This window comes from Roseovarius sp. A-2 (genome assembly GCF_002072155.1).
Classification (GTDB): Bacteria; Pseudomonadota; Alphaproteobacteria; order Rhodobacterales; family Rhodobacteraceae; genus Roseovarius.
In genome coordinates, this window is sequence record NZ_BDIY01000003.1 from 1 (window position 1) to 57,262 (window position 57,262).

At 63.6% G+C, this 57,262-nt stretch carries 48 protein-coding genes and 4 pseudogenes (1 of these 52 cut by a window edge); 18 read left to right on the forward strand and 34 right to left on the reverse strand.

Translation table 11 applies throughout. The features are described from left to right. Nucleotides 1-134, reverse strand: a pseudogene (locus BHD06_RS24190) (MBL fold metallo-hydrolase); the annotation flags it as partial. Between the two features lie 244 nt (nt 135-378). On the opposite strand from BHD06_RS24190, the pseudogene BHD06_RS05360 reads away from it, so the two are divergent. Then, nucleotides 379-456 (forward strand): annotated as a pseudogene (locus BHD06_RS05360) (ABC transporter ATP-binding protein); the annotation flags it as partial. Nucleotides 457-522: 66 nt separating this feature from the next. Then, nucleotides 523-612 (forward strand): annotated as a pseudogene (locus BHD06_RS24195) (lipocalin family protein); the annotation flags it as partial. Nucleotides 613-653: 41 nt separating this feature from the next. Here BHD06_RS24195 and BHD06_RS05370 read toward each other — a convergent pair. From BHD06_RS05370 to BHD06_RS05405, 8 genes are all read right to left on the reverse strand, one after another. Continuing rightward, a complete protein-coding gene (locus BHD06_RS05370) occupies nt 654-1,943 on the reverse strand; it encodes a sorbosone dehydrogenase family protein (protein ID WP_080455973.1) in 1,290 nt (429 codons plus the stop codon). Nucleotides 1,944-2,096: 153 nt separating this feature from the next. Beyond that, nucleotides 2,097-3,722 (reverse strand): dihydroxyacetone kinase subunit DhaK, encoded by a 1,626-nt coding sequence (locus BHD06_RS05375; RefSeq protein WP_080455974.1) that lies wholly within the window; start codon nt 3,720-3,722, stop codon nt 2,097-2,099. Between the two features lie 13 nt (nt 3,723-3,735). Next, nucleotides 3,736-4,734 carry an ABC transporter ATP-binding protein gene (locus BHD06_RS05380; RefSeq protein WP_080455975.1) on the reverse strand — a complete coding sequence of 333 codons (999 nt, stop codon included), beginning with the start codon at nt 4,732-4,734 and terminating at the stop codon, nt 3,736-3,738. After that, nucleotides 4,727-5,824, reverse strand: coding sequence for an ABC transporter ATP-binding protein (locus BHD06_RS05385; protein WP_080455976.1), 1,098 nt, complete (start codon nt 5,822-5,824; stop codon nt 4,727-4,729). The genes BHD06_RS05380 and BHD06_RS05385 overlap by 8 nt, the downstream gene beginning before the upstream one ends. A 2-nt stretch (nt 5,825-5,826) precedes the next feature. Then, the gene (locus tag BHD06_RS05390) at nt 5,827-6,015 is read right to left on the reverse strand and encodes a hypothetical protein (RefSeq protein WP_080455977.1); all 189 of its coding nucleotides are present in this window, start codon (nt 6,013-6,015) and stop codon (nt 5,827-5,829) included. Further along, nucleotides 6,012-6,950 (reverse strand): carbohydrate ABC transporter permease, encoded by a 939-nt coding sequence (locus BHD06_RS05395; protein ID WP_080455978.1) that lies wholly within the window; start codon nt 6,948-6,950, stop codon nt 6,012-6,014. Before BHD06_RS05395 ends, BHD06_RS05390 begins: the two co-directional genes overlap by 4 nt. Then, on the reverse strand, nt 6,947-7,894 hold the full coding sequence (locus BHD06_RS05400) for a carbohydrate ABC transporter permease (protein WP_080455979.1): 948 nt from the start codon (nt 7,892-7,894) through the stop codon (nt 6,947-6,949). The genes BHD06_RS05395 and BHD06_RS05400 overlap by 4 nt, the downstream gene beginning before the upstream one ends. A 105-nt stretch (nt 7,895-7,999) precedes the next feature. After that, entirely contained in the window at nt 8,000-9,316 is a 1,317-nt protein-coding gene (locus BHD06_RS05405; protein WP_080455980.1) for an ABC transporter substrate-binding protein, read from the reverse strand. A 179-nt stretch (nt 9,317-9,495) separates the two neighbouring features. Between BHD06_RS05405 and BHD06_RS05410 the strand changes: the two genes are divergently transcribed. Then, complete coding sequence (locus BHD06_RS05410) at nt 9,496-10,569, forward strand: LacI family DNA-binding transcriptional regulator (RefSeq protein WP_080455981.1); 1,074 nt, start codon at nt 9,496-9,498, stop codon at nt 10,567-10,569. Here BHD06_RS05410 and BHD06_RS05415 read toward each other — a convergent pair. The 6 genes and pseudogenes from BHD06_RS05415 to BHD06_RS05440 form a co-directional block, all read right to left on the reverse strand. Continuing rightward, on the reverse strand, nt 10,541-12,319 hold the full coding sequence (locus tag BHD06_RS05415) for an ABC transporter ATP-binding protein (protein WP_080455982.1): 1,779 nt from the start codon (nt 12,317-12,319) through the stop codon (nt 10,541-10,543). The genes BHD06_RS05410 and BHD06_RS05415 overlap by 29 nt on opposite strands. A 63-nt stretch (nt 12,320-12,382) precedes the next feature. Then, complete coding sequence (locus BHD06_RS05420) at nt 12,383-13,189, reverse strand: PHB depolymerase family esterase (protein WP_080456305.1); 807 nt, start codon at nt 13,187-13,189, stop codon at nt 12,383-12,385. 63 nt (nt 13,190-13,252) lie between these two features. After that, complete coding sequence (gene pdeM, locus BHD06_RS23625) at nt 13,253-13,963, reverse strand: ligase-associated DNA damage response endonuclease PdeM (protein WP_080455983.1); 711 nt, start codon at nt 13,961-13,963, stop codon at nt 13,253-13,255. After that, nucleotides 13,960-16,381 (reverse strand): annotated as a pseudogene (locus BHD06_RS05430) (ligase-associated DNA damage response DEXH box helicase). The gene pdeM and the pseudogene BHD06_RS05430 overlap by 4 nt, the downstream one beginning before the upstream one ends. Before the next feature lie 50 nt (nt 16,382-16,431). Beyond that, nucleotides 16,432-16,911, reverse strand: a complete 480-nt coding sequence (locus BHD06_RS05435; protein ID WP_080455984.1) for a hypothetical protein — start codon at nt 16,909-16,911, stop codon at nt 16,432-16,434. 82 nt (nt 16,912-16,993) lie between these two features. After that, nucleotides 16,994-17,341 carry an antibiotic biosynthesis monooxygenase gene (locus BHD06_RS05440; RefSeq protein ID WP_080455985.1) on the reverse strand — a complete coding sequence of 116 codons (348 nt, stop codon included), beginning with the start codon at nt 17,339-17,341 and terminating at the stop codon, nt 16,994-16,996. Nucleotides 17,342-17,479: 138 nt separating this feature from the next. On the opposite strand from BHD06_RS05440, the gene BHD06_RS05445 reads away from it, so the two are divergent. The 7 genes from BHD06_RS05445 to BHD06_RS05470 all read left to right on the forward strand — a co-directional run bounded on the left by BHD06_RS05445 (nt 17,480) and on the right by BHD06_RS05470 (nt 26,909). Then, on the forward strand, nt 17,480-18,946 hold the full coding sequence (locus BHD06_RS05445; protein WP_080455986.1) for a PLP-dependent aminotransferase family protein: 1,467 nt from the start codon (nt 17,480-17,482) through the stop codon (nt 18,944-18,946). Between the two features lie 250 nt (nt 18,947-19,196). After that, complete coding sequence (gene xsc, locus BHD06_RS05450) at nt 19,197-20,972, forward strand: sulfoacetaldehyde acetyltransferase (RefSeq protein ID WP_080455987.1); 1,776 nt, start codon at nt 19,197-19,199, stop codon at nt 20,970-20,972. Nucleotides 20,973-20,975: 3 nt separating this feature from the next. Continuing rightward, complete coding sequence (locus tag BHD06_RS05455; RefSeq protein WP_080455988.1) at nt 20,976-22,142, forward strand: acetate/propionate family kinase; 1,167 nt, start codon at nt 20,976-20,978, stop codon at nt 22,140-22,142. 132 nt (nt 22,143-22,274) lie between these two features. After that, nucleotides 22,275-25,112 carry a molybdopterin oxidoreductase family protein gene (locus BHD06_RS05460; RefSeq protein WP_080455989.1) on the forward strand — a complete coding sequence of 946 codons (2,838 nt, stop codon included), beginning with the start codon at nt 22,275-22,277 and terminating at the stop codon, nt 25,110-25,112. Beyond that, the gene (locus BHD06_RS23630; protein ID WP_176214286.1) at nt 25,109-25,258 is read left to right on the forward strand and encodes a hypothetical protein; all 150 of its coding nucleotides are present in this window, start codon (nt 25,109-25,111) and stop codon (nt 25,256-25,258) included. The genes BHD06_RS05460 and BHD06_RS23630 overlap by 4 nt, the downstream gene beginning before the upstream one ends. Continuing rightward, entirely contained in the window at nt 25,255-26,037 is a 783-nt protein-coding gene (locus tag BHD06_RS05465) for a 4Fe-4S dicluster domain-containing protein (RefSeq protein ID WP_080455990.1), read from the forward strand. The genes BHD06_RS23630 and BHD06_RS05465 overlap by 4 nt, the downstream gene beginning before the upstream one ends. Beyond that, nucleotides 26,037-26,909, forward strand: coding sequence for a DmsC/YnfH family molybdoenzyme membrane anchor subunit (locus BHD06_RS05470; RefSeq protein WP_080455991.1), 873 nt, complete (start codon nt 26,037-26,039; stop codon nt 26,907-26,909). Before BHD06_RS05465 ends, BHD06_RS05470 begins: the two co-directional genes overlap by 1 nt. A gap of 14 nt (nt 26,910-26,923) precedes the next feature. Here the strand turns inward: BHD06_RS05470 and BHD06_RS05475 are convergent, their stop codons facing one another. Both BHD06_RS05475 and BHD06_RS05480 read right to left on the reverse strand, forming a co-directional pair. Then, entirely contained in the window at nt 26,924-27,505 is a 582-nt protein-coding gene (locus BHD06_RS05475) for a DUF1523 family protein (RefSeq protein ID WP_080455992.1), read from the reverse strand. Between the two features lie 11 nt (nt 27,506-27,516). Further along, nucleotides 27,517-27,783 (reverse strand): hypothetical protein, encoded by a 267-nt coding sequence (locus BHD06_RS05480; protein ID WP_080455993.1) that lies wholly within the window; start codon nt 27,781-27,783, stop codon nt 27,517-27,519. A gap of 104 nt (nt 27,784-27,887) precedes the next feature. Here BHD06_RS05480 and BHD06_RS05485 point away from each other — a divergent pair, with 104 nt between their 5' ends. Next, nucleotides 27,888-28,703, forward strand: a complete 816-nt coding sequence (locus BHD06_RS05485) for a cyclase family protein (RefSeq protein ID WP_080455994.1) — start codon at nt 27,888-27,890, stop codon at nt 28,701-28,703. 31 nt (nt 28,704-28,734) lie between these two features. On the opposite strand, the gene BHD06_RS05490 is transcribed toward BHD06_RS05485, so the two are convergent. Continuing rightward, nucleotides 28,735-29,664: an ABC transporter ATP-binding protein gene (locus BHD06_RS05490; RefSeq protein WP_080455995.1), complete on the reverse strand. Its 930-nt coding sequence runs from the start codon at nt 29,662-29,664 to the stop codon at nt 28,735-28,737. A 74-nt stretch (nt 29,665-29,738) separates the two neighbouring features. Here BHD06_RS05490 and BHD06_RS05495 point away from each other — a divergent pair, with 74 nt between their 5' ends. From BHD06_RS05495 to BHD06_RS05505, 3 genes are all read left to right on the forward strand, one after another. After that, a complete protein-coding gene (locus BHD06_RS05495; protein ID WP_080455996.1) occupies nt 29,739-29,918 on the forward strand; it encodes a zinc-finger domain-containing protein in 180 nt (59 codons plus the stop codon). Nucleotides 29,919-29,998: 80 nt separating this feature from the next. Next, nucleotides 29,999-32,800, forward strand: a complete 2,802-nt coding sequence (polA, locus tag BHD06_RS05500) for a DNA polymerase I (RefSeq protein ID WP_080455997.1) — start codon at nt 29,999-30,001, stop codon at nt 32,798-32,800. 161 nt (nt 32,801-32,961) lie between these two features. Then, nucleotides 32,962-33,375: a universal stress protein gene (locus BHD06_RS05505; protein WP_080455998.1), complete on the forward strand. Its 414-nt coding sequence runs from the start codon at nt 32,962-32,964 to the stop codon at nt 33,373-33,375. Here the strand turns inward: BHD06_RS05505 and BHD06_RS05510 are convergent. From BHD06_RS05510 to BHD06_RS05520, 3 genes are all read right to left on the reverse strand, one after another. Then, entirely contained in the window at nt 33,372-33,818 is a 447-nt protein-coding gene (locus BHD06_RS05510; protein WP_080455999.1) for a YtoQ family protein, read from the reverse strand. The genes BHD06_RS05505 and BHD06_RS05510 overlap by 4 nt on opposite strands. 14 nt (nt 33,819-33,832) lie before the next feature. Continuing rightward, nucleotides 33,833-36,232 carry a phenylalanine--tRNA ligase subunit beta gene (gene pheT / locus BHD06_RS05515; protein WP_080456000.1) on the reverse strand — a complete coding sequence of 800 codons (2,400 nt, stop codon included), beginning with the start codon at nt 36,230-36,232 and terminating at the stop codon, nt 33,833-33,835. Between the two features lie 113 nt (nt 36,233-36,345). Continuing rightward, nucleotides 36,346-37,362, reverse strand: coding sequence for a D-cysteine desulfhydrase (locus BHD06_RS05520; protein WP_080456001.1), 1,017 nt, complete (start codon nt 37,360-37,362; stop codon nt 36,346-36,348). A gap of 98 nt (nt 37,363-37,460) precedes the next feature. On the opposite strand from BHD06_RS05520, the gene BHD06_RS05525 reads away from it, so the two are divergent. Together BHD06_RS05525 and pncB are read left to right on the forward strand one after the other, a co-directional pair. After that, nucleotides 37,461-38,339 carry a LysR family transcriptional regulator gene (locus tag BHD06_RS05525; RefSeq protein WP_080456002.1) on the forward strand — a complete coding sequence of 293 codons (879 nt, stop codon included), beginning with the start codon at nt 37,461-37,463 and terminating at the stop codon, nt 38,337-38,339. Between the two features lie 69 nt (nt 38,340-38,408). Further along, entirely contained in the window at nt 38,409-39,701 is a 1,293-nt protein-coding gene (gene pncB, locus BHD06_RS05530) for a nicotinate phosphoribosyltransferase (RefSeq protein ID WP_080456003.1), read from the forward strand. Nucleotides 39,702-39,712: 11 nt separating this feature from the next. On the opposite strand, the gene BHD06_RS05535 is transcribed toward pncB, so the two are convergent. From BHD06_RS05535 to BHD06_RS05580, 10 genes are all read right to left on the reverse strand, one after another. Beyond that, the gene (locus BHD06_RS05535; protein ID WP_080456004.1) at nt 39,713-40,816 is read right to left on the reverse strand and encodes a flagellar basal body P-ring protein FlgI; all 1,104 of its coding nucleotides are present in this window, start codon (nt 40,814-40,816) and stop codon (nt 39,713-39,715) included. A gap of 14 nt (nt 40,817-40,830) precedes the next feature. Continuing rightward, complete coding sequence (locus BHD06_RS05540) at nt 40,831-41,838, reverse strand: flagellin (RefSeq protein WP_080456005.1); 1,008 nt, start codon at nt 41,836-41,838, stop codon at nt 40,831-40,833. Next, entirely contained in the window at nt 41,835-43,274 is a 1,440-nt protein-coding gene (flgK, locus tag BHD06_RS05545) for a flagellar hook-associated protein FlgK (RefSeq protein WP_080456006.1), read from the reverse strand. The genes BHD06_RS05540 and flgK overlap by 4 nt, the downstream gene beginning before the upstream one ends. 29 nt (nt 43,275-43,303) lie before the next feature. Next, the gene (locus BHD06_RS05550; protein ID WP_080456306.1) at nt 43,304-44,605 is read right to left on the reverse strand and encodes a flagellar hook protein FlgE; all 1,302 of its coding nucleotides are present in this window, start codon (nt 44,603-44,605) and stop codon (nt 43,304-43,306) included. 96 nt (nt 44,606-44,701) lie between these two features. Then, the gene (locus BHD06_RS05555) at nt 44,702-45,550 is read right to left on the reverse strand and encodes a flagellar motor protein MotB (RefSeq protein WP_080456007.1); all 849 of its coding nucleotides are present in this window, start codon (nt 45,548-45,550) and stop codon (nt 44,702-44,704) included. Nucleotides 45,551-45,634: 84 nt separating this feature from the next. Next, nucleotides 45,635-47,035, reverse strand: coding sequence for a TRAP transporter large permease (locus BHD06_RS05560; protein ID WP_080456008.1), 1,401 nt, complete (start codon nt 47,033-47,035; stop codon nt 45,635-45,637). Between the two features lie 12 nt (nt 47,036-47,047). After that, the gene (locus tag BHD06_RS05565) at nt 47,048-47,680 is read right to left on the reverse strand and encodes a TRAP transporter small permease subunit (RefSeq protein WP_080456009.1); all 633 of its coding nucleotides are present in this window, start codon (nt 47,678-47,680) and stop codon (nt 47,048-47,050) included. Nucleotides 47,681-47,751: 71 nt separating this feature from the next. Then, nucleotides 47,752-48,771, reverse strand: coding sequence for a C4-dicarboxylate TRAP transporter substrate-binding protein (locus BHD06_RS05570; protein ID WP_080456010.1), 1,020 nt, complete (start codon nt 48,769-48,771; stop codon nt 47,752-47,754). A gap of 123 nt (nt 48,772-48,894) precedes the next feature. Continuing rightward, nucleotides 48,895-50,229, reverse strand: a complete 1,335-nt coding sequence (locus BHD06_RS05575) for a sigma-54 dependent transcriptional regulator (protein WP_080456011.1) — start codon at nt 50,227-50,229, stop codon at nt 48,895-48,897. Beyond that, nucleotides 50,226-51,959, reverse strand: coding sequence for an ATP-binding protein (locus BHD06_RS05580; protein ID WP_080456012.1), 1,734 nt, complete (start codon nt 51,957-51,959; stop codon nt 50,226-50,228). The genes BHD06_RS05575 and BHD06_RS05580 overlap by 4 nt, the downstream gene beginning before the upstream one ends. Before the next feature lie 75 nt (nt 51,960-52,034). Between BHD06_RS05580 and BHD06_RS05585 the strand changes: the two genes are divergently transcribed. After that, nucleotides 52,035-52,667, forward strand: coding sequence for a bifunctional 4-hydroxy-2-oxoglutarate aldolase/2-dehydro-3-deoxy-phosphogluconate aldolase (locus tag BHD06_RS05585; RefSeq protein WP_080456013.1), 633 nt, complete (start codon nt 52,035-52,037; stop codon nt 52,665-52,667). Nucleotides 52,668-53,114: 447 nt separating this feature from the next. Here BHD06_RS05585 and denD read toward each other — a convergent pair whose 3' ends face one another. Genes denD through BHD06_RS05600 form a run of 3 tightly spaced genes read right to left on the reverse strand, consistent with a single transcriptional unit; the run spans nt 53,115 to nt 56,148 of the window. Continuing rightward, nucleotides 53,115-54,083 carry a D-erythronate dehydrogenase gene (denD, locus tag BHD06_RS05590; RefSeq protein WP_080456014.1) on the reverse strand — a complete coding sequence of 323 codons (969 nt, stop codon included), beginning with the start codon at nt 54,081-54,083 and terminating at the stop codon, nt 53,115-53,117. Nucleotides 54,084-54,123: 40 nt separating this feature from the next. Continuing rightward, nucleotides 54,124-55,533, reverse strand: coding sequence for an FAD-binding oxidoreductase (locus BHD06_RS05595; RefSeq protein ID WP_080456015.1), 1,410 nt, complete (start codon nt 55,531-55,533; stop codon nt 54,124-54,126). A gap of 15 nt (nt 55,534-55,548) precedes the next feature. Beyond that, nucleotides 55,549-56,148 carry a LysE family translocator gene (locus BHD06_RS05600; protein WP_080456016.1) on the reverse strand — a complete coding sequence of 200 codons (600 nt, stop codon included), beginning with the start codon at nt 56,146-56,148 and terminating at the stop codon, nt 55,549-55,551. A gap of 401 nt (nt 56,149-56,549) precedes the next feature. On the opposite strand from BHD06_RS05600, the gene BHD06_RS05605 reads away from it, so the two are divergent. Next, nucleotides 56,550-57,262: the beginning of an IlvD/Edd family dehydratase gene (locus tag BHD06_RS05605; RefSeq protein WP_080456017.1), read on the forward strand. The gene runs 1,069 nt beyond the window's last position; 713 of the gene's 1,782 nt are visible here — the first part of the coding sequence; its start codon is at nt 56,550-56,552; its stop codon lies beyond the right edge, outside the window.

Here is a 57,262-nt window from a genome sequence, read left to right on the forward strand (position 1 = left end):
TCCATCACGCTATCGACCACCGCGCAGGCGTTGGAGCCGGGATCCTTCACCACGTAGCTGATCGTGTTGGTGGCCTCGTCAAAGAACGCCGTGACCTGCGGATGCACATCCATGTTCACCGGGTAATTGCCCATGATGCTCTCTCCTTTACTCCGGGATGCAAGTCCCGTTTGCACGACCAATAAAGCGTAGTGCCGGGATGTTCGGTGATAAGATCACAAACATTCTATAATCGGAATATAAAAACACAGCGATGTTCCCTCAAGTGTCGGGGGCACCTTTCCGACTTCCCATCACTGCCTTAAGGATTATCTGGCGTGACGAAGGAGCGTTTGCACCTGATCGGCGGGCGATATCGCCTTTCAGGCGCGGCGTGGCCTGCAGAAATACCCCAAACAACTTTCGGGCGGGCAGCAACAGCGAGTGACCACCGCCCGCACCCTTGCCGCCGGGCCATAACTCGTGCTGGCCGACGAGCCGACCGGCAATCTCGACGAGGCAGGCTCGGATGCCCGGACAATCACCTCGGTGCCCTATTGGGAAGGACCGGTCACCATCAGCGGCAACCATTCCGGCACCGGCTATCCGGAAATGACCGGCTACGATGAATGATCCGGTCACGCCGCGCGATCCGCAGCGTGACCGGATGGCCCTTAGCCGCCCGGCGTGAGCTTGTGGATCGAGCCTTCTTCCATGGCGGTATAGAGACTGCCATCCGGCCCCAGCACCAGTGCCCGGAAGCGGCCCGATTGCATCGGCAGGGTCATCTCGGTGACATCGACCACCGATGTATCGCCGTCGAGTTCGATCACGTCTATGCGCTGGCCGATCGGTGTGCCGCCAAAGCCGATGCCCATCAGGCTGACCGCCAGGGCCCCGTCCCAGTCGCCCCATTGCTCGCCCTGCAGGAAGGCGGCCGCCGAGGTGCCTTGCGACCAGCCATTGTTGGTCCAGATCGGCGGCATCGCGTCGGGATAGCTCTCGAAATCGGTCATCGGCATGAACGAGGCGCGCGCGTAGCGGTTCATTCCCTCCGATTGGTTGGGCATGTAACCGCAATACCCGTCCGGGCAGTCGCCGCGCCCGGCCATGTTGTCGCGCGGATCCCAGCCGCCATTACCCCCGTTCTGCAACGCGGTGATTTCGTCGGAATGCCAGGGGCCATGCTCGGCCGCGATCGGTGTGCCGGTGCCGGGATGAAAGGCGATGCCCTGCACGTTGCGATGGCCATAGGTATAGGTCCGAGTGTCAAAACCTTCAGGCGGCGTGTTTTCTTGATGGGCTTTTCCGTCGGTATCGAGTCGCAGCACCTTGGAACCCATAATCGTCGGGCTTTGCGGGATCTTCGGATTGTGGTTGTCGCCGGTGGTCAGCCAAAGCGCCCCGTCGGGGCCAAAGCGCACGCGCCCGCCATTATGCGCGCCGGGGCCTCCGAACGGGTGATCGCTGGCCTCCACCTTATACGGCACGTCATCGACAATGTCGGTGCGGTCTGACACGTCGGTGAAATCCTCGTTCACCACGAGGCGCATCAGACGGTTGGTGCGCGGGTTTGATTTCTCGGAGGTCGAATAGACATAGATCCGGCGGTTGTCGGAGAAATCCGGGTCGATCGCGACACCCATCATCCCGGCCTGCCCCTCGCAGACGAGATCGGCGGCCGCCGAGGCATAGCCCTCGCTGCCCGACATGCCCAGAAGCGCGTTGACGGTGCCGTCGGGCATCCGCACCGAGAGGCCGTCGCATTTCTCGGTGAAAAGCATCGTGCCATTGGCGAGAAAGGCCATGTCCCACGGGCTGTCGAGCCCGTCGAGTACGACTTCGTGTTGCAGGCTTGTGGTGTTCATGCCGGATTGCGCAAGCGCGGGGTTTGCGCCAATCACCGTGGCAAGGGCACCTGCGGCCAGGCTGGCCAAGGCGCGGTCGGTCGGTCGAATCGTCATGGTATCCTCCCTTCAACGGCCGCCATATGCGGCCGTTTTCCTGTATCGCGTCTTTCAGGATAACCCGGAATGCGTGTGCTGCAACATTCGGCAGGTCAAAAAGGGAAAGCCGAAGGCGACCCCGGGCATGGCCCGAGGTGGGTCGCGCGCCGCTCAGCGGTCGCTCAGGGCCTCGAACAGGCGTGCGACCGCCTCGGCCCCAGGATCGACATGGCCGCGCAATTGCTCAATGTTGATATAGGCGGCGCGCCCGGCGCGCGCGCGCTCCATCGCGGCGGTCTTGTCCGCGCCCTCGCGCGCCGCCTGTGCCGCCGCCGCCAGACCCTGCGGCAGGGCCGCGAGCGCGGGATGAAGCGCGTCGATCATGGTCCGGTCGCCGGGCCGCGCGCCGCCGATCTCCTGCATCCTTGCCAGCCCCGCCTCCAGCGCCTCGCCCATGCTCTGCCCGCTCGAGGCGGCATCGCCTGCCGCGGCAAAGAAGATTGCCAGCAACACCCCCGAAGAGCCGCCCATGGTCTCGCTCAACTCCTGCCCGATGGCACGATAAAGCTGCGTGTGATCCGAAAGCGGCAGCCGGTCCATCGCGGCGATCAGCGCGCGCGCCGCCGAGGCCAGGGTAGAGCCGGTATCGCCGTCGCCCGTCTTGGCGTCGAGCGCGTTGAGATCGGTTTCGGCGGCGATCAGGATCTCGCAGCACTGGGTCAGAAAGGCCCGTGTCGCCCCGTGATCCGAGGCCAGCGGGCGAATCGGGCGCAGCCCGTCAGGCAGTTCCACGGTTCCGACCGGCGCGATCTCGGCCATGCCCGGCCAGGCGGCCAGCGGCACGGCTCGGTGCAGCGCGGCCAGATCAGCCGCATCGGCAGGAAACAGCGATACCGAAAAGCCCCGCATGTCGAGCGAGGTCATCATCGCCGCCGGTCCCACAACATGCGACAGGCGGCCCGCGAGCGGCGACTGCACCAGCTCATGCGCCAACACCGCCATCTCCAGCACCGAGGCACCGCCCAGATTGTTGAGCAGCGCCACGTGCCGTACGTCCGGCGCGGTAAACGTCGCGAGCTTTTCGGCGACCATATGCATGGCCGAGCGCGCATCGGTATAGGCCACCTGCTCGACCCCGGCCTCGCCATGGATGCCAAGGCCCAGCTCGGCCTTGCCCGGTGCGATCCGCTCTTCACGCGGCGCGCCCGGCACGGTGCAGGTATCAAGCGACATGCCGATGGAATGCGTGCCCGTCACCACCCGCGCCGCCGCCGCCGCCACCTCGTGGAGCGGCGCGCCCTGCTCGGCCAGGGCACCGGCGATCTTGTGCACGAAAAGCGTACCCGCCACGCCGCGCGCCTGCGGCAGATCGGGCAGCGCGATATCGTCATCGACGATCACCATTTCGACCTTGAGGCCGAAGGCGCGCGCGCGTTCCGCCGCCAGCCCATAATTCAGCCGGTCACCGGTATAGTTCTTGACGATCAAGAGGCATCCCGCCTCGCCGGTCACGGCCATTATACCCGCCAGCACCGCATCGACCGAAGGGCTGGCGAAGACATCGCCGCAGACCGCCGCCGTCAGCATCCCCTCACCGACAAAACCCGCATGCGCCGGCTCGTGCCCCGAGCCGCCGCCCGACACCAGCGCCACGCGTGACCGGTCCCAGCCCGCGCGCATCACCACCCGGATATGCGGGTAGCCGTCCAGTCGCACCAGCCGTCCGCCCGAGGTGGCGATCAGCCCGTCGATGGCCTCCTGCACGATATCTTCCTTGCGGTTGATGAATTGGGTCATTCTCTCTCTCTCCTCAGGCCCGGATGCGCGCCCCGTCAGCGGCAAAGAAAAACGGACGATGCGGTGCGATGGCGACCACGTCGCCCCTGCGCAGGGCGGTATGCGGGTCGGTCACGGTGACGATGTCATGGTCGCGGAAATTCAGATGCAGCCGGGTCTGATCGCCCAGCCGTTCCACCCTTGTGACACGTGCGTCCTGCCCCTCTCCCTGCCGGATCTGCTCGGGCCGCAGCCCGATGGAGCGCGCGCCGGGTGGCGCGGTGCCAAAGAGATCGGCGGGCAGGATGTTGATGCGCGGCAGGCCCAGGCGGCTCGCGGCATAGATGCTGACCGGGTCCTCGTAGATCTCGCGCGGGGTGCCGGTCTGCACCAGCCTGCCTTCGTCGAGCACACCCACATGCGTGGCCATGGTCATCGCCTCGATCTGGTCATGGGTGACATAGAGGATCGTCGCGCCCGAATCCGCCTGAATGGATTTCAGCTCGATCCGCAGGTCGGCGCGCAGCTTGGCGTCGAGCGAGCTGAGCGGCTCATCCATCAGATAGGCAACCGGGTCGCGCACCAGCGCGCGCCCGATCGAGACGCGCTGCATCTCGCCACCCGAGAGCGCGGTCGCCTTGTTGTCGAGCTTGTGCGCGATTTGCAAGGTTTCGGCGACCCGCGTGACCTTTTGCGCCATCGCGTCGCGGGGCGTGCGCAGAAGCGGCGATTTGAGCGGAAATTCGAGGTTTTCGCGCACCGTGAGATGCGGGTAGAGCGAATATTGCTGGAACACCATCGCCACGTTGCGCTGCGCAGGCGTCAGCCCGGTCACCTCTTGCCCGCCGATCCGCACCTCGCCCGCATCGGGGCGCGTCAGGCCCGAGACCGCGCGCAGCGTAGTGGTTTTGCCCGCCCCGGTCGGCCCGAGCAGCACCATGAAGGCGCCATCCGGCACATGCAGGTCGAGCGCGTCGAGCGCGGTGGTGGTGCCGTATCGCACCGTGACGCCCGAGAGCGTGACCTCAGCCATGTGACAGCACCCCCTCATTGGCCGAGGAGCGCAGCGCGCGCCCGGTCGCCGTGTCAAAGACCGACAACGTGCGCGCATCGAGGTCGAGCCCGGCGGTCTCGTGCATCGCAACCCGCCGATCCGAGGCAATGCGCGCCTTCACCTCGCCGAACGCCGTGCGCAGGGTGACGATCTGCGTGGTGCCGAGATATTCGGTTGCCAGCACCTCGCCGCGCAGCGCGCCCGAATCGCTCAGCCGCACATGCTCGGGCCGCACGCCTAGCGCGAAATCGCCTGCCACCCCCTCGCGCAGCGCTGGCATGGCAAGCCGCGCGTCGCCTAGCATCACGTGATCGGCACCCGCGCCGAGCATGCCATGCCCGCGCAGCATGTTCATCGGCGGTGCACCGATGAAATCGGCTACAAACATCGTGGCGGGCCAGTCGTAGATATCCTGCGGCACGCCGAACTGTTCGACGACACCGTGATTCATCACCACGATCTTGTCGCCCATCTGCATCGCCTCGAGCTGATCATGGGTGACATAGACGGTGGTCGCCCCCATCCGGTCATGCAGCGCGCGCAGCTCTTCGGACATGCGTTCGCGGAATTCCGCATCGAGCGCGCCGAGCGGCTCGTCCATGAAGAACGCCTTTGGCTCGCGCACGATCGCCCGGCCAAGTGCGACGCGCTGCCGGTCGCCGCCCGACAGCCCGCCTACGGGTTTGTCGAGCATCGCCTCGATGCCGAGGATACGCGCCACCTCGGCGACACGCTCGCGGACCTGCGCGCGCTTCATGCCTTGGCTGATCAGCGGATAGGCGATGTTGCGACGCACGTTCATATGCGGGTAGAGCGCGAACATCTGGAAGACGAAGGCGATGTCGCGCTGGCTCGCCGGTTTCTGGCCGACCTCCTCACCGTCGATATAAACCCGCCCCGAGCTTGGCAGCTCCAGCCCGGCCATCATCCGCAGTGTCGTCGTCTTGCCACAGCCCGATGGCCCCAGCAGCATGAAGAATTCGCCATCCTCGACCGTGAATGTCGAGGATTGCACGGCGGTGAATGCCCCGAAGTCCTTGCGCAGATGTTCGATCTTGATCTGGGCCATGATCACTCCGGGAAATGGCTGACAATGAGGAACATCACCGTGCCCACAAGGATCACGATGAAGGACCACGTATAAAGCGCGAGGAAGAAGGGTTGCATCAGCATCACCACCCCCACCGCGATGAGGATCGAGGCCAGCATCTCCCACGGGCCGCGGCGCAGGCGTAGAAAGGCTTTGAGGATCTCACTCATTTGCGGACCGCCCCAAAGGTGATGCCCCGCAGCAGATGCTTGCGCAACAGGATGGTAAAGACCATGACCGGCACCAGAAAGATCGTGGCACCTGCGGCCACGGCGGGCCAGTCCTTGCCGCCGACGCCGATGATGGTGGGGATAAAGGGCGGTGCCGTCTGCGCGGTGCCCGAGGTCAGCAGCACCGCGAAGGCGTATTCGTTCCAAGCAAAGATCAGGCAGAAAATCGCGGTCGAGGCAATGCCGGTGGCCGCCTGCGGTAGCACCACCTTGGTAAAGGCCTGAAACCGGGTATAGCCGTCGATCAGCGCCGCCTCTTCGTATTCGACCGGGATTTCGTCGATGAACCCCTTGAGCAGCCAGACCGAGAGCGACAGATTAACCGCCGTATAAAGCAGGATCATACCGAGATGCGTGTCGTTGAGGCCCAGTTGGCGGAACATCAGGAAGATCGGGATCGCCACGGCGATGGGGGGCATCATGCGGGTACTCAGGATGAAGAACATCAGATCGTCCCGCAGCGGCACCCGAAAGCGCGAGAACGCATAGGCCGCGGCGGTGCCCAGCACCATGCACAGGAAGGTAGAGCCGAAGCCGATGATCACCGAGTTGACGAACCGCTCGCCATAGCGCGACGGCCCGGCGATGCTCTGCCCCTGTTCGCGCGCGATGCGTTCATACCATGTCTCGGCGGGCGGCGGCGTGGCCTGTTCCTCCTCGCTGATCCGGGTGCGCGTGGTGAACAGGTTGACATAGCCCTCCAGCGACGGTTCGAAGATGACCTTGGGCGGGTAGGCGATGGAATCCTCAGGTGATTTGAACCCGGTGGCGATGATCCACAAGAGCGGCAACAGCGTGATCATTGCATAGAGCACCACCGTCACACCGGCGATCCAGCGCGACAGGGGCGAGGGGTCGGTGACCGAATAACTCATCTTTCCTTCACCTTGTTCAGCGCCTTGACGTAGATCGAGGCCAATCCGAAGACGGTGACGAAAAGGATCACCGCATAGGCCGAGGCATAGCCGGTGCGCCAGCGCTCGAACGCCTCGCGCTTGAGGTCGATCGAGGTGAGCGTCGTGGTATTGCCCGGCCCGCCGCCGGTCAGTTGCACCACCAGATCGAACATCTTGAAATTCTCGATGCCGCGAAATAGCACCGCCAGCATCAGGAACGGCAGCACCATCGGCACGGTGATGGTCCAGAACTGCCGCCATTTGCTGGCGCGGTCACATTCCGCGGCCTCGTAGATTGACGCCGGGATCGAGCGTAGCCCGGCAAGGCAGATCAGCATCACGAAGGGTGTCCACATCCAGGTATCGGCGATCACGATGGCCCAGGGGGCCAGATGCACATCGCCGATCATCGAGAAACTCGCCGGATCAACGCCGGTGAAAAACGCCACGGCATGATTGAACAGCCCGATTTGCGGCTGATAGAGAAAGGTCCAGAAATTGCCGACCACTGCGGGGCTGAGCATCATCGGCAGTACGATCACCGTGGTCCAGAAATTGCTGCTCCGGAACTTGCTGTTGATCAGCCAGGCAAGAGCAAAGCCGATCAGCACCTGCAACACAATCGTCCAGATCAGAAAATGCGCGGTGGCCTGCATGGTCTGCCAGACATCGGCATCGGTCAGGATTCGCTCGTAATTGCGCAGCCCGATCCACTCGATATCCCGGTTCGGGCGGTTGACCCGGTAATTGGTAAAGCTGAGCCGGATCGTCCAGATCAGCGGAAAGATATTGACCGCCAGCAACAGAAAGAGCGTGGGGGCCACGAAAATCCACGCAATCGCCCGGTCCGACAGCCCCCGCACGCGGGCCGCGACCGGCTCGGGTGTGGCGTGGGCGGCGCGGGTGATCGTTGACTTGACCATGGGCGGAGCATCCTCTGGTGCCGGGCGCGGAATGCGGCGCGGCGATTCTGTGGTGACGGGTCGGGCGATGGTCCCGGGCGGGGTGGCACGCCCGGGATGCGGGGCCTAGAGCTTGCCCTCATCCTCGAAGATGATGGTCCAGTCCTCGACCAGCGCATCGAGCGCCTCCTGCGCCGTGCCGCTGCCTGCGATCACGTAATTGTGGACGTGATCCTGCATCGACAGCAACAGATCGGCATAGGCCGGTTCCGCCCAGAAATCCTTGACGATGGCCATCGAGTCCAGGAACGTCTGCGCGTAGGGCTGGCTACTGGCAAAGCCGGGGTCTTCGACCACCGCATTCAGCGCCGAATAGCCGCCCGATTCCCACCATTTCTGCTGCACCTCGGGCTGCGCGAACCACTTGATGTATTCAAGCGCCGCGTCCTGCTTCTCGGAATAGGCGACGACCGAAATCCCTTGCCCGCCAAGCTGCGCGAAATGCCCACCGGGCCCTGCCGGATTGGGGAAATAGCCCGATTTGCCGCCGCCGACATTGGGATCGGCCTCGACCCCCGGCCAGATGAAGGCAAAGTTCATCTGAAGCGCCACCTGCCCGGATTTGTAGGCGTCGATATTCTCGCCCATATACCAGTTGGACGAGCCCGGCGGCGTGCAGCAGTCATAAAGCGCCTTGTAGAATTCCAGCCCCGCCACCGCGCCTGCCGAATTGATATAGCCGTCCAGATCATAGGGGTTGTCGGGATTGTCGTATTCGAACCCGTAATTATAGAGCGCGTTGGTCACGCCCATTGTGATCCCCTCCGAGCCACGCTCGGTATAGATCGCGGCACCGTAGACCGTGGTGCCGTCGATCTCGCGGCCCTGAAAGAACTCGGCGATATCCTTGAGTTCCTCAAGCGTGTTCGGTGCATCAAGCGCGCGGCCGTGTTTTTCCTGGAACTCGGCCTGCAACTCGGGTCGCTCGAACCAGTCCTTGCGGTAGGTCCAGCCGACCACGTCGCCAAAGGCCGGCAACGCCCAGTAATTCGGCGTACCCTTGGGCCATTCCGAATAGCCGGTGACGGTGGCGGGGATGAAATCCGCCATGTCGATGCCTTCCTGCGCGAAGAAATCATTGAGCTTGACGTAATGCCCGCTTTCCGCCGCGCCGCCGATCCATTGGCTGTCGCCGATCATCAGGTCGCAGAGCTGTCCGCCTGAATTCAGCTCGTTCAGCATCCGGTCGGCGAAATTGGGCCAAGGCACGAATTCGAAACCCATGTCATGCCCGCTCTGCGCCTCGAAATCCTTGCTCAACTCGACCAGCGCGTTGGCCGGATCCCAGGCCGCCCAGCACAGTGTCAGGTCTTCGGCCTGTGCCGCCGGTGCGGTGCCGACGGTGAGCGCCGCCGCTGCGGTCAATGCGAGTGTGCTTTTCATTCCGAAACTCCTCCCAAGAGTGATGTCGCAGCCTCCTCGCAGCGACTCGGTAGTAAAATCTTCTTAGGTGACGCACGTGCATCAAAGCAAGAAAAATCTGAGGCACGTGCCTCAAATACCTTGCATGATGCCGAAATATTGCCGAAATTGGATCAGATTGAGGGAGGAAATACAGACAGATGCGCCCGACGACCAAAGATTTGGCCCGCGAGGCTGGGGTGAGTCGCGCCACCGTGGACCGCGTGCTCAATGGCCGCCCCGGCGTGCAGGAAAAGACCGTCAGAGCGGTGCAGGACGCCATTGCCCGGCTCGGTTTCGAGCGCAACCTCTCGGCGGCCAATCTCGCCAAGCGGCGGGTCTACCGATTCGATTTCCTGTTGCCGCGCGAGGGCGGCGAGTTTCTGGCCGAACTCGAGACGCAAATCCGCGACCACGGCCAGCAGATGCGCGCCGACAGCGTCGAGATCCGCGCCCGCCGTGTGCTCGAGCGCGATCCGCATCAGGTGGTGGCCACCCTTGCCGCGCTCTCGCCCGACGAGGTGGACGGCGTGGCGATCATGGCCTCTGAAAGCCCGCAGGTCCGCGACGCCACCCTGCGCCTGAACGAGCGGGGCATCCACGTGGTGCAGTTCATCTCGGGCCAGCACGGCGTGCGGCCCTTCGATTTCGTGGGCATCGACAACCATGCCGCCGGGGCCACGGCGGCGCGGCTGCTTGGCGGGTTCTGCAACCGCCTGCAGGGCCATGTCCTCGTGATCACCGAATCAATGAATTCGCTCGACAGCGCTGAGCGGCGGCTCGGCTTTGATCATGTGCTGAACACGCGGTTCGCGGAGCTTGCCGCCCTGCCCACGCTGGAGACCCATGGCGATCCGGCGCGCGCGCGGACCATCGTCGCCGCCGCCTTTCGCAATTTTCCCGATATCGTCGGGGTCTATGTCATGAGTTCCGAGGCCGCCGCGCCGCTCGACGCGATCCTGCGCCATGACCGGCACGCGCAGTTGACGATCATCGCCCATGAGCGAACCGAGAGCACCCTCGACCTGCTGGAGCGTGACCGGCTGGATGCGCTGATCGTGCAAAACCCTGGCCATGTGGTGCGCAGTGCGGTGCGACTGCTCAAAAGCCGTTGCGACGGCCGACAGCCGCTCGCCTCGCAGGACGATATCCGGATCGAGATCTTGCTGAAGGAGAATATCGGTGGTGCGCGGGTCCGGCAGACGCTTAGCGACCGTCAGCGCCCTGCGCCCTGAGCAGCCGTGCGTAAACACCGTCGCACGCAACCAGATCGCCATGGCGGCCTTGTTCCACCAGCCGCCCGGCCTTGAGCACATGGATGCAATCGGCATCCGCGACAGAGGCGAGACGATGCGCCACCACGATGGTCGTGCGCCCCTTGGTCAGCCGCTGCAACGCCGACCTGATTCGCGCCTCGGTGCCCTGGTCGAGCGCGCTCGTTGCCTCGTCCAGAAGCAGGATCGGCGCATCGGTCAGAAAGGCCCGGGCAATCGCGATTCGCTGCCTCTGCCCGGCCGAGAGTTGTGCCCCACGGGGCCCGACCGGCGTATCACCCCGCTCGCGGATCAACTCGGCGATCTCGGCATTCTCGGCGGCCTGCCGGATCTCGGCCTCGCTGGCATCGGGCCGGACGTAGCGGATGTTTTCCCGGATCGAATTGTCGAAGATCACGATATCCTGCGCCACCACAGCAAAGGCCGCGCGCAGGGCCGGGATACGAAGGTTGCGGATCGGCGTGCCGCCGATGGTGATCTCCCCGCCCTGCACATCGTAGAGCCGCGACAGCAGCGACAGCACCGTGGTCTTGCCCGCGCCGGTGGGCCCCACAATGGCCGAGACCTTGCCGCCCTCGAAGCGCACCGACAGCTCGTCGAAAAGCGGCTGATCGGCGTTATAGTCGAACCTGACGTTGTCGAACACGATATCGCCGCCGGTGTCAAACGCGCTCACCGCGTCCGGGGCATCGGTAATCGCAGGCCGCGTGTCCATCAGCGCGCGCAGCCGGTCGAGCACCACCATATGGGCCTGAAACTGCCCCAGATACTGCGCCAGAAGCCGCGCCGGATCGAAGACCAGTACCAGCCCCAAAAGAAAGGTGATGATCGCCGCACCGTCCATGTCAAAGGACGGACTGAGCACCATGTAGCCGCCGCCGCCGATCACCAGCACATAGACTACCGCCGAGGACAGGTCGATCGACGGCATCACCAGCGCCTGCGCGCGTTGCAGGTTCAGCGACAGATCGCGCAGCTTGGCGGTGTCCTTTTCAAGCCGCGCCGCCTCGACCTCTTCCTGACCGGCGATCTTGACCGTGCGCATCGCGCCCACGGTTTCCTCGATCGCGCTCATATAGCCCCCAAGCGCGCGGTCGGTCTCGCCTTGCAGGGTTCTCACCCGCGCCGAAACGTGGTTCATCACCCAAACGATGACCGGCAGCACCAGAACGGCGGCGCCGAACAGAAGCGGGTTCATCCAGATCAGATAGGCCGAGACGATCACCACCGTCGCCGCATCGCGCAGCGCGTTCACGCTGGCCAGCCCGATGAAATGGCCGAGCGTCTGCGTCTGCATCACGATCCTTTGCAGGATCTCGCCGCTTCGGGTGCGGTCGAAATAGGCGAGGTCCAGCCGCAGCACATGGCCGATCAGGTCGCCCCGCATCTGGTGAATCGCGCCATTTGACACTGTCGCTGCGATCCGCGGCACCAGCCAGCCCATCGCTCCGCGCAGAACGAAAAGGCCGAAGACCGCCAGGCAGATCACCGCCAGTTCGCGCAGCGTGCCGTGCTCAAAAATCACCCGCAACCCGGTCTCGGTGATCGCGAGGAATTGCTGATAGACAACCCCCTGCACAAGGATCATTCCGAGGACCAGGATCAGCCAGGGCGCGCGCCGCCGCAGGTAGCGCCGCCAGAACCAGCGCAGGTTGGCGCGGTCCCGTGACGAGAGGGTCGGCGCTTCGGCGGTTTGGTCGGGCTTGGACATGCAGGCAGGGCCGTGGTTGGAAAGGCGCGCCCCCCCTCATAGAGGCAATCGCTGCCCGCGTCATCACGGATAGCTGCGCGGCAGGTCCAGCAACTCGTCCAACTGCCGGGCTATCCAGCCACGCGGGATGAAATGGCCCCGCCCATGCACATCGAGCGCGATGCGCCCCTCGGCACAGTCCCAGGTGGTCCGGGCGAAGGTGTCGTGTTCGGTGATGCTCCATTCCCCGACGGATTGGCCCGCCCCGGAGCAGCCCATCCGCGCGCGCCACAGCCGGACCGGCCCGGTCGTCTCGCCATTCGGGCCAAAGGGGAAATCCATCACGGTGTCCGAGGTGCCATGGACGTGGCGCACCTCTCCCGGAGCCTCCGGGCAGGTCTCGTCCTGTCGCAGCGTGCCCGATACCGCCAGCAGCGCCGCCACCCCGTTCCCGCTCTCGCAGGCATAGCGCCAGGCCATGGCCGAGCCGTAGGAATAGCCCGAGACATAGATCCGGCTGCGGTCGATCGGATAACGTTTGGCCGCGTCCTCTATCACGGCACTGGCGAACGCCACGTCATCGGTCTGATCGGTCCAGAAATCCCACGTCTTGCCCTGTCCGTTGGGCGCGAGCAGCAGAACCCCGCGCCGCCGCGTCGCCCCCGAGATGCGGCCATGTTTGACGATCAGCGTGCCCTGCCGCATCCAGCCGTGGAAATGCAACAGCACCGGAAGGGATGATGTGCCGTCCCATTCGTCGGGTTCCTTGACGTGATAGGAGCGTGCGCCAAGCGGGCAGGGCACCTCGGCGTGACAGGCGGCGTGCTCCGGCCCGGAGGCGAACACGGTGACAGGCCAAAGAAGACACAGCAAGAACGGGATCAGGCGCATGGGCACTCCGGCAAACTTGGACCAAATTAACCGGAGTGCCTGAAATGTCATGTCACAAGCCTGTCAGGCACGCGGCATCGGCACCGCGTGCAGCATCGGCCCGGTCAGGAGCGCGATCGCCTCATGACGCATCAGCCCTGCAAAGGCAGCATCGTCGCTCCACAGACCGCCGGTATAGGTGCCGTAGGCGGGCAGGATCACCCGGTCGCTGTCGATCAGAAAGGCCGGGCGGCTGAGGCTGCGCCCGCGCAGGGCAAGCCGCGCCTTGGGGTGGTAATGGCCCGACACCTCGCCCGATTGCCCGGCCCGCGCGATATGGCGAAAGACCAGCGGCGGGTTGGGCAATTCTGCCATATGCGCGCCGCCCAGATCCACCGGGCCGGGATCGTGATTACCCTCGATCCAGACCCAGCGACGCCCGGCCTGCAACTTGGCGATCCACAGCTTCTCGGCGTCGGGCAGGGCATGGGCGGCGGCGCTGTCGTCGAAACTGTCGCCCAGGCAGATCACCGTGGCCGCCCCGGTACGGCGCAGATCCTCTTCCAGCCGGGTGAGGGTATCGCGCGTCTCGTAGGGGGGCAGGGGCGGTTCGCCCAATCGCGCGCGGCGTTCGGATTTTCCAAAATGCAGGTCCGACACACAGAGCAGGTTGCACGCCTCCCAGTATAGAGCGCCCGAGGGCAAGGCGGTAAGACCCGCGCCGGCGAGAGTAAAACTGTAACCGTCCATACCGCATTGGTGGCGCGGGCGGCGGGGAATGGCAAGGCCGGTCATCGCCCCCGGTCGACCGATGCCAGTCCCGCCGCCTGCATCAGGCGCGCTTTCCTTGGCCAAGAGCCGCTCTTGGGCCGCACCGTTGATCGGGGTGCGCCCGGCCTCGAGAAAGAGCGGGGCCGCAAGCGGGCTCACGCGCTTGAGGCGGCGCAGAGTGATGCGGCCATTGATACGATTGAGCATCTCCTCGATGCGGCCGAAATCCACCAGCCCGCGCATCGCCTCGGCCTGCGTGATGTCCAGCAGCAGGTGACCGGGGTCGTATTTCACCAGCGTGTCATAGAGGATATCGGACGAGATCGTGGTTTGCCTGCCATTCTTTCGCGCCTGCGGGCTGTTGCGTTGAATGAGCCCCGCGATGGTGGCCGAGGCGCGGAAGGTGCGTTTCATCACCGCATTGCCCATCAGCCAGCTTTCCAGCCCGTCGTGCAAGGTGTCGCGGGCAAAGATCGGGCCGGCATCGGTTAGCGGCTCCAGCCCCCAGATGAGCGTCGCGTAATCAGTCGAGACGAAGCCCAAGGGCGCAAGCCCCTCTGCCTCCATCCGCCTGGTGACCAGAAGGCCGAGGGTCTGCATCGCGTTTCGCCCGGCAAAGCCATAGATGCAGACATGCTCGCGGCCCTCATGCGGAAAGCTTTCGATCAGCAGGCGGCCGGCCTGCGGCATTTCCGAAAGGCTGCGCTGCAAGTTCAGCCAGTCGCGGATATGGGTGGGCAGGTCGGGCCAGTCGGGTTGATTGAGGATTGCGAGAATGCGTTCAGAGAGTTGCGTCGAGGTGGCGAATTTGGTGCCCGTGAACGTGGCGATCTTGGGCGTGCGCCCGGGGTCGCGGCTGACCTCGACGACCATTTCGCGCAGCGATTCAAAGCGCACGATCTGCCCGCCGATCAGGAAAGTGTCGCCGGGGCTGAGCGTGGCGGCGAAGCCTTCCTCGATCTCGCCTAAAGGCTTGCCTCCGCGCGCCCGGCGCATCCGCACCTTGAGCGTGTCGGTGTCCTGAATCGTGCCGATATTCATCCGGATCAGGCGTCGGCTGCGCGGATCGCGCAATTGCCAGAGGTCGTCGGGGCGCTGCTTCAGCCGCTGCCATTGGTCATAGGCTCTGAGCGCATAGCCCCCCGTGGCGCAGAACTCGAGGCAGGCGTCGAACTGCGCGCGGGTGAGCGTGGCATAGGCCCCGGCAGAGGCGACCTCGGTATATAGGTCATCCGCGTTGAACGGCCCCGCGCAGGCGCGGATCAGGATATGCTGGCAGAGGACATCACGCGGCCCGTCCCCGCGCGGCGCGCCATCCAGATCGCGATCCTTGACCGCCTGCAACGCGGCCAGACATTCCACCACCTCGAACCGGTTGGCGGGCACCAGGAGCGCCTTGGACGGCGCGTTATAGCGGTGATTGGCCCGCCCGATCCGCTGCACGAGGCGTTTGACGTTCTTTGGCGCGCCCACCTGAATGACCAGATCGACATCGCCCCAATCAAGCCCCAGATCTAGGCTGCCGGTGCAGACCACGGCGCGCAACTCGCCGCGCACCATCGCGCCCTCGACCCGCTCGCGCTGCACCCGGTCGAGGCTGCCGTGATGGATGCCGATGGGCAGCGCGTCCTCGTTGGCGAGCCAGAGGTTGCGAAAGAAGATCTCGGCCTGCGCGCGGGTGTTGTGGAAAATCAGCGTGGTCTTGTGACGGCGCAGCTGATCCAGAACGGCGGGGATTGCATAGGCAGCCCCGCCGCCGGACCACGGCGGAGCCTCGGCCGTTTCCAGCATGGCGATATCGGGATCGGGCCCGGGATCGGCGCGCAGGATGTCGCAAGGGTGATCGCGATGCGCCATGAAGCGGGCCAGGGCAGGCGGGTCCTCGACCGTGGCCGACAGTCCGACGCGTCGCATCCCGGGGCAAAGTGCGTGCAGACGTGAGAGCGCCAGCATCAGCTGATCGCCGCGTTTCGATTCGGCCAGGCTGTGCACCTCGTCCACCACCACGCGTTTCAGCCCGGCAAAGATGCGCGGCGCGTCTTCGTAAGAGGTCAGCAGCGCCAGGCTCTCGGGGGTGGTGAGCAGGATATGCGGCGGGTCGGCACGTTGGCGACGCTTGGCATGGGACGAGGTATCGCCGGTGCGATCCTCGATCCGGATGGCCAAGCTCATCTCCGCGACCGGCCGCGTCAGGTTGCGCCGGATATCCGCCGCCAGCGCCTTTAAGGGCGAGATATAGAGCGTGTGCAGCCCGGCGTGATCGGCCTGCGCCAGATCGGTCAGCGTCGGCAGGAACCCCGCCAGCGTCTTGCCGCCGCCGGTGGGCGCGATCAACAGCGTTGCGGGGTCTTCGGCGCGGGCGAGCATCTCGGCCTGATGCGGATGCAATCGCCAGCCGCGCGCGGCGAACCAGTGATCGAGGGGGGCGGGCAGGGCGGACATGACCGCAAACCTAGGCGCGATGCCGCGCAAGGCAAAGGCTCAGGCGCGCCTCACATCCACCAGCGCAGCCGGTCATGCCGCGCCAGCCAGCCTCCGATGCTGAAATGATCGCGCCGAATCAGCAGCACCAGCGCGATGAACGCGCCCAGCACGGCCAGATCGATCACCTGATTGCGGTTGACCGGAAAGCCCCGGTCATTCACCGCGAAGGGATCGAAAAACCCTTCCCACCGGCGGGTCACGGTAAAGAAATGCATCACCAGCAGGCTGCCATAGCTGAGATAGCGAAACAGCCCGACCGCCACCAGCACGCAGAGCGCGATCTGCACACCGCCCAGCATGTAGACTTGCATCAGGCTCACATCCACGTCATCGAAATGCCGCGCGAGGTTCTGGTATTGCGCGGGCGTGATCACCTTGTGCGCGGCCCACAGAAAGATGAACCACGCAAGCCCGAGCCGCATCACCAGTAGTGCCAGTCCGTCCAGCTTGTCCTGCGGCGACAGGACGATCTTGTCGTTCAACGCCATCTCGTAAGACCCCCGTTCCGAATACCCTCTGGCTAACGGCATAATCTCCTGCGATCAAATCACGGCTTGGCGAGAGATTATGTCAGCCGCCATGTGCCTCGAGGCTATCAGCGGGGGCCTCGGCGCGGTCGTGCTTGCCATAGTCGCGGATCACGCTGACGACGCGCAGGCGGTAGTCGTCGAACATCACCTTGCGCCCGAGGCTTTGTGCGTGCCGATGCTCATGCAGCCCGCGCCAGCGCTCGACCGCCGCCTCGTCTTCCCAGTAACTCAGCGACAGGAGCTTGCCGGGGTTGGTCAGGCTCTGGAAGCGCTCGACGCTGATGAACCCTTCAACCCCCTCGACCAGCGAACGCATCTTCGCCGCCATCTCCAGATAGGGCTCTTTCTGCCCCTCAGCCAGTTCCACCTCGAATATGATCGCAATCATCGCTGTCGTCCTTTCCTGTTCCAGCAGGTCACGTCCGGATTGCGGCCATGTGTAGGAAACCCGGACGGTGCCGCGCAACCTGTTCCTTTGGGTTCGGACCAGATTGCGCAAGGCATAAGTCCAATCTACTCTTGTGCCATGGCGATTCCGGTTGAGACATTCTTTCTCGCTCCCGAGGCGGAGGGCACCTTGCAGGCGCAGATCCAGCAGATGATTGCGCAGGGCATTCTGTCGGGCCGCTTCCGCAAGGGGGAAAAGCTGCCCTCGTCGCGCAAACTCGCCGCGCATCTGGGCGTGAGCCGGATCACCGCGACCCTGGCACTGACCGAGTTGCAGGCTAATGACTACCTCGAGTCGCGCGACCGGTCCGGCTATTATGTCTCTGAAAACGCCCCCGAACCTCCGGCCTTCACCGCCCCCGCCGCGCGTGCCGACACGATCGACTGGTCGCGCGCACTGGGGCGGCGGTTCACCGGCGGCGACACGCCCGAGAAACCGCAGGACTGGGCGCGCTATCCCTATCCGTTCATCTATGGCCAGACCGACCCGGCGCTCTTTGATCACACCAACTGGCGGCATTGCGCGCTGCGCGCGCTCGGGCAAAAGGACTTTCAGTCGCTGACCGCCGATTACTACGATCAGGACGATCCCGAACTGATCGAATTCATTGCCCGCCACACATTGCCGCGTCGCGGAATTCTTGCGCAACCGTCTGAGATCCTTGTGACAATGGGGGCACAAAACGCGCTCTGGCTGACCGCGCAGGTGCTCCTGACGCAGCGCCGCACGGCGGTGATCGAAAACCCCTGCTACCACGCGCTGCGCGACATTCTCACCCAATCGCGCTGTCATCTTCTGCCGGTCAACGTGGACCGCGACGGCCTCCCGCCCGAGGCATTGCCCGATCAGGCCGATGTGATCTTTACCACCCCCAGCCATCAGGCCCCGACCAATGCCACCATGCCCCGCGCCCGGCGCGAGGCGTTGCTGACAAAGGCCGCCGATATGGGCGCGCTGATCGTCGAGGATGATTACGAGTTCGAGGTGTCCTTTCTCCGTGCGCCCTTGCCGGCTCTCAAATCGCTCGATACCGAAGGGCGGGTCATTTACGTGGGAAGCTTTTCCAAGTCGATCTTTCCGGGCCTGCGCCTTGGCTATCTTGTCGGCTCCAAGGCGTTTATCCGCGAATGCCGGGCCCTGCGCGCCTCGGTGCTGCGGCACCCGCCGGGCCATATTCAGCGCACGGCGGCCTATTTCCTGTCGCTTGGGCATTACGACAGCCTCGTGCGGAGGATGGGTCAGGTCTTTGGCCGGCGCCGCAAGGCCATGGAAGACGCACTCTCAGAGCACGGGCTCGACGTCGCCGGGCGCGGGGTCTTTGGCGGCTCGTCGATCTGGATGGAGGCCCCCGCTCACATCGACATGGGCCAGCTTGACGCGCGCCTGCGCAAGCGTGGCGTTCTGGTGGAGCCGGGTGCCCCGTTCTTTCACGGCGACCGCCGCCCGCGCAATTTCTACCGCCTCGCCTATTCCTCTATCCCATCGGAGCGTATCGCCCCCGGCATCGCGTTACTGGCACGCGAATTGGCAGATTTTTCCGGGTAAGCCTTGGGTGTGATCGAGGGAAAAAAGCTTGTTTTAATATCAAAGCATTAGCGGCTAGTTTTGCAAATTTATCTTAAGCTCCTACGCAATGAAATCTTATGTTATTGATACCATTATTCTCATTAAATGCAATTATTGGCACTATCTGACATAATCAACTGGCCCTAGAACTGCCCCGCCCGCGCGGCTAGGGTCCGTGCAGATATTCACGCCCGGCGCCGGATTGCGCCCGACCCGAAGGATGACACCGATGAAGATGACCACCGAGGAAGCCTTTGTAAAAACTCTGCAAATGCATGGAATTCAACACGCATTCGGGATCATCGGGTCGGCGATGATGCCGATCTCCGATATTTTCCCCAAGGCGGGAATCACCTTTTGGGACTGTGCGCATGAGGGCAGCGCGGGGATGATGGCCGATGGCTACACCCGCGCTACGGCCAAGATGTCGATGATGATCGCGCAGAACGGCCCTGGCATCACCAATTTCGTGACTGCCGTGAAAACCGCCTACTGGAATCACACGCCGCTCCTGCTGGTGACCCCGCAGGCCGCCAACAAGACCATCGGGCAGGGCGGCTTTCAGGAGGTTGAGCAGATGAAGCTCTTCGAGGACATGGTCGCCTATCAGGAAGAGGTGCGCGACCCCACCCGCGTAGCCGAAACGCTCAACCGCGTGATCCTTCAGGCCAAGCGCGCCTCGGCCCCCGCTCAGATCAACATCCCGCGCGATTTCTGGACGCAGGTGATCGACATCGAGCTGCCCGCCATTGTCGAGTTCGAGCGTCCCTCGGGCGGAGAGACCGCGATTGCCGAGGCCGCCAAGCTGCTCAGCGAGGCCAAGTTTCCGGTTATTCTCAACGGCGCGGGCGTCGTTCTGGCGGGTGGCATCGACGCCTCTCGCCAACTGGCCGAGCGCCTCGATGCGCCGGTCTGCGTGGGCTATCAGCACAATGACGCCTTCCCCGGCTCGCATCCGCTGTTTGCCGGGCCTTTGGGCTATAACGGCTCCAAGGCGGGGATGGAACTCATTGCCAAGGCCGATGTCGTGCTTTGCCTCGGCACGCGCCTCAATCCGTTTTCGACCCTGCCGGGCTATGGCATCAATTACTGGCCCGGGGACGCAAGGATCATTCAGGTCGATATCAACCCAGACCGTATCGGCCTGACCAAAAAGGTCACCGTGGGCATCGTGGGCGATGCGAAAAAGGTCGCGACCTCGATCCTGGGCCGCCTTTCAGACAGTGCGGGCGATGCGGGCCGCAATGAACGCAAGGCCCTGATCGCACAGACAAAATCCACCTGGGCACAGCAGCTGTCTTCGATGGATCACGAAGAGGACGATCCCGGCACCACCTGGAACGAACGCGCCCGCGCCGACAAGCCCGACTGGATGAGCCCGCGCATGGCCTGGCGTGCCATTCAGGCGGCGTTGCCGAAGGAGGCGATCATTTCGTCAGATATCGGCAACAACTGCGCCATCGGCAACGCCTACCCGTCTTTTGAGGAGGGGCGCAAATACCTCGCCCCCGGCCTGTTCGGCCCCTGTGGCTATGGCCTGCCGTCGATTATCGGCGCCAAGATTGGCCAGCCGGACGTGCCCGTCGTGGGCTTTGCGGGGGATGGTGCCTTTGGCATCGCCGTGAACGAGCTGACCGCGATCGGCCGCGAGGAGTGGCCGCCCGTCACACAGATCGTGTTCCGCAACTATCAGTGGGGCGCGGAAAAGCGCAATTCGACGCTGTGGTTCGACGACAATTTTGTCGGCACCGAGCTTGACACCAAGGTCTCCTATGCCGGGATCGCAGAGGCTTGCGGGCTCAAGGGCGTGCAGGTCAAGACGATGGAGGCACTGACCGACGCGCTCAATCAGGCGATCAAGGACCAGATGGAGAACAACACCACGACGCTGATCGAGGTGCTGCTTAATCAGGAACTGGGCGAGCCGTTCCGCCGTGACGCGATGAAAAAGCCGGTTGCGGTCGCCGGGATCGACCTAGCCGACATGCGCGAGCAGCAGGTCTGATTAATGAACGACCCGGTGACAGGAGATCTTATACTGGTCCTCAACGTCGGGTCGTCCTCTATCAAGCTCGCGGTTTTCGACAGTGATCTAACCGAAACATTGACCGGGATCGCCGAGGGTATCGGGGGCGCGGGCCATCTGAAACTGGGCAGCGTCAAGACCGTTCAGGATTTCCCCGACCATGACAGTGCGCTGCAAGCGGTGCTGTCGGGGCTGGAAGTCAACGGCCTGCCCTTCAGCCGCTTTCGCGCCGCCGCGCACCGGGTCGTGCATGGCGGCACGGAACTGACCGAACCGGCGCGCGTCACGCCGGGGGTAATCGCGGCGATCGACCGCTGTTTGGAGCTTGCCCCGCTGCACAACCCGCATAACCTTGCCGCCATCAACACGCTGGCCCGCCTTGTGCCCGGCCTACCGCAATGCGCTACATTCGACACCGCCTTTCATGCCACTAACCCCGACGTCGCGGCGCGCTATGCCCTGCCCGCCGGGATCGAGGCGCGCGGCATCCGGCGTTATGGGTTCCACGGCATCTCCTACGCGTCGCTGGTGCGACATATGCCGGGGCTGACTGGCGCGGCGCTGCCCGGGCGTCTGCTGGCCCTTCACCTCGGCAACGGGGCCTCTATCTGTGCCATCCGCGACGGGCGGTCGGTTGCCACCACCATGGGCTATTCGCCGCTAGGGGGGATGACCATGGGCACCCGCACCGGCGAGATCGACGGTAACGCCGTGCTGCGCCTGGCCGAGGAAGACGGGATCGCGGCGACGCATCATCTGCTCAACAAGGAAAGCGGGCTGCGCGGCCTCTCGGGCGGGCTGTCGGACATGCGCGCGCTGATGGAGGCGGACACGGCAGAGGCGCGCTTTGCCATCGACCATTTCTGCTACTGGGCCATCCGCCATGCCGGATCGCTGATCGCCGCCATGGGTGGACTGGATGCGGTGGCCTTCACAGGTGGCATCGGTGAGTATGCGGCCCCGATCCGGGCACGTATATTTCAGGGCCTTGCATGGCTTGGTGCGCAGATGAATGAGGCGGCGAACACGCGCAATGATACGCGCCTTCACGCCAAGGAGTCTGCCATCACCGGCTGGATCGTACCCGCGCAGGAGGAACGCATGATCGCCGCCGATGCGCTGCGCCTGTTGAATGCAACGCAACCATGAAAACGGGAACATTGACACTCGTGTTTCGGAAATTCCAAGATATATATTCGGATAATCCAAAGATATCAGAAAACGGTCGCGGCCAGACTTCGTCTGTCCTAACGTGACGCCGACCAAGGACAAGGCCCAGCCATGACGCATCATCAGCCACGCATCGACACCTCTCCCCATGTCTCGGACGAAGTGCGCAAGACCACCTGCTACATGTGCGCCTGCCGCTGCGGGATCAACGTGCATATGAAAGGTGGCCCCGACGGCAAGAAACATGTCGCCTATATCGAGGGAAATCGCGATCACCCGGTGAACAAGGGCGTGCTCTGCGCCAAGGGATCTGCGGGCATCATGCAGGTCAACGCACCCTCGCGCCTGCGCGCACCATTGAAGCGCGTCGGCCCCCGTGGCTCGGGCGAGTTCGAGGAAATTTCCTGGGATGAGGCGCTGCAAATCGCTTGCGACTGGCTGGAACCGATCCGCAAGACAGACCCGTCCAAGCTTGCGTTCTTTACCGGGCGCGATCAGTCTCAGAGCTTCACCGGCTATTGGGCGCAGAATTTCGGTACACCGAATTTCGCCGCGCATGGCGGCTTCTGCTCGGTCAACATGGCCGCGGGCGGCATCTACACGATGGGCGGCGCGTTCTGGGAATTCGGCCAGCCGGATTGGGACCATACCAAGCTATTCATGCTGTTCGGCGTGGCCGAGGATCATGACAGTAATCCGATTAAGATGGGAATCGGCAAGATCAAGGCACGCGGCGCGCGGGTGATCGGGGTGAATCCGATCCGTTCGGGTTATAACGCCGTGGCCGACGATTGGGTGGGCATCACGCCGGGCACGGATGGCCTCTTCATCCTGTCGCTGATCCATGAACTGATGCGCGCGGGTAAAATCGACCTCGATTACCTCGCCCGCTACACCAACGCGCCGGTGCTGGTGAATGCCGATCCAAATTCGCCCGAGCACGGCCTCTTCCTACGCGACACGGACGGCAAGCCGCTGGTGAAGGATCGCAAGACCGGCAAGCTGATGGCGTTTGATGCGCCCGGCGTGCGCCCCGACCTGAGCGCCACGCATGAGGCGGATGGCGTCACTCACCGCCCGGTCATGCACCTGATGGCCGAGCGGTATCTCGATCCGCAATACTCCCCCGAGGCTGTGGCCGAGCGCTGCGGCATCACCGCCGACAAGATCCGTCGCATCGCCGCCGAGATCGCGCGCGTGGCCTTTGACGAGGCCTTCACCCTCGACCACGAATGGACCGATTTCCGGGGCGAGACGCACAAGACCATGACGGGCCGCCCGGTCAGCTTTCACGCCATGCGCGGCATTTCGGCCCATTCCAACGGCTTTCAGACCGCCCGCGCGCTGCACGTGCTGCAAATCATCCTCGGTACGGTCGAGGTGCCCGGCGGGTTCCGCTTCAAGCCCCCCTACCCCAAGCCGGTGAGCGCCCATCCCACGCCGCATTGCAAATACGCACCCGGTCAGCCGCTCGACGGGCCGCATCTGGGCTTTGTGCGCGGCCCTGAAGACCTCGCGCTCAAGGACGACGGCAGCCCGGCCCGCATCGACAAGGCCTTCACATGGGAAAACCCGATGTCGGCGCATGGGTTGATGCACATGGTCATCTCCAACGCTCATGCGGGCGACCCCTACAAGATCGACACGCTGTTCATGTACATGGCCAACATGTCGTGGAATTCGTCGATGAACACGCGCGGCGTCATCGACATGCTGACCGACACGGATGAGAATGGTGAGTATGTCATCCCGCGCATCATCTACTCGGATGCCTACAGCTCGGAAATGGTCGCCTATGCCGACCTGATCCTGCCCGACACGACCTATCTGGAGCGGCACGACTGCATCTCGTTGCTCGACCGCCCGATTTGCGAGGCGGATGCGGCGGCGGACGCGATCCGCTGGCCGGTGATCGAGCCCGACCGCGACGTGCGCGGCTTTCAGACGGTGCTGGTGCAACTGGCCAACAAGCTGAAACTACCTGGGTTCACCGCCGAGGACGGCACGCCGCGCTACACCGATTACGCCGATTACATCCTCAAGCACGAACGCAAGCCGGGAATCGGCCCGCTGGCGGGCTTTCGTGGGAACGGCGAGGATGTGGGGCGCGGCGCGCCCAACCCCGCGCAGATCGACCGCTATATCGAAAACGGCGGCTTTTTCGTCAGCCACATTCCCGAGGGCGCCAATTACTACAAGCCGTGGAACATGGCCTATCAGGACTGGGCCGTCGGCATGGGCATATTCGACAAGCCGCAGCCCTATATTTTCGATCTCTACGCCGAGCCGATGCGCAAATTCCAGCTTGCCGCCGAAGGCCATGGCGACCGCCAGCCGCCCGATCACTTGCGCGCGCGGATCAAATCCATGATGGACCCGCTACCGATCTGGTATCCGCCCTTCGAGGACGCGAGCGTCGATACCGACGAATTCCACGTCCATGCGCTGACGCAGCGCCCGATGGCGATGTATCATAGCTGGGGCACGCAAAATGCCTGGCTGCGACAGATCCATGGGCAGAACCCGCTCTACCTGCCGACCAAGCTGTGGGAGAAACACGGCTTTGCGATAGGCGATTGGGCGCGCGTTACCTCGGCGCATGGCGAGATCACCGTGCCGGTGGCCCATATGGCTGCGCTCAATGAAAACACCGTCTGGACATGGAACGCCATCGGCAAGCGCAAGGGGGCCTGGGCGCTGTCCGAGGATGCGCCCGAGGCCACGCGCGGCTTTCTACTCAACCACCTTATCCACGAGTTGTTGCCGCCCAAGGGTGACGGCCTGAGATGGTCCAACTCCGATCCGATCACCGGACAGGCGGCATGGTTCGACCTGCGGGTGAAAATCGAGAAGGCGGCACCCCCCTCGGAGGCGCAACCGTCCTTTGCCCCGATCAAATCGCCGGTTGGCTGTGGCCCCGATCACCTTGAATGGAAGGTCGGGAAATGAGCGGCAAGACCATGACATTGCTTGCCATTTTCACCTTTATCGCCTTCGGCATCGGCTCGTTCATCTGGTTTATCGCCACATGGGACAAGACCCGCGAAGAGCCGGTGAGCACCCGCACCCACATAATTCAGGAGCGCCCCGCATGACCACGCTTCCCGAAAGCACCACCCGCAAGCTCGGCCTGGTGATCGACCTGGACACCTGTGTCGGCTGTCATGCCTGCGTGGTGTCCTGCAAAGGCTGGAATACTGAGAACTACGGCGCGCCGCTCAGCGATCAGAACCCTTACGGCGCTGATCCATCCGGCACCTTCCTCAACCGCGTGCACAGCTACGAGGTGCAGCCGCTTGCGACCTCGACCATGCCGCATCCTGCGGCACAACTGGTGCATTTCCCCAAATCCTGCCTGCATTGCGAGGAGGCGCCTTGCGTCACCGTCTGCCCCACGGGCGCCAGCTACAAGCGGGTTGAGGACGGCATCGTTTTGGTCAACGAGAGCGACTGCATCGGCTGCGGGCTCTGCGCCTGGGCCTGCCCCTATGGCGCGCGTGAGATGGATCAGGCCGAAGGGGTGATGAAGAAATGCACCCTCTGCGTCGACCGCATCTACAACGACAACCTGCCCGAGGTGGACCGCGTGCCCGCCTGCGTGCGCACCTGCCCGGCAGGTGCCCGGCATTTCGGTGATCTCGGCGATCCCGACAGCGACGTGAGCCAGCTTGTGGCCGAGCGTGGCGGCATGGATCTCATGCCCGAACAAGGCACCAAGCCCGTCAACCAATACCTGCCGCCCCGCCCCAAGGATACGCTCGATCAGCCCAAATCGGCAGGTGAGATCGACATCCTCGCCCCGTTTCTGGAGCCGGTGATGGAAGAGCCCAAGGGCTTTCTCGGCTGGCTTGACCGCACATTGGAGAAGATCTGATGCATCCCGCCCCGTCCGTCATCGTTTTCACCACCCTCTCGGGGCTTGGCTTTGGCCTGCTGATCTGGCTGGGTCTTGGCCTGCCTGCGGTCACCGGCTGGGTCGCCTTCGCTTTCCTCGCCATCGCCTATACGCTTGCCGTGGGCGGGCTTTTGGCCTCTACCTTTCACCTCGGCCACCCTGAGCGCGCGTGGAAGGCGTTCAGCCAGTGGCGCTCAAGCTGGCTGTCGCGTGAAGGCGTCTGCGCGGTCGCGGCCCTGCTGGTCATGGCCGCCTATGGCGCGGGGCTGGTTTTCTTTGACACGCGGTTGGCGCTGCTCGGCTGGATCGGTGCCCTGCTGTCGCTCGGTACGGTGTTCACCACTTCGATGATTTACACGCAGATGAAAACCGTACCGCGCTGGAAAACCCCGCTGACCCCGGCCTTGCTGATTGCCATTTCGCTGGCCGGGGGAGCGCTTCTGGCCGGGGAAATTGGTGCTGCGCTGATCCTCATTCCCATTGCAGGCGTGCTGCAGATCATGTGGTGGGTGCGCGGCGACGGGGCATTTGCCGCATCGGGCACCGACATGGCGACCGCGACCGGCCTTGGCAACATCGGCACCGTAAGCGCGTTCGAGCCACCGCATACCGGCACCAATTACCTGTTGCGTGAAATGGTGCATCAGATCGGGCGCAAGCATGCGGTGAAACTGCGCGTCATCGCCTTCGGGCTTGGCTATGTGCTGCCCGTCGCGCTCCTGCTGCTGCCGGTCTCGCATCTGCTGGCGCTTGTCGCGGTGCTGGCCCATGTTACAGGCATTTCCGTCTCACGCTGGCTGTTCTTTGCGGAGGCCGAGCACGTGGTCGGGCTATACTACGGCAAGCGCTGAGGGGCGCCCGAGGATCAGCGGGCCCCCTCACTCCACTCGTCCATCACCGGCTCGACGCGCCGCCTGCGAAAGCGCTTCCAGCGCACGCGGATCGCCCAGAACGTCGCGGCCAGCAGCACGAGAATCACGATCTTGACCCAGGGAATAATCTGCTCGTCCGGCCCCGTGGCGGCGCGGATGCTCACCGCGTTGGGGTAGATTGAAAACAGTTCATTGCGCCAGCCGTAATGGCGCACCACCACCCATTGCGCGTTCTCGGCACTCTTCTTGGAGATCATGTCCGACGCCTCGGCCTGCAAATTGGACGTGTCGAACTTGAAATAAGGTGGCCAGCCCCAGCCGGTATCCTCGTTGCGGTAGATCATCGGCTTGTCATTGGCGCGGAAGGCCTGAATGAAGAACACGTCACGCTCGGTCGCCGTGGGATCGTCACCAGTATCGGCATTCGACCAGAACAGCGCATTATCGCCCGGATTGACCCGCTTTTCGTAGGTATCGGTAATCCGCACCACGTCATGCTGCGGCAGCGTGTAATGCAGAAAGGCGATCAACACCGTCCAGAAAACGCCCCAGAACACCCATTTGACATAGACCATGCGTGGCCCCCTTACATGAAATTCGTGACATAAATGGTGACACCGATCAGCGTCACCGGAACGATATAGACCAGCCAGATCAGCCGCTTGCGCAGCGAATGCTCGTACTGGGCCATCCCGGCCTCTATATAGGCATCCCGGTCGCCGGGGCGACCCGCTTCTTCCCAGTCGCGGGCCATTTTCTTGCGCCGCACGGTCCGCGAATACCAGGAAATCCCCAGATAGAGCGCTGTCAGAGCGATCAGCCCGAAGATCAGCAATCGCATCAATGCCAGCATCCAAACACTCCTAATTCGGGTTCCCGACCAAAGCCTCACCCTTGCATAGCGCAGAATCATGCTAGGCTGCACCCCATATGCAACGAAGCCAGAAAGGACATGCCATGTGTGATGCTTGCGTAATCAATGCGGTCAAGGACAGGATGATGTCGCGCCGCACCTTCTTTTCCACCGCCGCCGGGGCCGGAGCGGCGACCGCTCTGTCGGCTGTGGGTGCACCACCCGCGATGGCCATGGGCCATAGCGCGGTCGCGGACCTGACCCATGCCTATGATGTCGGCTTCCCAACCTATTTTGGCGTGCCTGGCATCTCGACCGAGCAGAATTTCAACTTTGCCGAACACGGCTTAAACCTGCTCACGCTCACCATCAACGAGCATACCGGCACCCATGTCGACGCGCCGCTGCATTTTTCCGCAGATGGTGCCTCGGTCGACGAAATCCCGGTGGGCGATCTCGTGGCCCCGCTCTGCGTTGTCGATATCGCGGCGCGCGCGGCAGAAGACCCCGATGCACTGCTCACCCCCGATGATCTCTCGGCGTGGATTTCGGCCAATGGCGACATCCCCGACGGGGCTTGTGTGGCGCTTTACTCCGGCTGGGGGGCCAAGACCGGCAGCGATGCCTTCCGGGGGTTTGACGGCGAAGTGCAGCATTATCCAGGCTTTCACGTCGAGGCCGCGCAGATGCTGATCGAGGAGACCGGCGCGCGTTCCATCGCCTCCGACACGCTGTCGCTCGACCACGGGCCGTCGGCGGATTTCGCCACGCATTACGCCTGGCTGCCGACGGGGCGGTTCGGCATCGAATGCATGGCCAATCTAGACAAGGTTCCCGCAGCAGGGGCGACCATAGTCATTGGCGCGCCCAAGCATCGCGGAGGCACCGGCGGCCCGGCGCGCATCTTTGCGCTGATCTGAGGAACCCGACGCGCGGCCAAGTGGGCAGGCCCTACCGGCTGCGCGTCAATTCGAGGAACACGTCCTGCAGATCGGCCTGCTCGGTCTTCACATCGCGGATCGAAATCCCGGCGTCGCGCACGGCGGCCAGCACGGCCTCGGCGGGGGTGTCGGTGGAGTGATAGGTAATTTCCAGCGCTCCGCCCTCGCGCCGCGTCACGGTCAGCCCCGGGCCTTCCGGCAGGGACGCCACGGGCCGGTCGGGCTGAATGATCATCGTCTTGAAATCGAGCCGTCCCAAGAGGTTCGCCGTGGAATCCCGCGCCACCACCTCGCCCAGGTTGATGATCGCGATTTCGTCGCACATCTCCTCGGCCTCCTCCAGATAATGCGTGGTCAGGATGATCGTCATCCCTTCACGGTTCAGCTTTCGCACGTTTTCCCACAGCATCTGCCGCAACTCGATATCGACGCCCGCCGTCGGCTCGTCCAGCACCAGAATATGGGGATGATGCACCAATGCCTTGCCCAGCAGGAGCCGCCGCCGCATGCCGCCCGAGAGGGTGCGCGCATAGGCCTCGGCCTTGTCCTCCAACCCGATCAGCCGCAGGATCTCATCGCTGCGGCGCTGTGCGCGCGGCACGCCATATAGCCCGGCCTGTACCTCCAGCGCGCCGCGCGGGGTGAAGAACGGGTCGAGGTTCAACTCCTGCGGCATCACCCCGATCGAGGCACGGCTCTGACGTGGATTGCGGTCCTGGTCAAAGCCCCAGATCGTCACCTGACCGGCGGTTTTCACGACCAGCCCGGCCAGAATATTGATCAGGGTCGACTTCCCGGCCCCGTTCGGTCCCAGCAGGCCAAAGACAGAGCCCTGTGGAATATCCAGATCGACCCCCTTGAGGGCCTGTTTCGCAGGGCTTTTGCCTTGACCATCATAGGTTTTGGTCAATCCCCGGATTTCGATGGCATTTGCCGCCATGCTGCTCTTGCCCCTCGGCTTGGCTTCACTCATATTCGCAACTAGTGGAAAGCACGGCAAAAGGAAACGCCCACATGGTAACCCAGGCCCCGGAAATCCGTATCGTGGACAACTACCGTGTCGCCTGCGACGGGGGTGAGGGCGCATTGGGCCATCCCCGCGTCTGGCTGCAAATCCCGCGCGAGACGGGCTATGTTGAATGCCCCTATTGCGATGCCAAGCTCATTCATCGCGATTTCGAAGGCAAGGTCTGACCGACCGCCGCCGCGACCCCTGCCGGGCGCGGGAGGTTGAGTATTCTTGGAACGATGAAGCCTGATCGGGAGGGCGACCCATGTCATTCGGAAAAGGCTGTCATCTGCATTTGATTGACGGGTCCGCGTTTATTTTCAGGGCCTATCATGCCCTGCCGCCGCTGACGCGCAAATCCGACGGGTTGCCGATCGGCGCGGTGTCGGGCTTTTGCAACATGCTGCAACGCTATGTGGAGGGCAACAATGGTCATGATGCGCCCACCCATGTGGCGGTGATTTTCGACAAAGGCAGCCACACCTTCCGCAACGACCTCTATGACGCCTACAAGGCCAATCGCGACGCGATGCCCGAGGATCTGCGCCCACAGATCCCGCTGACGCGCGATGCCACCCGCGCCTTCAACATCGCCTGCGAGGAAATCGAGGGCTATGAGGCCGACGACATCATCGCCACGCTCGCCTGTCAAGCCCGCGATCTGGGCGGGCGGGTGACAATAATCAGTTCCGACAAAGACCTGATGCAGCTGGTCGGCAACGGGGTCGAAATGCTCGACGCGATGAAGAACCGCCGGATCGACGTGGACGGAGTGCGCGAGAAATTCGGGGTGGACCCGGCGCAGGTGGTCGATGTGCAGGCCCTGGCCGGTGACAGTGTAGACAACATCCCCGGCGCGCCCGGCATCGGGATCAAGACCGCAGCCCTTCTCATCAACGAGTTCGGCTCGCTCGAAGAGCTTCTGGATCGCGCCGAAGAGATCACGCAGCCCAAGCGCCGCGCGACGCTGATCGAGAAGCGCGCACAAATCGAGATGTCAAAGCGGCTCGTGCAGCTAGACTGCAACACGCCGCTCGATTTCACGCTCGATGATCTGGAAGTGCGCGACCCCGATCCCGACACGCTGCTTGGCTTTCTGGCTGAAATGGAGTTTCGCACACTCTCCAGGCGGATCGCCGAGGCACTGGGCAAGGATGCGCCGGTAATCCCCGAACCCACCGGGCAGGCAGCAGAGGACGCACCAAAAGCCCCCGATTGGCCCGCGATAGAGCCTGACGCCTACACGCGCATCAGCGATATGGCAAAGCTGGAGAACTGGATCGCCATCATCCGCGCGCAGGGCTTTGTCGCAATCGACACCGAGACCACCTCGCTCAATGAAATGCAGGCCGATCTGGTGGGCATATCGCTCGCCACCACGCCCGGCACTGCCTGCTACATCCCGCTTGGGCACAAGGACGGCGCGTCGGATGACCTCTTTGGCTCCGACACGCTAGCCGAGGGGCAGTTGTCGATGAAGGACGTGCTGGATGCGCTGAAACCGGTACTGGAGGATGACGCGATCCTCAAGATCGGGCAGAACATGAAATACGATGCCAAGATCCTCGCGGGGCATGGCATCACGATTGCCCCCATCGACGACACCATGCTGATGTCCTACGCACTGCATGCGGGCGAGCATGGGCATGGCATGGATGCGCTGTCCGATCGCTACCTGGGTCATGAGCCGATCCCGATCAAATCTCTTTTGGGGTCCGGCAAATCCGCGATCACATTCGACCGTGTGCCGCTTGACGAGGCGGTGAAATACGCCGCCGAGGATGCCGATATCACGCTGCGCCTGTGGCATGTCTTCAAGCCGCAGCTGCACCGCGCCCGCGTCACCACCGTTTATGAGACGCTCGAACGGCCGCTTGTTCCGGTTCTCGCCCGGATGGAGCGGCACGGCATCAAGGTGGACCGCGAGACGCTGCGCGCCATGTCGGGCAAGTTCGCGCAGAAAATGGCTGGGTTGGAGTCTGAAATCCACGAACTCGCCGGGCGCAGTTTCAATGTCGGAAGCCCCAAGCAGTTGGGCGAGATCCTGTTTGACGAGATGGGGCTTGACGGGGGCAAGAAGGGCAAGACCGGGGCTTATGCGACCGGTGCCGATGTGCTGGAGGACCTGGCCACGGAGCACGAGTTGCCTGCCCGTGTCCTTGACTGGCGGCAATTGTCGAAGCTGAAATCGACCTACACGGATGCGTTGCAGGATCACATCGACCCGGACACTGGCCGTGTGCATACCTCTTACGTGCAGACCGGGGCCAATACGGGCCGGCTCGCGTCGACCGACCCGAACCTGCAGAATATCCCGGTCCGCTCCGAAGAAGGCCGCCGAATCCGCGAGGCGTTCATCGCCGAGCCGGGCAATCGCCTTGTCAGTCTCGATTATAGCCAGATCGAGCTGCGCATCCTCGCTCATGTGGCGCAGATCGACAGCCTGAAACAGGCGTTCCGCGACGGCCAGGACATTCATGCCATGACAGCGTCAGAGATGTTCAACGTGCCGATGGACGAGATGACACCCGAGGTGCGCCGTCAGGCCAAGGCGATCAATTTCGGGGTGATCTACGGTATTTCCGGCTTTGGCCTCGCGCGCAACCTGCGCATCCCGAGGTCAGAGGCGCAGGGCTTCATCGACCGATATTTCGAACGCTTCCCCGGCATCAAGGAATACATGGACAAAACCGTTGCCTTCGCCAAGGAACACGGCCATGTTCAGACCCTGTTTGGCCGCAAGATCCATACCCCCGAGATCTCGGCAAAGGGACCGCGCGCAGGCTTTGCTCGCCGCGCCGCGATCAACGCACCGATCCAGGGCACCGCCGCCGACATCATCCGCCGCGCGATGATCCGCATGCCAAGCGCGATCGAGGGCCTGCCCTGCAAGATGCTGCTACAGGTGCATGATGAACTGATCTTCGAGGTGGCCGAGGACAGCATCGACCGCCTGATCGACGTGGCACGGGACGTTATGCAGGGTGCCGCCGACCCGGCGGTGCATCTCGACGTGCCGCTGGTGGTGGATGCGGGGCAGGGCAACAACTGGGCCGAGGCGCATTGAGGCCGCGCGCCAAGATCGACCGGATCATGGCAGTTTAACCGACTGCGCGAAAAGAGATCTGACCCTGACGTCGCAGCCGCAACACAGAGGTCGCGTCAAGGGCGTATGCCCCGCGACGAATCGGGTTAGGTCATTGCTGACCTCTAATTCCGGAAACCGCCATGCCCCGTCAGACGAAGCTCATCCTCTGCCCTGTCAACCTGCGACACGTGAAGGTAGAATATAACGCCTATACCGAGGCCGTGGAAATGGCCCAGAGGCGTGGGGCCAAACTGATCGTGGCGACCGTCGCGCCCGAGATCGAGCGCAACATGAACATCTACAATTCCGATGTCTACTGGGGCGAGGAACTCAGGAAATTCGTCGCGGCGCACCCCGCCGAGGGGGTGGATGTGGAACTGATCGTGCGCAAGGGCGCGGTGCACCGCCAGATCGTCAAGCTCGCGGATGAACGCAAGGTCGATCTGATTGTGATGGAATCCGCCAACCCAAAGGTGCAGGATTACCTGCTCGGCACCACGGCGAGCCATGTGGTGACACATGCAGAATGCTCAGTTTACGTGGTGCGCAGTTAAGCGGGTAGCGTCCCGTCCAGCACGTAGCGCAGGACATCCACCACCTGCCCCGGTTCACGCGCCACCGCGAGGGCCGCGGCATCCACTTCCTTGAGCGCATGATCATGCTCGGGCGGCTGCAGGATGATCAACGACTTGCCCAAGGCAGACGCGAAACCTGCATCAAATGCCGCGTTCCACTGCTTGTACTTGTCGCCAAAGCGAACCACCACGATATCGGCATCGGCAATCCCCTTGCGGGTGCGAATCGCGTTCACCATCGCGCCCTTGTGGTCGTGCCAGTACTTGTTCGGCTCGTCGCCGAGGATCGCGACGCCGCAATCGTCGCTCGCCGCGTGATCCGTCACCGGGGACGAGAAGGACACATCAAGCCCCTTGGCCCCCGCGATGATCTGCTCCCGCCAATCGGTGTGTATCTCGCCTGACAGATAGACATTCAGCATCGTTTGCTCCTTTCTCAGCCGCGCAGCGTGCCGCCCGTGGCCTTGGTGACCTTTTCGATGATCTTGGCCGAAACAGTCTCGATATCGGCCTCTTTCAGCGTGGTGTCGCGGGGCTGCAAGCGGACGGTCATCGCCAGCGATTTCTTGCCCTCGCCCAGAGTGCCGCCGATGAACTCGTCAAAAATGCGCACTGCCTCGATCAGCGCCTTGTCCGCCCCGGCGGCGGCATTGACCAGCGTCAGCGCCTCGACCTCCTGATCGACGACAAAGGCGAAATCGCGCTCCACCGCCTGCAGATCGCTGATCGCCATCGCCCCGCGCGTGGCCGAGGGTTTGCGCGGCAGCGGCACCTCTGCAGGCCAGAGGGTAAAGGCCACCGCCGGCCCCTTCACATCCATCGCGCGCAGCACCTTGGGGTGCAATTCACCAAAGACGCCCATCACCTTCTTGGGGCCAAGGCAAACCATGCCATGCCGCCCCGGATGCCACCACTCCGGTGCACCGCGCAGGATCTGCGCCTTGGCGGGTGCACCGATCGCCGCCAGCACCGCCTCGGCATCCGCCTTGGCGTCATAGAGATCAACGGCACGCGAGGTGCCGTGCACATCCTTGGGTCCGCTCCGTCCGATCAGAACACCGCAGACCTGCAGATGCTGCTCGCCCGGCTCGCCGCCCTGAAACGCATGCCCGACCTCGAAGAGCGCCAGGTCCATGATCCCCCGCGCCTGATTGCGCGCGGCGGCCTGCAACAGCCCGGGCAACAGATCGGGCCGCATATGGCTCATTTCCGAACTGATCGGATTGGCCAGCATCGTCGCCTCATCGCCACCGCCAAAGAGCGTGGCCGAGCCATGGTCGATAAAACTGTAGGTGACGCATTCGTTGTAGCCGAGTGAGGCCATGCTGCGCCGCGCGATTTGTTCGCGCTTTTGTATCGGGCTCAGGATCGGCTTGGGCACACCGGCATCGACACGCGCCATTGGTCGCCCCTTCAGCTTGGTAAGGGACGCGATGCGCGCCACCTCCTCGACCAGATCGGCTTCGCCCAGGATATCGGGCCGCCAGCTTGGCACAAGCGCCATGTTCCCTTCGAGCTTGAAGCCAAGCGCCGTCAGCGTCTGGCGCTGCTCGCTTTCGGGGATATCCATGCCGACCAGCGATTGCACCCGCGCCGGATCGAGCTTGTAGGCCCGGTTCACATCCGGCACCTTGCCCGCAATGACACGGTTCGACGGCACACCGCCACACAGATCGAGGATCATCTGTGTCGCAAGATCAAGCGCCTCCATGTTGAAGGCTGGGTCGATCCCCCGCTCGTTGCGATAGCGCGCGTCGGAATTGATCTTGAGCGCGCGTCCCGTCGTGGCGATCTGGATATGGTCCCACACCGCTGCCTCGAGAAACACGTTCACAGTCTCCTCGGTACAGCCAGTGGCAAGCCCGCCCATGATGCCGCCGATGCTCTCGATTCCGGTCTCATCGGAAATCACCACCTGCCCGGGGCCAAAGGTGTATTCTTTTTCATCCAGGCCCAGGAGCGTCTCGCCCCCTGCGGTGCGGTGCACCCGCAGATCGCCGGTCACCTTGTCGGCATCGAACACATGCAGCGGGCGGTTGCGGTCATAGGTGAAGAAATTTGTGATATCGACCAGGGCCGAGATCGGGCGCAACCCGATGGCGCGCAGCCGATCCTGCAGCCACGCGGGCGACGGCCCGTTCTGCACGTCGCGAATAAGACGCCCGCCAAAGACCTCGCAGCCTCCCGTCGCCGTATCCTCGTCGATCGTCACCTTGATCGGGCAGGCGAACTGCCCCTCGATATTTGCCGTAGATGCGGGCTTCATTGTCCCCAGCCCCCGCGCCGCCAGATCGAGCGCGATGCCCCGCACCCCAAGCGCATCGGGGCGGTTTGGCGTGATCGCGATCTCGATCACCGGATCGACCTTGGCCGGATCATGCACCGCCAGCCAATCGACAAACCGCTCACCCACCTCGCCCGACGGCAGTTCGATGATGCCGTCATGCTCGTCGCTGAGTTCCATCTCGCGCTCCGAGCACATCATGCCGTGGCTCTCGATCCCGCGGATCTTGCCCACGCCGATGGTCGTGTCGATGCCCGGCACGTAGACGCCCGGTTTGGCGATCACCACGGTGATCCCCTCGCGCGCATTGGGCGCGCCGCAGATGATCTGCGTCTCGCCCGCATCGGTCGCAACCTGGCACACCCGCAGCTTATCGGCGTCGGGGTGCTTTTCGGCGCGGATCACCTTGCCTATGGTGAAATCCCCCAGCCGCGCGGTGGGGTCGGAAATGCTCTCCACCTCCAGCCCCAGATCGGTCAGGGTCTCCGCGATCTCCGCCACCGGGGCCGTGGTCTCGAGATGGTCTTTCAGCCAGGACAATGTGAATTTCATGCGTGCTCTTCCGACTGCAAAAATTGGGTCAGACTGCGCTTTACCGGATATGTCGGACATGGAAAACCCCGCATTGCTGCGGGGCTTTGCCGTCGGTCAGCGTGTGATGCCGCTCAGTTTGTCCAGCGGGACGCGAAATCAAACGCGCTGTCATAGCCGAACAGCGCCACCGACCCGCCGGTATGCAGGAACACGACCCGCTCGCCCTTCTTGAAATGGCCCTTGCGGATGAGATCGACAAAGCCTGCCGCGCCTTTTGCCGAATAGACCGGATCGAGCAGGATCGCCTCGAGTTCCGCGAACATCTGAATGGCCTCGATGCCGCTTTTGGTGGGGATGCCATAGCCCTCGCCCACGTAATCGGTATTGGCGACCACGTCCTCTCGCGCCACAACACCGGCACAGCCCAGCTTTTCCGCCGTCGCACAGGCGAGATTGTAGACGTTTTCCTCCTGCTTGGGCTTGGGCGCGCGCACCCCGATGCCCAACAGCGGGATTTGCGCGTTCATCGCCTTGAGCCCGGTGATCAGCCCCGCCTGCGTGCCGGCACTGCCGGTCGCATGCACGATATGGTCGACTTTGAGCGCGCGATCATTGAACTGCGCCAGCATCTCGAAGGCGCAGTTGACATAGCCGAGCGCGCCGGTGGGGTTCGACCCGCCACCGGGGATGGTGTAGACATTGCGACCCTCGGCGCGGAACTTGTCGGCGACCTTCTCCATTTCGGCATTCATGTCACCGCCGCCGGGGCGCTTTTCGGTCGTGGCACCATGCATGTGATCGAGCAGGACGTTGCCGTTATTGTTGTAATTGGCATTGTTCGAGCCAGTCCGATCCTCCAGCAAGATATGGCAATCCAGCCCCAGCTTGGCGGCAAAGGCGGCTGTCTGACGGGCGTGGTTGGATTGCGTGGCGCCTTGGGTCATCACCATGTCCGCGCCCTGCAATTCCGCCTCGGCCATCAGGAATTCCAGCTTGCGGGTCTTGTTGCCGCCCGTGCTGAGACCGGTGCAATCATCCCGCTTGATCCAGATTTCGGGGCCGTTCAATTCCTTGGTCAGCCGGTCCAGCCGCTCCAGCGGGGTCGGCAGATGGGCGATGAAACGGCGGGGGTAACGGGCGAGATGCATTTGAGGTCCTCCATCAAACATGCGTTTCGCGCAGGGTAGGGCGGGACATTCGCCCCGTCTAATGCTATTCTCGCCAAAGATAATGCAAGGTATGCAATATGCGGCTGGATTGGCTCGACGATCTTTTGGCTGTGTCTGACACCGGCTCGCTCGCCCGCGCCGCCGATATGCGCCATGTCAGTCAATCGGCCTTCACCCGCCGTTTGCGTGCCATCGAAGAGGCGCTCGGCACGCCGCTTCTCGACCGAAGCCGCAAACCCGTCACGCTTCTGCCGGATGTCACGGCACAGATCCCCGAGATGCGGAGCCTCGCCACGCAACTGCGCACCCTGCGCGAAACGCTGGCGCACACTTCGGACGCGCGCGGCCTGACACTGGCCTGTCAGCACGCGATCACCACCACCCATTCCCCGGCTATCGTCAGTATCCTCACCGCCCAGGGCGGCCGTCCGGTGCGCGTGCGCTCGGACAACCGAGAGGAATGCCTGCTCCGCCTTTTGTCGGGCGCCGCCGATCTCGCCGTGGTCTATGCCGCGCCCGAGGTCGCCCCCCTGACCCTCGGCCGTGCCTTCGACCGGGTCTCGCTCGGGCTCGAACGCCTGCTGCCGGTGGCGACCCCGCGCCTCATGCAGGGCCCCGACCTTCCCTATATCGCCTATCCCGGTGACGTGTTTCTCGGGCACGTCATGGCGCGCGCGATCCTGCCGCGGATCCCCGCCTCCCGCGTGCTGCGCCGCCGGGCGGAAACCGCGTTGACCCTCGCCGCGCATGAATACGCCCGGCGCGGCATCGGCGTGGCCTGGCTGCCCGAAGGCATGGTGCGCGACGATCTGGCAAGCGGGCGGCTGATTGGCCTCAGTGGCACGCTGCCCGCGCTCGACATGGCGCTCTGGATGATCCGCCTGACCGAGAGTGGCACCGCCCCCTGGGCGCGCGACTGGTCCCGGCTTGTGACCGCACTCGGGTACCCCGGCTGACCGTTCCGCCTTGCACAGCCCTGCCCCCTTTGCTTTAACCGCCGCGATACCCCTGTCGGAGGTCGCAGCATGGTCGACATCGCAACCCGCGTCTACAATCACCGCTGGAAGATGGACCCCATCGTTCGGTCCCTGATTGACACCGATTTCTACAAGCTGCTGATGTGCCAGTCGGTGTTTCGCAATCGGCCCGACACGAATGTCACCTTCTCGCTTATCAATCGAACCACGTCGGTCCGGCTGGCCGAACTGGTGGACGAGGGCGAGTTGCGTGAGCAACTCGATCACATCCGCTCGCTGTCGCTCTCGCGCGGCGAAAGCACCTGGCTGCGCGGCAACACGTTCTACGGCAAGCGCCAGATGTTCACCTCCGAATTCATGGAGTGGTTCGAAGGGTTGACCCTGCCGCCCTACCACCTTGAGGTGCGCGACGGCCAATACGAGCTGACCTTCGAGGGCAAATGGCCCGAGGTCATGCTTTGGGAAATTCCCGCGCTCGCCGTGCTGATGGAATTGCGCGCCCGCGCTGTGCTGGGTCACATGAAAAAATTCGAGCTTCAGGTGCTCTATGCCCGTGCGATGACCAAACTCTGGGAAAAGGTCGAGCGGCTGCGCCCCATCGACGGGCTGCGCATCGCCGATTTCGGCACAAGACGTCGGCATTCCTTTCTCTGGCAGGACTGGTGCGTTCAGGCCATGCGAGAAGGGCTGGGCGAGCGCTTCGTCGGCACCTCGAACTGTCTCATCGCAAAGAACCGCGATCTTGAGGCGATCGGCACCAATGCCCATGAACTGCCGATGGTCTACGCGGCCCTTGCCCCCGATGACGCGAGCCTCGCGCAGGCCCCCTATGACGTGCTGTCGGACTGGCACGAAGAGCATGACGGCAACCTGCGCATCATCCTGCCCGATACCTATGGCACCAAGGGATTTCTCGACAACGCCCCGGACTGGCTGGCGGGCTGGACCGGTATCCGCGTCGATTCCGGCGCGCCCGAGGCGGGGGCCGAAACCGCGATCCGCTGGTGGCAAGACCGTGGCGAGGACCCGCGCCAGAAGATGGTGATCTTCTCCGACGGGCTCGACGTCGACAAGATCATCGAGTTGCAGGCGCGATTCGCCGGTCGCGTGCGCACCTCCTTCGGCTGGGGCACGCTGCTCACCAATGATTTTCGCGGCTTGACCGAGGGTGACGCGCTCGCGCCGTTCTCTTTGGTGTGCAAGGCGGTGTCGACCAACGGGCGACCGACCGTGAAACTATCGGACAACCCGCGCAAGGCCATGGGTCCGGCGGATGAGATCGAGCGCTATCGCCGTGTGTTCGGTGTCGGCGAGCAAGAGGCGCTCGACGTGACCGTCTGAAACCGCTCAGGCTAGCGTACCACGAATTCGGCATGCAGGGCGCCGGCCGCCTTGATACTCTTGAGAATGTCGATCATGTCACGCGGTGCCACGCCGAGCGCATTCAAGCCTGCAATCACTTCGGATAGCGAAGTTCCGGCAGGCACCTCGGCCAGGCCGATCCCCGGCTCTTCCTCGATCTCGGCCTCGGTGCGCGGCACCACGACGGTCTCGCCACGCGCGAAGGGGTTGGGCTGTACCGCAAGCGGCATTTCCTGGACCCGCAAGGTCAGGTTGCCTTGCGACACTGCGACCCGCGAGATCCGAACATCCTGACCCATGACAATCGTGCCAGAGCGTTGATCCACCACCACGCGGGCGCGCCGCTCAGGCTCGACCAGCAGGTTTTCGATCCGTCCAAGGGCATGCGCTGGTGAGGCAGCCTTCATTCTGGCGAAATCGATACGGACCGTACCGGCATCCAGCATCTCCGCGACACCAGGACCGACCGCGCCGTTGATGACCCTTTCGATCCTCCCTGCGGTGGTGAAATCCGGCTCACGAAGGGCGAGGCGAATCCTGTCGAGGCTTGCGAAGTCAAACGCGATCTCGCGCTCGACCCTGGCCCCCGACGGGATGGTCCCGGAGGTCGGCACCCCCTGGACCACGGCGGCCCCTTCCCCTTCGGCGGCAATGCCACCGGCGATAATCGTTCCTTGCGCGACCGCGTAAATCTGCCCGTCCGCACCGTTCAGTGGGGTCATGACCAGCGTCCCACCCAGCAGGCTGTCGGCGTCACCGATCGCGGATACCGTCACGTCGATCTGTCCGCCAGCCCGGGCGAATGGCGGCAATTCGGCGGTCACTAAAACTGACGCTACATTCTTCGGGCGGGACTGTTCGCCCGTGACATTCACCCCGAGTCGTTCGAGGATGTTCGTCATGATCTCTTCGGTGAAAGGGGAATTCCGCAGGCCGTCTCCCGTACCGTTCAACCCGACCACTAGGCCGTAACCAACCAGGTCATTGCCGCGCACGCCGTCGAACTCTACGAGATCCTTGATACGGATCGGCCCGGCGGCAACGGGCAGCGCGAGCATACAGAATGCAAGGCCGATGCGCAGCGCCTGTAACATCCGGTCAATCCGGCTCACAGGAAATTCGCCAAGCTCAGCCGCGAGGCTCGCGCCGTAAGCGTATAGAGGGCTTCCAGTTGAAACTGAACCTGCTGAAGTTCGCCCGCCGTCGCGGATGGGTCGATCGATGTCAGCGTGTTTCGCGCGATTTCGAGGCTGCTCAGTTCCGACGATATTCGGCTTTCGGCTCGGGCCACACGCTCTTCGGCAAAGCCCAGATCGGCGCGCAGCTGCGTCAAGCCGGTCTGTGAGGCAAGAAGGTTTGTACCTGCATCCCGCGCAAGTTCGCTGCGCAGACCGGGCGCGAGAGCAAGCGCGTCATCGTCCAGAAGCGCGGTCAGGGCGGTTTCCTTGATCTGCGCCCGCAGCACGGGATCATCCGCGCGTATGCTCAAACGGACCGACTCGCCGGAGCCGAGGGCGACAGCGCTAAGATCCCCGATACCGCCCTGGTAGACCGAAGTGGCGAAGGCCCCGTCCGGTGCATCGAAGAACGTGTCGAGTCCTTGCCGGATCTCGGCGCCTGTGACGGCACCGGACAGTGCGGTCCGCAATTGGTCCATCAGAACGTCGGCACTGCTCAGCGGTGGTTGCTCGACGCGGTTCCCGGCGAACAGGGACCGTCCCGCCGATGTGCCATTTAGACTGGCAATGATCGTTTCCAGGGCACCGCGTGCTTCGGTCGCGAGTGCCGGTATCGCGGTGCTACTTGAGTCGCTTCCGACTAGGATTGCAGAGGATGCCAGCGACGTACTCGTGTCCTGAATCTGTTCGAGCGCAGCTTGCATGAGGGCCGCGTCGGTTGCGGCGCTGCGTGCCGCGCCGCGATGCGCAACCTGCACGTCGAGCGCGCGTTCGATATCGGCCAGTTGAACGAGATCGCCCGACAGATGCGCAGAGAGATCCGCGGCTCTGCCTGTGGATAATTCCTGGGTCAGACGGTCCATCTGCCGGTTGAGTTCAACACTTTGGCGGCGCAGCGAGAAACTCTGTGCCAGATCGCCGATGGATTGCATGGTCATGCTCCTATCCTCAGAAGGGTCTGCATCAGGTCATCGATGGTCTGGACCAAGCGCGCATTGGCCGCGAAGGCCTGTTCGACCAGAAGCAGACGCTGCAATTCGGCGTCACTGTCCACGCCGTTTTCCAACTCGAGCGACCGCAATTCGTTAGCCTGGGACGTGCCGAAACTAAGCTCACGCTCCGTGGTCAGGCGATCCTGTGCCAGTCGGCTCGCGAAATCCGCGATATGGCCACTCGCATCGCGTATCGCCGACTCCGGGCCGAGGGAGCTGCGCGACGTCAAGGCGTCGCCCATGCGTTGCAGAAGATCGGCATTGCCAGGCGGTCCGGACTCGGTTGCACCCAGACCGTCACGCAATCGCGAGACGACGCCGCCGGATTGCGGATCGACCAAGGGATTGATGGCAAGGCGACTGGCGAGCCCGGTTTCGGTTGCGGGGTCAAGCGCGCTCCCTGCATCGGTGAATAGTCCAGGCGTGCCGGGCGCCTGGGTCGGATCGAGACCGGGTTGTGAGAACCGTTCGATGAAATCCCGGGCTATGGCGTCGAGGCCGGATTGGGCCTCGGTTGCGGCCACGTCACGGTTCTGAAAGAGCGCGGCCAGCTTGCCGCCGGACAGAGGACCCGGGTCGTCAAGGGATATCTCCTGCCCGGCAATGCGTATACCCGAAAGCAGGCCGTTCTCTCGGGTCATATGCGGCGCAACGATTCGTGATGCATCAAACTCGAGATGGGCTGCGCGACCGTCGAGCAGGACAGCGCCGCCGGTGGTCACAAGGGCCACGGCACCGTTGTCCCTTGGCAGTTGGCGCAGTGGTACGATCTGCGCAATGTCGTCGATCGCGGCTTGTCGTTGATCTTCGAGTCCTGCGGTCGCACGCCCGTTCGCTGTGGCTTGCGTGATCTGCCTGTTGAGGGTCGCGACGGAATCCAGCACCGTGTTCAGTGTGTCCACGGTCGCGGCGATCTCGGCATCCGCGCGACTGCGCAGGTCCTGGATACCGTCAGAGACGGCATTCACGTTGGCGCTCAGCGCAGATGCCGCGTCGACCACCGACTGAAGGCGGTTCGGCTCTTCCGGGCGCGCGGCGGCGCTGATCAGGCTGGTTTCGAATGTGGCAAGCCGGGTTGAAAACGCGCCCTCGTCGCCGGGCGTCCCGATCATGCGTTCGAGGGACAGCGCGAAATCGGAGCGTGTTTCGGCGGCGGCTTGCGCGCTGTCGGCCAATCGACGGTCGCCGAGCAGGGCCGTATCGACGAAACGCGTGACGCCGACAATCGACACGCCGCCGTTCTGCCGCGATTCGAGCGCGACCTGCCGCGGGGCGAAGCCCTCGGTCAGGACGTTTGCAATATTGGCGGAGACGGTATCTGCCATGCGGGAACTGGCGTTCAACCCGCTCAGCGCGTTGGACAGGGCCGAGGAAATCGTCATGTCATGCACCTTTCATCGGTCTATGCGACTCAGCGGATGAGGTTCGTGGTTTCCTGCAACATCTCGTCAACGGTCTGGATCACGTTCGCGTTCGAGGAATAGGCGCGTTGCGTCTGGATCATGTCGGTGAGTTCCCGTGCGATATCGGTCGCGGATTCCTGGCGTGCGAAGGAGACCATGTCACCGGTCGGGCCATCCCCGGCGTTCCAGAGAAAGAACGCGCCGCTTTCGGTCGAGGGCAGGAAGGTCTGCTGATCCAGAGAGCGCATGCCATTCGGATTCGGCAGATCGACAAGCGGAACCTGATAGATCACCCGGCTTGCACCGGTATCGAATGTCGCATGCACGAAACCGTTTTCGTCAACCTCGGCAGAGGTCATGTTGCCAACCGGCGAGCCGTCCTTATTGATTGCGAGCGGGGCAAAGGTGTTCGAAAGCTGCGTCAGACCTTCGGACGTGCCGGGCCGTCCGATGTTGATCTCGATCGGGCCGCTCTCGACATTGACGATCACGCGTCCCGTGGCCGGATCATAGGCGCCACCGCTGACATCGGTCACGTCAAGAAGCGTTCCGCCCGTTGCGCGCGCGTCATCGAAGGTCAGGCGATACTCCCCGACAAGCGCGCCATCCTGCGCCGAGTCCGACAGCGTCACTGTCCACTCATTCGATGTGCCATCCGCAGGCACTGTCGGTGTGAAGGCGATCTGTATGGTCTCGGATCTGCCGAGATTGTCGAAATACTCCACCGAGAGCTGTTGCGCCGTGCCATCGCCACCCGCCTCGGTCTCGGTCGCGGGAAGATTGATGCCGAGATTGATGCTCGTCGTCGGTTCGCCGGTCAGCTGGTTGACGTTGATCTGCACCGGTTCCAGCCCTTGGCTTGTGTCGCGCGGGAAGGGTGGCACCGTGCCATCGGCATTCGCCGGCCAACCCAGAAGGACAAGACCGGATTCGGTCACGAGGCGTCCGGCGGAATCGGTCCGGAACGATCCGGTTGAGGTCAGCAACATCTGCGGGTCTCCGTTGGAAACAGCCACATCGCTGGACAGCGCGACGGGCAGGAAGCCACGACCGCGCACCGCCAGATCGGTCGGATTAGACGTGCTGACAAGCGAGCCACCCTGATCGATCAGACGCTGCGTGTTGGCACGCACCCCGCCGGCTGCGAATGTTGCGCCCCCGTCCGAGACGACGAGCGATTCGAAGCTCGTCTCGACCCGGCGGTATCCGAAAGTGGAGGAGTTCGCGATATTGTCGGAAATCGCACCGAGCCGCGAAGCATTGGCGTTGAGCCCCGCCACGCCTGCGTTCAAGGAGGAGGATATCGTCATGATCACGCCTTTCTGCTGTATCGACCAAATCTGGAAGACAGTCATAAGCGCGTATCTTTAACATGCGGCTAACGCCCGTGACATTCGCGACGCGTCTCAGGCAGAGCGCAGCAGAATCACCTCGAGCCGGTTGTTGCGCGGGGCCATCGGATCCTCGACGGCGGGGTTGCGGTCTGCGTGACCGGTGACGCGTTTGACCCGCGCAGACGCGATTCCGTCCTCCTCGAGCAGCATGCGCATCCGGTTGGCACGCTCCGACGAAATGTCCCAGACGGGATTGTCGATCAAGGTGACAGGTCGCGCGCTCACATGCGCTGCGATGGCCATGTCATTCTCGACGAGTTGCGAGACACGCGCGATCAACGCCGCGAGATCCTCGAGCAGGCGCGTTGGCTGCGCGCGCTCGGTGAAAAGCACCGTTGCGCCGAGGTCGAACAGTTCGATCACGAGCCCCTCATCGGTCACGCGCGTGCGGATATGTTGCAGGATGTCGTCCGGGACGAGGCTCTCGCCACTGCTCGCCGTGAGCATATCGGATAGTCGGGCAAAGGCCGCATCCTCCACCGCGCGTTGCTGCGCCGCAGGCTCGGCGGATGTGAGGCCCTGGTCGCCGCGGGCCTGGCGGTTGTCGCTGGTATAGGTGCTGGTCGCGCCGATTCCGTTCTGGGCAAGCGTCTCCTCGGAGAAGACGCTGTCGCCGCCGAACGCGCCGTCACCGCCGCCGGAGATCCGGTTGACCGGCAAGGTGGGACTGAAATAATCGGCGATCCCCTTGCGTTGCTGTTCTGTCGTCGCGTTCAACAACCACATCAGCAGGAAAAAGGCCATCATCGCGGTCACGAAATCGGCATAGGCGACCTTCCAGGCCCCCCCATGGTGCCCGCCATCGGCAATGATCTTTTTCCGTTTGATGATGACCGGTGCCGCGTTGCTGCGCACGTCCATACTCACCACCTTGTCTCACCCGATCCAAGGGGTAGCACACTGCTGATTACCGGTCTGTTAACGCGTCAAGTTTTACGGGCTTCGCTAGGCCAGACTCGGCAACCACAGCACAATCGCCGGGAACGCAACCAGCAGACCAATGGTCACCGCATCGGCCACAAAGAACGGCATCACCCCCTTGAAAACATCCTGCACGCTCAGATCGGGCCGCACACCCGCCACGACGAAACAGTTGAGGCCAATGGGCGGTGTGATCAGGCAGAACTCGGCCATCTTGACCACTAGGATTCCGAACCAGACCGCGCACATTGGCCCCGACATGCCAAACGTGCTGTCGGCAGCAGAGACCATCGCGCCCCCGTTGAGCGCCATCACCGCCGGATAGACGACCGGCAGCGTCAGCAGCAGCATCCCGATCGCGTCCATGAACATGCCCAGCACCGCATAGGCCAGAAGGATGCAGATCAGGATCAGCATGGGCGACAACGTCAGCGAGGTGATCCAGTCGGCGAAGGCCGAGGGCAGATCGGCGAAGCCAAGAAACCGCACATAGATCAGCACCCCCCAGATGATCGTGAAGATCATCACGCTGAGCTTGGCGGTCTCCAGGAGTGCATCCTTCAACTCAGGCCAGCGCATGCCGCGGTAGAGTGCCATCAGGAACACCACGAATGCGCCAATCGCCCCGCCTTCTGTTGGCGTGCCCCAGGCGTCGCCGCCAAACGGGTTATAGACGAAGAAGATAATCGTCACGACGACAAAGACGATGGGCAGGGCGGGGGGCAGCGAGGCAAAGCGCTCACGCCAGGTAAAGCCACCCACCGGCGGGCCAAACCCCTTGATGGTCAGCGCGAGCCCGATGATCAGAAAGGCGTAAACAAAGGCCGAAAACACGCCGGGCACAAAGCCTGCAAGCAGCAGCTTGCCAACATCCTGCTCGACAATGATCGCGTAGATCACCAAGAGTGCCGAGGGCGGGATGAGCGAGGCCAATGTGCCGCCCGCCGCCACGACACCCGCCGCGAAGCGCTTGTCATAGCCGATCTTGAGCATCTCGGGGATGGCGATGCGCGCAAACACCGCCGCCGTCGCCACGCTCGCCCCCGACACGGCGGCAAAGCCAGCCGTGGCAAACACGGTCGAAACCGCGAGACCACCCGGCACCCAGGCAACCCAGCGTTTTGCCGCCTCGAAGAGCGCCTTGGTCAGCCCCGCGTAGTAGGCGAGATAGCCGATCATGATAAAGGTGGGAATCAGGCTCAGCGCTTGCGAACTGACCTTGGAATGCGGCACTTGACCGGCGGTCTTGACCGCGACGGTCAGCGCCCAGAAAAATTCGTCGCCCGCATAGCCCTTCTTGGACCAGAAAATCCAGATCAGCCCGACCGTGCCCGCAAGAGCGGCGGCAAAGGCCACGCGCATGCCCAGAAGGACGACGACCAGCATCAGACCGGTCACGACAAGCCCGATATCTATCGGCTCCATCAAGTGAAATCCTTATTCATCACGGCCGCCGACATGCGCCGCCTCACGTGCGGCCTGTGCCGCGGCATCCTCGATCAGCGGCACCGCAACGGGTCGCTCTGCCCCGGTGAAGAATGCGCGTCCGAAGCCCCAGACCTGCAACATCAGCCGCAGCGAAAGAACGCCGAAGGCAATCGGCGCGAGGATCTTGGCAGGCCAGATCGGCAGCGCGATGTCGATGGTGCTGTCGCGGCTCCACATCGGCGCGTTCCAGTCGAAACTGCGTTCGAAATGCGCCCAACTGCCCCAGACCAGCAGCAGCATCAGCGTCAGAACCGCTAGCGTCGTGATCAACTCGATCAGCCAGAGCGCGCGACCACTGAACAATCCGACGAAAATATCCATCCTGATATGGCCGCCATCGCGCTGCGTATAGGCCACGCCCATAAAGGCAATCAGCGGCATGATCTGTTCGATCCAGTCGACATACCCGGGCAGCGGCTGATTGAAGAAATTGCGCCCGCCGACGGAGAACACTGCCAGCACCATGAGCGAGAACACCGCCAGCCCGCTCAGGAGCGCAAGCTGCCGCTCGATCCGGTAAAGACCGCGATCAAGTTTGCTCAGATTGCTGTTGTCGGACAGGACAGAGGCCGCACCCGCCATGGATCATCTCCTGCTCTGGTCATAAGACTATGGCCCGCGACGTTTCCGCCACGGGCCGACAGGGTCAGAGCTCAGGAGCCGCCCTTGAGCTCTGCCAGCTTGCCGGTGGCGAATTCATAGAGCTCTTGCGCGGGGATCCCACGATTGCTCATGTCCTCGATCCAGGCGGCTGCGGCAGGACCGGCCACTGCCTCTTCGAACTTCGCAAGAGACCCTTCGTCGAAGCTGATCACCTCGATGCCTCGCTCTTCGAGCGCCGGGCCCCAGGCCTCCATCGTGTTGTTCTGGTAATTGGCGACATAGTGGTCGAGCGCCTCGTCGATCGACCCCAACAGCGCCTCGCGGTGTTCATCAGACAGGCCGTCGAGCGCGTCGGTATTCGCCACCACCGGGCAATTCACCGTGCCGGGGTTCAGGTTTGCAGTCCACCACTTGCCGTTCTCGATTGTGCCGAAGGACATATGCGCATGCGGCGCAAAGGCCACGGCCTTGACCACGCCGCTATCCATCGCCTGCCGCACCTCGGTTGCCGACATCGAGGTCGGCACTGCGCCCACGGCCTCCATCGCGGCCCCGATCCCGCCGGTCGCACGCACGCTGAGCCCTTCGAAATCGTCAAGGCCGCGGGGCGCGTCGCCCAGACCCACAAGATTGTATTGGGGCATCGGCGACGGCATCAGCAGCGTCGCATTCCAGCGCGCCAGATCGGCCTTGACCGCCGGCTGATCATAAAGCGCCATCGACAGCGCGGTTTCCTGCTCCAGGTTCTCGACGCCCAGAAACGGCAGTTCCAGCACGGTGATCGTGGGGTTCTTGTCGCGGTGATAGCCCGCGCAGAACTGCGCCATCTCGAACGCCCCGATGGAAATGCCGTCCAGGTTCTCGCGGTTGTTCGACAGGCCGCCATAGCTGATGTTGAGGGTGAATTCGCCGTCGGTCTTCTCGGAAACCAACTCGGCCAGCTTCTCGACATGCTCGGTAAACGCCCGGCGCTTGCCCCAGAGCGAGACGTTCCATTCGGTGGCCATCGCCTCACCGGCAAAGGCGAGGCTGATCGCGGCCACAGCGGTATAACTCAGAAATTTCGGCATGGTTTCTCCTCCCAGATGTCATGCGTCATTTGATGGGCGCTACCTTGGGTCATCCCCGACACGATGGCTATGAAGAAAACCGCGCATGCCCCGGCAACCGCCCTGCGGATATCCGCAAGGTGACTACAGCAGCGCCTCCTTGTCCAGCCCCAGCTTGACGATCTTCTCATTGAGCGTGCGCCGTCCGATGCCAAGTGCCTCTGCCACCGCCTCCATCTTACCGTCATGTGCGGTGATCGCCTTGGCAATGAGTTCCCGCTCGAACGCCGCCACGGCGGCGCGCAGCGTGTCGGGCACATCATCGGCCAGCGCATCGCGGCGCAGCGCCTGCGCCATCGAGCCACCCCCGCGTCGCGCGCTCAGCGCGCGGCGTTCGCAGACGCTGCGCAATTCGCGCACATTGCCGGGCCAGTCATGCGCCAACAGGGCGGCGCTGTCCTCGGGCGTGAGGTCAGGCACGCGGGTCTCGTAGACGCGCGCGAACTCGTCCAGAAACCGCGCCGCCAGCAGCATCACGTCATCGCGCCGCTGTCGCAGGGTTGGCAGGGCAATCACCGTGGTATTCAGCCGGTACAGCAAATCGGCCCGCAGCCGCCCCTCGCGCACCGCCAGATCAGGATCCTCGTTGGTTGCCGAAATCACCCGGAACGCCAGCGGCACCGCAGCCCCGGCCCCGAGCGGCAACACCTGCTTGTCCTCGATTACCCGCAACAGCTTGGCCTGCACCGGCATCGGGCAGGAACAGATCTCGTCAAGAAACAGCGTGCCGCCACCCGCCGCCTGCAACCGTCCCTCGGCCCTGCCCTCGGCCCCGAACATCTCTGCCTCGAACCCCTCGACCGACAGCGCGGCACAATTGAGCGCCAGAAAAGGCCCCGCCGCATCGCCGCCCAGATCATGCAGCGCCCGCGCCACCAGTTCCTTGCCGGTGCCGGTTTCGCCCTGCAACATCACCGCAGCGCCGCTCTGCGACAGATCCAGCACCTCCTCGCGCAGGGCCACGGTCTCGGGCGTATGGCCCAACAGCACCCGGTCCAGCCCCGACAGCTGCAACAGCCGCGATTTCAACCGCTCGGTCGTGCGCCGCATCGCGTGCTGATCGGCGGCATGGCGCAGGATGTTCAGCAAGCGGCGCGGCTCATAGGGCTTCTCGACAAAGCTATAGGCCCCGCGCCGCATCGCATCGACCGCCATGGCGATATCGCCATGCGCCGAAATCAGCACCAAGGGCGGTGACAGATCGCGGTCGAGACTGTCCAGCAACTCCAGCCCGGACATGCCCGGCATCCGCACATCTGACAGAATCACATCCGGCTGAAACGCCTCCAGCCGGTCGGCCAGCCGCTCGGCGCGCGGTAGCGCCTCGACGCACCATTCGGACGCCTCCAGCAGGTCGATCAGCGACAGGCGCATCGCGCGGTCATCCTCGACGATAAGGATACGGGGGGTGCTGCTCATGCCACGCTCAAATCCTCTTCGATCCCCTGTTGCGGGATCTCGATCCGGAACATCGCACCACCTTGGGCAAGGTTGCCCGCGCTGAACCGGCCCTGATGCGCCTTGACGATATTCGCTGAAATCGCAAGGCCCAACCCCATGCCGCGACCGCTCTCGCGCGTGGTGACGAACGGCTCCTGCAACTCGTCGAGGCGTGCCTGCCCCAACCCATGCCCGGTGTCGCGCACCTCGACCCAGCCCGCGCCATCGTCTTGCCCCAGCGTGATATCAACCCGCCGCTCGGTACAATCCTCCACCGCATCGACAGCATTGCGCAACACATTGGTCAGCACCTGTTCCAGCCGTAACTGATTGCCGCGCACCAGCACCGGTGACCCGGGCGCATCGAACGACTTGGTGACACCCACCTTGGCAATATTCGGCTCCACCAGCGCCAGCGCCGCCTGCACCACGGCCCCCAGATCGACCGGCCCGAACTCCTCGCGGTTGTTGCGGGCAAAGAACTTGAGCTGCCGCGTGATCCCCTCCATCCGGTCGACGATCCCGGTGATCCTCGGGATCACCTTCGCCGCCGGTTGCCCGCCGATCTCGGCCGCTGTCAGGTGGTTGCGCATCGCGGCAATAGGCTGCCCCAACTCATGCGTGACCGAGGCCGCCAACTGCCCCAACGCCGCCAGACGGCTCGCACGCTCCAACTCGTCCTGCGTGCGCTTCAACCGGCGTTCGGCGGTGCGGCGCTCTTCGATCTCGACCGCCAGCCGCTCATTGGCCTCACGCAATTGCGCCTCTTCTGCCTCGGACCGGCGCAAGGCGGCCCCGATGCGCTGCGTTCGCCGCACCTGCGACACCAGAAACCCCGCACCGGCCAGAATCATCACCAGCCCGGTGAGCAACCAGCTGCGCGTCACCGCAGCACTGTCATCGGCAAAGTAATGCAGCACCCAGTCATGCGGTGCGACAGAGGCCGAGAGGTGAATCCGCTCCGTCCCGCCGATTACGGCGCGCGTCTCGGCCTTGGGTTGCCAGTAAAGCGGGTCAAGATCCTGCCCCGGAAACTGTCGGCTCTGCGCGATGCGCGCGCGCTGATCGGTACTCAGCGCACTCAGGCTGCGATAGCGCCAGTCCGGGTCTGATGACAGCAATACCACACCGTCACGATTGGCCAGAAACACCTGCTCTCCGGCCGCGCGCCAGGCCTCTTCAAGATCGGTCAGACCCAGCTTGATGGCGATCACCCCGGCCAAGCCGCCCCCGGCATCGCGCACCGCATCGGCGATGAAATAGCCGGGCAATCCCGTGGTTGCCCCGATCCCGTAGAACCGACCCTGCGCGCCGTCCCGCGCCGCGCGGAAATAGGGGCGAAAGGAATAGTCCTGCCCGACGAAGGTGCCGGGCCGTCCGGCGTTGGACGCGGCAATCGTCATCCCGTCAGGCCGCATCAGATAGATCGCATCCAGCCCCGATTGCGCCGCAAAGGCCGCCAGCCTGCGATCCAGCCGCCCGGTCGGGCCGCCCGTGGCCGTGTCGATCACATGACTGTCGCGCGCCAGCACATAGGTCAGATGGGAAAACCGCTCCAGCTCCGACAGTACGGTGCTGTGGTACAGTGACAGCCGCCCGCGCGCCTTGGCCTCTTCCTCGGATTGGAAAAAGCTGAGCGAGAGCCAGAACACGCCAATCGTCACGCAGAGCGCGGTTATGGCGGCAAGAGCGGTGGTGGTCAGTCGCATGGGAAACAGGTATCGGTATCTTTACCGGGTCACGCAAGAGAAAGCATGGCCCGGACGCACCACGCCGGAGGAGCAATGACCGACCATCTGAACCGCGCCCTGAAAAACGCCCGTGTCGTTCCGGTGATACGCCACCACGATACGAGCATCGCCGAAACCGCATGTCACCTGCTCGCCCATGAAGGCGCTCGCGTCCTCGAAATCACCATGAGCGTGCCCGGCGCGAACGGGCTCTTGCAGCGCCTTGGTGTCGCGCATCCCGATGTCATTCTCGGGGCGGGTACTGTTCTTGATGCAACGCAGGCGCAGGCGGCCATCGCCTCGGGCGCGCAGTTCATCGTCTCGCCCTGTTGGTGCGACGCTGTGGCAGCAGCCTGTCGCGCAGCACAGATCCCCTATCTGCCCGGCGCCATGACACCCGGCGAAGTGCTGCACCACGCACAGGCGGGCGCGCATGTGGTCAAGATCTTTCCCGCCGATGCCGCAGGCGGACCCGGGTTTCTGAGGGCGCTTCGGGCGGTGTTCCCCGACATCGCGCTCATGCCCACCGGCGGCATCACACCGGGTAACGCCGCTGATTACCTCGCCGCCGGGGCGCTCTGCGTCGGCATGGGCGGCAACCTGTTGCCCGCCGCCGCCCTTGAGGCGGACGACGAGGCCACGGCGCGCGATCTCATCCGCGCAGCTTTGAACGGGGCGGGCATGTGAGATATCTCACCCTAGTCGAGGCCTATGTCAGCACAGCAGCGGCTCTCGCGGTGCAGGGCTACGGTGCCATAGCCCCGATCCCCAGGCGCGCGGACGTGGAGGCGGTTCTTTCCGGGTCCTAGGTGGAGTACCTTATAGCACGCGGCGAAGGAGCGTGAGTGGCCGATTGTGTTGAAAAACGCTGCAACCTGAGAGTCGCCTCAAAATTTTGAAACAGCGTTCCTTAATGTCACCCTTGGGCAAACTGTGTTTGCGCGACGGAGCTTTCACGGGAGGATAGACTGCAGATTTGCGTCTTCTTCGCAGCAAACCAACTTTTCAATACAATCAGGCCTATTGCTATCGTTGCCGTGAGCCGCGCGGCGGCCTAACGGCCGCGTCTCGCGCAGGGGGCTTCAATCGGATTTCCCCTTCAGACAAAAATCCGCATGTCCTCTGATCCCAAAATCATCCCGCAGGCCGGTCATCCTCGATATAGGCGCGCACATTCTCTTCAAAACTGCCATCCGCCTCCAGTCCCAGCGCAAGCGCCCGGTCGGCATTTATATCGAAGCGCCAGCCCCCCACGATCTGACGCACCGCCTCTTCCGGCTGCCACGTGATCAGGCGCGCGGGCTCCGACCCGGCCACGGCCGTCATCGCGTCGATCATCTGCCGGATCGACAAGGTCCGCCCCGGCATTTGCAGAATGCGATTGCCCCCCAGATCCCCGGCGGAGATTTCCGCCACCCGGATCAGGTTCTCGACGCATTTGCGCGGGCTGAGATAATAATGCTGGAAATCCTCATCCACCGGGCAATTGGCCATCTGCCCGTTCAGCGGCTCGCGCAGGATCGAGGACATGAAGCTCGACGCCGCGCGGTTCGGCTTGCCGGGGCGGATCGAGATCGTCGGCAGGCGCACGCCACGCCCGTCGATATAACCCTTGCGCGCATAATCGTTGACCAGCAATTCGCCTATGGCCTTTTGCGTGCCATAAGAGCTTTGAGGATTGAGCAGCGAGACCTCGGTGATCGGGTCTGGCACCTCGCCACCGTAAACCGCCAAAGACGAGGTGAACACCAGCAGCGGCACACTGTCCAGCTCCCGGCACCGCTCCAATATGTTGAGCGTTCCATGCAGGTTTATCTGCATTCCCTCCTCGAACTCCTCCTCGGCATGCGAGGACACGACAGCGGCGAGGTGATAGATCACGTCCGTCTCACCGGTAACCACTTGCGCGACCGAGGCCGGATCGGTGATGTCGCAGCGCGCGGTTTTGATTGGCACCCTGGCATCCGTGATCCCGGCAGGATCGTTCACATCCGCCAGAGTGATGCACGAGATTTGCCTGCCGTCGAGCGTACCCCGTGCGACCAGTGCGCGCGCCAGCTTCTGTCCCAGAAATCCGCCGCCGCCGATGATGGTGATGTTCATGTCGCGTCCTCTTGCTGTCGTGTGGCCGGTGTTGCCCGGATCAAGCCTCGCTGCCCTCCTCGGGCGGCAGCAGCTTGCCGGGATTGAGAATGTCCTGCGGATCGAGCGCGGTCTTGATCGCTCGCATGACATCGACCGCCGCGCCGTGCTCGGCGTGCATCAGGTCGCGCTTGCCGAGGCCAATGCCGTGTTCGCCCGACACCGTCCCGCCGAGCCGCAGCGCCATGTCCGCGAGGTCATGCCCGAAACCCGAGGCGCGGGCGAGATCGGCCCGGTCGGTCGGGTCGATGCTGACGCCGCAATGGAAGTTGCCGTCGCCGACATGGCCGACGATGGTCGAGACAAGCCCGAGATCACGCGCCCGGCTCTGGGCATGGGTCACCGCATCGGCCAGCCGAGAGATCGGCACGCAAACATCGGTCACGTAGAGCTGCGTGCCAGGGCCGCCCAGTGCCTGACTGGCATAATGCGCCTTGTGCCGCATCGACCAGAGCGCGTTGCGCTCCTCGGTCCTGGTGGCCGTCTGCCACGCCTGCATGCCGAACTCTTCGGCGATGTCCGCGAAACCGCCGCTCTGCTCGGTGACGCTCGCCGGGGTGCCGGTGAATTCGAGAAAGAGATGCGGGCGCTCGGGCAGGCCGCTGTCAGAATAGAGGTTGAAGCCGCGCACCATCATCTCGTCCAGTAGCTCGATCCGGGCCATCGGCAGGCCCGATTGGATGGTTGCGATCACGCAGTTCACCGCATCCTTGACCGTCGCGAACCGGCAGGTCGCGGCCAGCACTGCCTCGGGCACGCCCTGAAGACGCAGGGTCAGTTCGGTGATGATCCCGAGCGTGCCTTCGGAGCCGATCAGCAGATGAGTGAGGTCATAGCCTGTGGAGGATTTGCGCGCCCTCGATCCAGTCCGGATGACCGTGCCATCCGCCATCACCGCCTCGAGCGCCAGCACATTCTCGCGCATCGTGCCGTGGCGCACGGCAGTGGTGCCGCTGGCGCGTGTTGCCGCCATCCCGCCGAGCGAGGCATCGGCACCGGGGTCGACTGGAAAATACAATCCAGTCGCGCGAATGTCCTCATTGAGCGCGTGCCGTGTGACGCCCGGTTGCACCACCGCATGCAGATCCTCGGCGCTGACCGTGAGCACGCGATTCATCCGGGTCATGTCGAGACTGATCCCGCCCGAAATCGCCAGATGCTGCCCCTCGAGCGCACTTGCCGCGCCACAGGCCACGACCGGGCAGCGATGCGTCTGACAGAGCTTGACGATCTCCGAGACCTCTTCGGTGGTCTCGGGATAGGCGACCGCCTCGGGCGGGGTGGGCGGATACCATGTCTCGCAGCGGCCATGCGCGTCGCGGTCGGCCGTTGTCGTGACCAGCCGGTCCCCCAGCAGGTCGCGGAGCGCGTCAATTGCGGAGGGATGGGCGGACGGGGTATCGAGGGTCATGGTGTCGGTCCTTTCTCAGCCCGTTCTCAGTGCGGTAACGGACGCCAGCACCACCACCGCCAGCATCGAAGCTGCCATCGCGGCGTTGATCCGGCGATGCGCGCGTTCCGTGAGGTTTAGCCGGTGCAGCGCCACCCCTGCCCAGAGCCAGCCGAGGTGAATGGGAATCCAGTTCAGATTCATGATGACCAGCTTGCTCGCGGTCTCGAACAGCAGGTTTCCTGGTGCGTAGGGAAAGCCCGCCATCAGCGTGGTGTTGACCGCATAGGCCTTGGGGTTGATCGCCTGCAGCAGGATCCCCGCGCCGATCCCGGGGGCGCGGCGCGCCTCGATGAACGCGATCCGCGACCCAGCCAGCGCGATCCGTGCGGCGAGATAGAGCAGGTAGAGGATCGAGGCGGCCATAAGCAGGGTGCGAATCACCGGCTCTGCCAGAAGGATTGCCGCAAGCCCCGAGATCACCGCGAGCGCGACAAGGTTGGCGCCGATGAACAGCCCGGTGACATAGGTCAGACCGGCCCGGAACCCGTAGGCCGATCCCACTCCGGCGGTGGACAAGACCCCCGGACCCGGCGTGATGATCAGGAACAGCACGGCAAGCGCGAATGTCAGCATCTGCGCGTCCTGTCCGTCGCCGTTCTGCGCGCTTGCATCCGCTCTCCCGTTCGTTCCGTGGTTGTGCCGCCTCTGGTATACCATTTGACTAGTGCCGGCATGTCCCAAAGGTCAACAGCGATTTGGACCATATCGGATGACATGCTGTTGGTTGGAGGGGCCGCCGCCACCCACCGGCCGAATCGCGGCGCACCCTTGGCGACGTCGGGCGGTCGGATCGGGCGTGACGCCATCGCCTGTGCGAGCGCTGTTTCCTGATGCCACGGCGTCAGCGGCGGGCACTGCACCGTGTATTTCAAAGGGCCCATGTTTTGGCTTGCATTTTGGTATACCAAATCCGATGCTTGCCGCAAACGCCGCGCGACAGCACTCGGGCAGGCGGACGTCTCGAGGAGGACAGCATGAGCAATACCCGCGCCAACAAGCGTTTCCGCTCGCAGGAATGGTTCGACAATCCCAACAATCCGGGCATGACCGCGCTCTATCTGGAGCGCTATCAGAACCAGACATTCACCCGCGAGGAACTGCAGAGCGGCCGGCCCGTCATCGGCATCGCCAATACCGGATCCGATCTCGCACCCTGCAACAAGATCCACATCTTCCTGATGGATCGGATCAAGGCGGGCATTCGCGACGCGGGCGGCATCCCGATGGAATTTCCGATCCACCCGATCCAGGAGACCGGCAAGCGGCCCACGGCGGCGCTTGACCGTAATCTCGCCTATCTCAGCCTGGTCGAGGTTCTGCATGGCTATCCGATCGACGGCGTAGTGCTGACCACCGGCTGTGACAAGACCACCCCGGCCCAGCTCATGGGGGCGGCGACGGTGGACCTGCCCGCGATTGCACTCAATGGCGGGCCGATGCTCGATGGCTGGTACAAGGGCAAGCGCGCGGGCTCGGGCATGGTCGTCTGGGAGGGTCGCCGCCTGCTGGCCGAGGGCAAGATCGACTACGAAGAGTTCATGGAGCGCGCCTGCGCCTCTGCCCCGTCGCTGGGGCATTGCAACACGATGGGCACTGCCTCGACGATGAACGCCATGGCAGAGGCGCTTGGCATGACGCTCACGGGATCGTCGGCCATTCCCGCGCCCTTCCGCGAGCGCATGGAGAT

Excerpts from the sequence above, each read along its gene's own strand:
- BHD06_RS05370 (WP_080455973.1), bottom strand. The coding sequence starts at position 1,943 with ATGACGATTCGACCGACCGACCGCGCCTTGGCCAGCCTGGCCGCAGGT.
- BHD06_RS05375 (WP_080455974.1), bottom strand. The coding sequence starts at position 3,722 with ATGACCCAATTCATCAACCGCAAGGAAGATATCGTGCAGGAGGCCATC.
- BHD06_RS05380 (WP_080455975.1), bottom strand. The coding sequence starts at position 4,734 with ATGGCTGAGGTCACGCTCTCGGGCGTCACGGTGCGATACGGCACCACC.
- BHD06_RS05385 (WP_080455976.1), bottom strand. The coding sequence starts at position 5,824 with ATGGCCCAGATCAAGATCGAACATCTGCGCAAGGACTTCGGGGCATTC.
- BHD06_RS05390 (WP_080455977.1), bottom strand. The coding sequence starts at position 6,015 with ATGAGTGAGATCCTCAAAGCCTTTCTACGCCTGCGCCGCGGCCCGTGG.
- BHD06_RS05395 (WP_080455978.1), bottom strand. The coding sequence starts at position 6,950 with ATGAGTTATTCGGTCACCGACCCCTCGCCCCTGTCGCGCTGGATCGCC.
- BHD06_RS05400 (WP_080455979.1), bottom strand. The coding sequence starts at position 7,894 with ATGGTCAAGTCAACGATCACCCGCGCCGCCCACGCCACACCCGAGCCG.
- BHD06_RS05405 (WP_080455980.1), bottom strand. The coding sequence starts at position 9,316 with ATGAAAAGCACACTCGCATTGACCGCAGCGGCGGCGCTCACCGTCGGC.
- BHD06_RS05410 (WP_080455981.1), top strand. The coding sequence starts at position 9,496 with ATGCGCCCGACGACCAAAGATTTGGCCCGCGAGGCTGGGGTGAGTCGC.
- BHD06_RS05415 (WP_080455982.1), bottom strand. The coding sequence starts at position 12,319 with ATGTCCAAGCCCGACCAAACCGCCGAAGCGCCGACCCTCTCGTCACGG.
- BHD06_RS05420 (WP_080456305.1), bottom strand. The coding sequence starts at position 13,189 with ATGCGCCTGATCCCGTTCTTGCTGTGTCTTCTTTGGCCTGTCACCGTG.
- pdeM (WP_080455983.1), bottom strand. The coding sequence starts at position 13,963 with ATGACCGGCCTTGCCATTCCCCGCCGCCCGCGCCACCAATGCGGTATG.
- BHD06_RS05435 (WP_080455984.1), bottom strand. The coding sequence starts at position 16,911 with ATGGCGTTGAACGACAAGATCGTCCTGTCGCCGCAGGACAAGCTGGAC.
- BHD06_RS05440 (WP_080455985.1), bottom strand. The coding sequence starts at position 17,341 with ATGATTGCGATCATATTCGAGGTGGAACTGGCTGAGGGGCAGAAAGAG.
- BHD06_RS05445 (WP_080455986.1), top strand. The coding sequence starts at position 17,480 with ATGGCGATTCCGGTTGAGACATTCTTTCTCGCTCCCGAGGCGGAGGGC.
- xsc (WP_080455987.1), top strand. The coding sequence starts at position 19,197 with ATGAAGATGACCACCGAGGAAGCCTTTGTAAAAACTCTGCAAATGCAT.
- BHD06_RS05455 (WP_080455988.1), top strand. The coding sequence starts at position 20,976 with ATGAACGACCCGGTGACAGGAGATCTTATACTGGTCCTCAACGTCGGG.
- BHD06_RS05460 (WP_080455989.1), top strand. The coding sequence starts at position 22,275 with ATGACGCATCATCAGCCACGCATCGACACCTCTCCCCATGTCTCGGAC.
- BHD06_RS23630 (WP_176214286.1), top strand. The coding sequence starts at position 25,109 with ATGAGCGGCAAGACCATGACATTGCTTGCCATTTTCACCTTTATCGCC.
- BHD06_RS05465 (WP_080455990.1), top strand. The coding sequence starts at position 25,255 with ATGACCACGCTTCCCGAAAGCACCACCCGCAAGCTCGGCCTGGTGATC.
- BHD06_RS05470 (WP_080455991.1), top strand. The coding sequence starts at position 26,037 with ATGCATCCCGCCCCGTCCGTCATCGTTTTCACCACCCTCTCGGGGCTT.
- BHD06_RS05475 (WP_080455992.1), bottom strand. The coding sequence starts at position 27,505 with ATGGTCTATGTCAAATGGGTGTTCTGGGGCGTTTTCTGGACGGTGTTG.
- BHD06_RS05480 (WP_080455993.1), bottom strand. The coding sequence starts at position 27,783 with ATGCTGGCATTGATGCGATTGCTGATCTTCGGGCTGATCGCTCTGACA.
- BHD06_RS05485 (WP_080455994.1), top strand. The coding sequence starts at position 27,888 with ATGTGTGATGCTTGCGTAATCAATGCGGTCAAGGACAGGATGATGTCG.
- BHD06_RS05490 (WP_080455995.1), bottom strand. The coding sequence starts at position 29,664 with ATGGCGGCAAATGCCATCGAAATCCGGGGATTGACCAAAACCTATGAT.
- BHD06_RS05495 (WP_080455996.1), top strand. The coding sequence starts at position 29,739 with ATGGTAACCCAGGCCCCGGAAATCCGTATCGTGGACAACTACCGTGTC.
- polA (WP_080455997.1), top strand. The coding sequence starts at position 29,999 with ATGTCATTCGGAAAAGGCTGTCATCTGCATTTGATTGACGGGTCCGCG.
- BHD06_RS05505 (WP_080455998.1), top strand. The coding sequence starts at position 32,962 with ATGCCCCGTCAGACGAAGCTCATCCTCTGCCCTGTCAACCTGCGACAC.
- BHD06_RS05510 (WP_080455999.1), bottom strand. The coding sequence starts at position 33,818 with ATGCTGAATGTCTATCTGTCAGGCGAGATACACACCGATTGGCGGGAG.
- pheT (WP_080456000.1), bottom strand. The coding sequence starts at position 36,232 with ATGAAATTCACATTGTCCTGGCTGAAAGACCATCTCGAGACCACGGCC.
- BHD06_RS05520 (WP_080456001.1), bottom strand. The coding sequence starts at position 37,362 with ATGCATCTCGCCCGTTACCCCCGCCGTTTCATCGCCCATCTGCCGACC.
- BHD06_RS05525 (WP_080456002.1), top strand. The coding sequence starts at position 37,461 with ATGCGGCTGGATTGGCTCGACGATCTTTTGGCTGTGTCTGACACCGGC.
- pncB (WP_080456003.1), top strand. The coding sequence starts at position 38,409 with ATGGTCGACATCGCAACCCGCGTCTACAATCACCGCTGGAAGATGGAC.
- BHD06_RS05535 (WP_080456004.1), bottom strand. The coding sequence starts at position 40,816 with ATGTTACAGGCGCTGCGCATCGGCCTTGCATTCTGTATGCTCGCGCTG.
- BHD06_RS05540 (WP_080456005.1), bottom strand. The coding sequence starts at position 41,838 with ATGACCATGCAATCCATCGGCGATCTGGCACAGAGTTTCTCGCTGCGC.
- flgK (WP_080456006.1), bottom strand. The coding sequence starts at position 43,274 with ATGACGATTTCCTCGGCCCTGTCCAACGCGCTGAGCGGGTTGAACGCC.
- BHD06_RS05550 (WP_080456306.1), bottom strand. The coding sequence starts at position 44,605 with ATGACGATATCCTCCTCCTTGAACGCAGGCGTGGCGGGGCTCAACGCC.
- BHD06_RS05555 (WP_080456007.1), bottom strand. The coding sequence starts at position 45,550 with ATGGACGTGCGCAGCAACGCGGCACCGGTCATCATCAAACGGAAAAAG.
- BHD06_RS05560 (WP_080456008.1), bottom strand. The coding sequence starts at position 47,035 with ATGGAGCCGATAGATATCGGGCTTGTCGTGACCGGTCTGATGCTGGTC.
- BHD06_RS05565 (WP_080456009.1), bottom strand. The coding sequence starts at position 47,680 with ATGGCGGGTGCGGCCTCTGTCCTGTCCGACAACAGCAATCTGAGCAAA.
- BHD06_RS05570 (WP_080456010.1), bottom strand. The coding sequence starts at position 48,771 with ATGCCGAAATTTCTGAGTTATACCGCTGTGGCCGCGATCAGCCTCGCC.
- BHD06_RS05575 (WP_080456011.1), bottom strand. The coding sequence starts at position 50,229 with ATGAGCAGCACCCCCCGTATCCTTATCGTCGAGGATGACCGCGCGATG.
- BHD06_RS05580 (WP_080456012.1), bottom strand. The coding sequence starts at position 51,959 with ATGCGACTGACCACCACCGCTCTTGCCGCCATAACCGCGCTCTGCGTG.
- BHD06_RS05585 (WP_080456013.1), top strand. The coding sequence starts at position 52,035 with ATGACCGACCATCTGAACCGCGCCCTGAAAAACGCCCGTGTCGTTCCG.
- denD (WP_080456014.1), bottom strand. The coding sequence starts at position 54,083 with ATGAACATCACCATCATCGGCGGCGGCGGATTTCTGGGACAGAAGCTG.
- BHD06_RS05595 (WP_080456015.1), bottom strand. The coding sequence starts at position 55,533 with ATGACCCTCGATACCCCGTCCGCCCATCCCTCCGCAATTGACGCGCTC.
- BHD06_RS05600 (WP_080456016.1), bottom strand. The coding sequence starts at position 56,148 with ATGCTGACATTCGCGCTTGCCGTGCTGTTCCTGATCATCACGCCGGGT.